The 55,351-nt window shown below is 54.6% G+C and carries 60 protein-coding genes and 1 other RNA gene (1 of these 61 running past the window's edge); 23 read left to right on the forward strand and 38 right to left on the reverse strand.

The features are described 5' to 3' along the window. Positions 1-587, reverse strand: partial view of a heavy-metal-associated domain-containing protein gene (locus VIN76_RS01380; protein WP_332040023.1) — the 5' end (the start) only. The gene continues 730 nt to the left of window position 1, outside the view; the window shows 587 of its 1,317 coding nt (coding positions 1-587); the start codon lies at positions 585-587; the stop codon falls past the left edge of the window. A gap of 62 nt (positions 588-649) precedes the next feature. Here VIN76_RS01380 and purM point away from each other — a divergent pair, with 62 nt between their 5' ends. Together purM and purN are read left to right on the forward strand one after the other, a co-directional pair. Next, positions 650-1,768 carry a phosphoribosylformylglycinamidine cyclo-ligase gene (gene purM / locus VIN76_RS01385; protein WP_332040024.1) on the forward strand — a complete coding sequence of 373 codons (1,119 nt, stop codon included), beginning with the start codon at positions 650-652 and terminating at the stop codon, positions 1,766-1,768. A gap of 6 nt (positions 1,769-1,774) precedes the next feature. After that, a complete protein-coding gene (gene purN, locus VIN76_RS01390) occupies positions 1,775-2,740 on the forward strand; it encodes a phosphoribosylglycinamide formyltransferase (protein WP_332040079.1) in 966 nt (321 codons plus the stop codon). A gap of 15 nt (positions 2,741-2,755) precedes the next feature. On the opposite strand, the gene VIN76_RS01395 is transcribed toward purN, so the two are convergent. Further along, a complete protein-coding gene (locus VIN76_RS01395) occupies positions 2,756-3,529 on the reverse strand; it encodes an SDR family oxidoreductase (protein WP_332040025.1) in 774 nt (257 codons plus the stop codon). A gap of 85 nt (positions 3,530-3,614) precedes the next feature. Between VIN76_RS01395 and VIN76_RS01400 the strand changes: the two genes are divergently transcribed. Further along, complete coding sequence (locus tag VIN76_RS01400) at positions 3,615-4,082, forward strand: nuclear transport factor 2 family protein (RefSeq protein WP_332040026.1); 468 nt, start codon at positions 3,615-3,617, stop codon at positions 4,080-4,082. Positions 4,083-4,168: 86 nt separating this feature from the next. On the opposite strand, the gene ndk is transcribed toward VIN76_RS01400, so the two are convergent. From ndk to VIN76_RS01415, 3 genes are all read right to left on the reverse strand, one after another. Continuing rightward, on the reverse strand, positions 4,169-4,591 hold the full coding sequence (gene ndk / locus VIN76_RS01405; RefSeq protein WP_332040027.1) for a nucleoside-diphosphate kinase: 423 nt from the start codon (positions 4,589-4,591) through the stop codon (positions 4,169-4,171). Positions 4,592-4,679: 88 nt separating this feature from the next. Next, the gene (locus VIN76_RS01410) at positions 4,680-5,117 is read right to left on the reverse strand and encodes a DNA polymerase III subunit chi (protein WP_332040028.1); all 438 of its coding nucleotides are present in this window, start codon (positions 5,115-5,117) and stop codon (positions 4,680-4,682) included. Between the two features lie 25 nt (positions 5,118-5,142). Further along, a complete protein-coding gene (locus tag VIN76_RS01415; RefSeq protein ID WP_332040029.1) occupies positions 5,143-6,600 on the reverse strand; it encodes a leucyl aminopeptidase in 1,458 nt (485 codons plus the stop codon). A 247-nt stretch (positions 6,601-6,847) separates the two neighbouring features. On the opposite strand from VIN76_RS01415, the gene VIN76_RS01420 reads away from it, so the two are divergent. From VIN76_RS01420 to rsmA, 4 genes are all read left to right on the forward strand, one after another. Then, positions 6,848-9,112, forward strand: a complete 2,265-nt coding sequence (locus tag VIN76_RS01420; RefSeq protein ID WP_332040030.1) for an LPS-assembly protein LptD — start codon at positions 6,848-6,850, stop codon at positions 9,110-9,112. Between the two features lie 108 nt (positions 9,113-9,220). Further along, the gene (locus VIN76_RS01425) at positions 9,221-10,576 is read left to right on the forward strand and encodes a peptidylprolyl isomerase (protein WP_332040031.1); all 1,356 of its coding nucleotides are present in this window, start codon (positions 9,221-9,223) and stop codon (positions 10,574-10,576) included. A gap of 15 nt (positions 10,577-10,591) precedes the next feature. Then, positions 10,592-11,617: a 4-hydroxythreonine-4-phosphate dehydrogenase PdxA gene (gene pdxA / locus VIN76_RS01430; RefSeq protein ID WP_332040080.1), complete on the forward strand. Its 1,026-nt coding sequence runs from the start codon at positions 10,592-10,594 to the stop codon at positions 11,615-11,617. Beyond that, complete coding sequence (gene rsmA, locus VIN76_RS01435; protein ID WP_332040032.1) at positions 11,614-12,450, forward strand: 16S rRNA (adenine(1518)-N(6)/adenine(1519)-N(6))-dimethyltransferase RsmA; 837 nt, start codon at positions 11,614-11,616, stop codon at positions 12,448-12,450. The genes pdxA and rsmA overlap by 4 nt, the downstream gene beginning before the upstream one ends. A gap of 255 nt (positions 12,451-12,705) precedes the next feature. Here the strand turns inward: rsmA and VIN76_RS01440 are convergent, their stop codons facing one another. Beyond that, on the reverse strand, positions 12,706-14,811 hold the full coding sequence (locus VIN76_RS01440; RefSeq protein WP_332040033.1) for a malate synthase G: 2,106 nt from the start codon (positions 14,809-14,811) through the stop codon (positions 12,706-12,708). 205 nt (positions 14,812-15,016) lie between these two features. Here VIN76_RS01440 and VIN76_RS01445 point away from each other — a divergent pair, with 205 nt between their 5' ends. The 6 genes from VIN76_RS01445 (at position 15,017) to VIN76_RS01470 (ending at position 20,326) form a co-directional block, all read left to right on the forward strand. Then, positions 15,017-15,439, forward strand: coding sequence for a hypothetical protein (locus tag VIN76_RS01445; RefSeq protein ID WP_332040034.1), 423 nt, complete (start codon positions 15,017-15,019; stop codon positions 15,437-15,439). 84 nt (positions 15,440-15,523) lie between these two features. Then, a complete protein-coding gene (locus tag VIN76_RS01450; RefSeq protein ID WP_332040035.1) occupies positions 15,524-16,732 on the forward strand; it encodes a hydrolase in 1,209 nt (402 codons plus the stop codon). Further along, on the forward strand, positions 16,729-17,784 hold the full coding sequence (locus VIN76_RS01455) for an arginine N-succinyltransferase (protein WP_332040036.1): 1,056 nt from the start codon (positions 16,729-16,731) through the stop codon (positions 17,782-17,784). The genes VIN76_RS01450 and VIN76_RS01455 overlap by 4 nt, the downstream gene beginning before the upstream one ends. Positions 17,785-17,801: 17 nt before the next feature. Next, positions 17,802-19,052: an N-succinylarginine dihydrolase gene (locus tag VIN76_RS01460; RefSeq protein ID WP_332040037.1), complete on the forward strand. Its 1,251-nt coding sequence runs from the start codon at positions 17,802-17,804 to the stop codon at positions 19,050-19,052. A 99-nt stretch (positions 19,053-19,151) separates the two neighbouring features. Continuing rightward, complete coding sequence (locus VIN76_RS01465; RefSeq protein WP_332040038.1) at positions 19,152-19,382, forward strand: hypothetical protein; 231 nt, start codon at positions 19,152-19,154, stop codon at positions 19,380-19,382. A 695-nt stretch (positions 19,383-20,077) separates the two neighbouring features. Beyond that, a complete protein-coding gene (locus VIN76_RS01470; protein ID WP_332040039.1) occupies positions 20,078-20,326 on the forward strand; it encodes a hypothetical protein in 249 nt (82 codons plus the stop codon). 98 nt (positions 20,327-20,424) lie between these two features. On the opposite strand, the gene ssrA is transcribed toward VIN76_RS01470, so the two are convergent. The 3 genes from ssrA to mscL all read right to left on the reverse strand — a co-directional run bounded on the left by ssrA (position 20,425) and on the right by mscL (position 21,670). Continuing rightward, positions 20,425-20,767: a transfer-messenger RNA gene (gene ssrA / locus VIN76_RS01475) on the reverse strand. A gap of 89 nt (positions 20,768-20,856) precedes the next feature. Continuing rightward, the gene (locus VIN76_RS01480) at positions 20,857-21,114 is read right to left on the reverse strand and encodes a hypothetical protein (protein ID WP_332040040.1); all 258 of its coding nucleotides are present in this window, start codon (positions 21,112-21,114) and stop codon (positions 20,857-20,859) included. 133 nt (positions 21,115-21,247) lie between these two features. Next, positions 21,248-21,670, reverse strand: coding sequence for a large conductance mechanosensitive channel protein MscL (gene mscL / locus VIN76_RS01485; RefSeq protein ID WP_332040041.1), 423 nt, complete (start codon positions 21,668-21,670; stop codon positions 21,248-21,250). A 150-nt stretch (positions 21,671-21,820) separates the two neighbouring features. On the opposite strand from mscL, the gene VIN76_RS01490 reads away from it, so the two are divergent. The 5 genes from VIN76_RS01490 to VIN76_RS01510 are packed head-to-tail and all read left to right on the forward strand — an operon-like array spanning position 21,821 to position 25,039. Continuing rightward, positions 21,821-22,414, forward strand: coding sequence for a LemA family protein (locus VIN76_RS01490; RefSeq protein ID WP_332040042.1), 594 nt, complete (start codon positions 21,821-21,823; stop codon positions 22,412-22,414). A 3-nt stretch (positions 22,415-22,417) separates the two neighbouring features. Beyond that, entirely contained in the window at positions 22,418-23,035 is a 618-nt protein-coding gene (locus tag VIN76_RS01495) for a TPM domain-containing protein (RefSeq protein WP_332040043.1), read from the forward strand. Positions 23,036-23,037: 2 nt separating this feature from the next. Then, positions 23,038-23,814, forward strand: a complete 777-nt coding sequence (locus tag VIN76_RS01500; RefSeq protein ID WP_414696251.1) for a TPM domain-containing protein — start codon at positions 23,038-23,040, stop codon at positions 23,812-23,814. Next, positions 23,814-24,500, forward strand: a complete 687-nt coding sequence (locus tag VIN76_RS01505) for a hypothetical protein (protein ID WP_332040045.1) — start codon at positions 23,814-23,816, stop codon at positions 24,498-24,500. Before VIN76_RS01500 ends, VIN76_RS01505 begins: the two co-directional genes overlap by 1 nt. Before the next feature lie 47 nt (positions 24,501-24,547). Continuing rightward, complete coding sequence (locus tag VIN76_RS01510) at positions 24,548-25,039, forward strand: NUDIX hydrolase (RefSeq protein WP_332040081.1); 492 nt, start codon at positions 24,548-24,550, stop codon at positions 25,037-25,039. 42 nt (positions 25,040-25,081) lie between these two features. Here VIN76_RS01510 and VIN76_RS01515 read toward each other — a convergent pair whose 3' ends face one another. Then, entirely contained in the window at positions 25,082-25,360 is a 279-nt protein-coding gene (locus tag VIN76_RS01515) for an ETC complex I subunit (RefSeq protein WP_332040046.1), read from the reverse strand. A 35-nt stretch (positions 25,361-25,395) separates the two neighbouring features. Continuing rightward, positions 25,396-26,409 carry a polyprenyl synthetase family protein gene (locus tag VIN76_RS01520; RefSeq protein ID WP_332040047.1) on the reverse strand — a complete coding sequence of 338 codons (1,014 nt, stop codon included), beginning with the start codon at positions 26,407-26,409 and terminating at the stop codon, positions 25,396-25,398. A gap of 130 nt (positions 26,410-26,539) precedes the next feature. Between VIN76_RS01520 and VIN76_RS01525 the strand changes: the two genes are divergently transcribed. After that, entirely contained in the window at positions 26,540-26,824 is a 285-nt protein-coding gene (locus VIN76_RS01525) for a chorismate mutase (protein WP_332040048.1), read from the forward strand. 4 nt (positions 26,825-26,828) lie between these two features. On the opposite strand, the gene VIN76_RS01530 is transcribed toward VIN76_RS01525, so the two are convergent. The 4 genes from VIN76_RS01530 to VIN76_RS01545 all read right to left on the reverse strand — a co-directional run bounded on the left by VIN76_RS01530 (position 26,829) and on the right by VIN76_RS01545 (position 30,085). Further along, complete coding sequence (locus tag VIN76_RS01530; RefSeq protein WP_332040049.1) at positions 26,829-28,139, reverse strand: ATP-binding protein; 1,311 nt, start codon at positions 28,137-28,139, stop codon at positions 26,829-26,831. An 89-nt stretch (positions 28,140-28,228) separates the two neighbouring features. Next, complete coding sequence (locus VIN76_RS01535; RefSeq protein WP_332040050.1) at positions 28,229-28,894, reverse strand: response regulator transcription factor; 666 nt, start codon at positions 28,892-28,894, stop codon at positions 28,229-28,231. A gap of 94 nt (positions 28,895-28,988) precedes the next feature. Then, on the reverse strand, positions 28,989-29,297 hold the full coding sequence (locus VIN76_RS01540; RefSeq protein WP_332040051.1) for a hypothetical protein: 309 nt from the start codon (positions 29,295-29,297) through the stop codon (positions 28,989-28,991). Positions 29,298-29,365: 68 nt separating this feature from the next. Next, complete coding sequence (locus VIN76_RS01545) at positions 29,366-30,085, reverse strand: SIMPL domain-containing protein (protein WP_332040052.1); 720 nt, start codon at positions 30,083-30,085, stop codon at positions 29,366-29,368. 148 nt (positions 30,086-30,233) lie between these two features. Here VIN76_RS01545 and VIN76_RS01550 point away from each other — a divergent pair, with 148 nt between their 5' ends. The 3 genes from VIN76_RS01550 (at position 30,234) to VIN76_RS01560 (ending at position 34,058) form a co-directional block, all read left to right on the forward strand. After that, positions 30,234-32,051: an ABC-F family ATP-binding cassette domain-containing protein gene (locus VIN76_RS01550; RefSeq protein WP_332040053.1), complete on the forward strand. Its 1,818-nt coding sequence runs from the start codon at positions 30,234-30,236 to the stop codon at positions 32,049-32,051. 237 nt (positions 32,052-32,288) lie between these two features. Then, on the forward strand, positions 32,289-32,768 hold the full coding sequence (locus VIN76_RS01555) for a helix-turn-helix domain-containing protein (RefSeq protein ID WP_332040054.1): 480 nt from the start codon (positions 32,289-32,291) through the stop codon (positions 32,766-32,768). A gap of 207 nt (positions 32,769-32,975) precedes the next feature. Then, on the forward strand, positions 32,976-34,058 hold the full coding sequence (locus tag VIN76_RS01560; RefSeq protein WP_332040055.1) for a sigma-54 dependent transcriptional regulator: 1,083 nt from the start codon (positions 32,976-32,978) through the stop codon (positions 34,056-34,058). Positions 34,059-34,247: 189 nt separating this feature from the next. Here VIN76_RS01560 and VIN76_RS01565 read toward each other — a convergent pair whose 3' ends face one another. From VIN76_RS01565 to VIN76_RS01660, 20 genes are all read right to left on the reverse strand, one after another. Continuing rightward, positions 34,248-34,511, reverse strand: coding sequence for a hypothetical protein (locus VIN76_RS01565; protein ID WP_332040056.1), 264 nt, complete (start codon positions 34,509-34,511; stop codon positions 34,248-34,250). After that, positions 34,486-34,944: a hypothetical protein gene (locus tag VIN76_RS01570; RefSeq protein WP_332040057.1), complete on the reverse strand. Its 459-nt coding sequence runs from the start codon at positions 34,942-34,944 to the stop codon at positions 34,486-34,488. The genes VIN76_RS01565 and VIN76_RS01570 overlap by 26 nt, the downstream gene beginning before the upstream one ends. A gap of 98 nt (positions 34,945-35,042) precedes the next feature. Then, positions 35,043-35,441, reverse strand: coding sequence for a flagellar export chaperone FliS (locus VIN76_RS01575; RefSeq protein WP_332040058.1), 399 nt, complete (start codon positions 35,439-35,441; stop codon positions 35,043-35,045). Between the two features lie 20 nt (positions 35,442-35,461). Beyond that, a complete protein-coding gene (fliD, locus tag VIN76_RS01580) occupies positions 35,462-36,814 on the reverse strand; it encodes a flagellar filament capping protein FliD (RefSeq protein ID WP_332040059.1) in 1,353 nt (450 codons plus the stop codon). An 84-nt stretch (positions 36,815-36,898) separates the two neighbouring features. Further along, positions 36,899-38,041, reverse strand: coding sequence for a flagellar type III secretion system protein FlhB (locus tag VIN76_RS01585; RefSeq protein WP_332040060.1), 1,143 nt, complete (start codon positions 38,039-38,041; stop codon positions 36,899-36,901). Beyond that, positions 38,041-38,823 (reverse strand): flagellar biosynthetic protein FliR, encoded by a 783-nt coding sequence (gene fliR, locus VIN76_RS01590; protein WP_332040061.1) that lies wholly within the window; start codon positions 38,821-38,823, stop codon positions 38,041-38,043. Before fliR ends, VIN76_RS01585 begins: the two co-directional genes overlap by 1 nt. Next, positions 38,820-39,095 carry a flagellar biosynthetic protein FliQ gene (locus VIN76_RS01595; RefSeq protein ID WP_332040062.1) on the reverse strand — a complete coding sequence of 92 codons (276 nt, stop codon included), beginning with the start codon at positions 39,093-39,095 and terminating at the stop codon, positions 38,820-38,822. The genes fliR and VIN76_RS01595 overlap by 4 nt, the downstream gene beginning before the upstream one ends. 3 nt (positions 39,096-39,098) lie before the next feature. Beyond that, positions 39,099-39,905, reverse strand: a complete 807-nt coding sequence (gene fliP, locus VIN76_RS01600; protein ID WP_414696247.1) for a flagellar type III secretion system pore protein FliP — start codon at positions 39,903-39,905, stop codon at positions 39,099-39,101. Beyond that, positions 39,895-40,149, reverse strand: coding sequence for a flagellar biosynthetic protein FliO (locus tag VIN76_RS01605; protein ID WP_332040063.1), 255 nt, complete (start codon positions 40,147-40,149; stop codon positions 39,895-39,897). The genes fliP and VIN76_RS01605 overlap by 11 nt, the downstream gene beginning before the upstream one ends. After that, positions 40,149-40,490 carry a flagellar motor switch protein FliN gene (fliN, locus tag VIN76_RS01610; protein ID WP_414696252.1) on the reverse strand — a complete coding sequence of 114 codons (342 nt, stop codon included), beginning with the start codon at positions 40,488-40,490 and terminating at the stop codon, positions 40,149-40,151. The genes VIN76_RS01605 and fliN overlap by 1 nt, the downstream gene beginning before the upstream one ends. A 9-nt stretch (positions 40,491-40,499) precedes the next feature. Continuing rightward, complete coding sequence (locus tag VIN76_RS01615; protein ID WP_332040064.1) at positions 40,500-41,414, reverse strand: FliM/FliN family flagellar motor switch protein; 915 nt, start codon at positions 41,412-41,414, stop codon at positions 40,500-40,502. A 43-nt stretch (positions 41,415-41,457) separates the two neighbouring features. Further along, positions 41,458-42,030 (reverse strand): flagellar basal body-associated FliL family protein, encoded by a 573-nt coding sequence (locus tag VIN76_RS01620; RefSeq protein ID WP_332040065.1) that lies wholly within the window; start codon positions 42,028-42,030, stop codon positions 41,458-41,460. Between the two features lie 44 nt (positions 42,031-42,074). Beyond that, positions 42,075-43,553: a hypothetical protein gene (locus VIN76_RS01625; RefSeq protein ID WP_332040066.1), complete on the reverse strand. Its 1,479-nt coding sequence runs from the start codon at positions 43,551-43,553 to the stop codon at positions 42,075-42,077. Further along, complete coding sequence (locus tag VIN76_RS01630; RefSeq protein WP_332040067.1) at positions 43,543-43,989, reverse strand: hypothetical protein; 447 nt, start codon at positions 43,987-43,989, stop codon at positions 43,543-43,545. The genes VIN76_RS01625 and VIN76_RS01630 overlap by 11 nt, the downstream gene beginning before the upstream one ends. Continuing rightward, positions 43,986-45,344, reverse strand: coding sequence for a FliI/YscN family ATPase (locus VIN76_RS01635; protein ID WP_332040068.1), 1,359 nt, complete (start codon positions 45,342-45,344; stop codon positions 43,986-43,988). Before VIN76_RS01635 ends, VIN76_RS01630 begins: the two co-directional genes overlap by 4 nt. Continuing rightward, the gene (locus tag VIN76_RS01640) at positions 45,341-46,066 is read right to left on the reverse strand and encodes a hypothetical protein (RefSeq protein ID WP_332040069.1); all 726 of its coding nucleotides are present in this window, start codon (positions 46,064-46,066) and stop codon (positions 45,341-45,343) included. Before VIN76_RS01640 ends, VIN76_RS01635 begins: the two co-directional genes overlap by 4 nt. Then, a complete protein-coding gene (locus tag VIN76_RS01645; protein ID WP_332040070.1) occupies positions 46,059-47,111 on the reverse strand; it encodes a flagellar motor switch protein FliG in 1,053 nt (350 codons plus the stop codon). The genes VIN76_RS01640 and VIN76_RS01645 overlap by 8 nt, the downstream gene beginning before the upstream one ends. After that, on the reverse strand, positions 47,104-48,855 hold the full coding sequence (gene fliF / locus VIN76_RS01650) for a flagellar basal-body MS-ring/collar protein FliF (RefSeq protein WP_332040071.1): 1,752 nt from the start codon (positions 48,853-48,855) through the stop codon (positions 47,104-47,106). Before fliF ends, VIN76_RS01645 begins: the two co-directional genes overlap by 8 nt. 1 nt (position 48,856) lies before the next feature. After that, entirely contained in the window at positions 48,857-49,249 is a 393-nt protein-coding gene (fliE, locus tag VIN76_RS01655) for a flagellar hook-basal body complex protein FliE (RefSeq protein WP_332040072.1), read from the reverse strand. A 14-nt stretch (positions 49,250-49,263) separates the two neighbouring features. After that, entirely contained in the window at positions 49,264-50,415 is a 1,152-nt protein-coding gene (locus VIN76_RS01660) for a sigma-54 dependent transcriptional regulator (protein ID WP_332040073.1), read from the reverse strand. Positions 50,416-50,776: 361 nt separating this feature from the next. On the opposite strand from VIN76_RS01660, the gene VIN76_RS01665 reads away from it, so the two are divergent. Continuing rightward, on the forward strand, positions 50,777-51,592 hold the full coding sequence (locus VIN76_RS01665; RefSeq protein ID WP_332040074.1) for a flagellin: 816 nt from the start codon (positions 50,777-50,779) through the stop codon (positions 51,590-51,592). An 80-nt stretch (positions 51,593-51,672) separates the two neighbouring features. Here the strand turns inward: VIN76_RS01665 and VIN76_RS01670 are convergent, their stop codons facing one another. From VIN76_RS01670 to VIN76_RS01680, 3 genes are all read right to left on the reverse strand, one after another. Beyond that, entirely contained in the window at positions 51,673-52,392 is a 720-nt protein-coding gene (locus VIN76_RS01670; protein ID WP_332040075.1) for a FliA/WhiG family RNA polymerase sigma factor, read from the reverse strand. 17 nt (positions 52,393-52,409) lie between these two features. Continuing rightward, positions 52,410-54,521, reverse strand: a complete 2,112-nt coding sequence (gene flhA, locus VIN76_RS01675; RefSeq protein ID WP_332040076.1) for a flagellar biosynthesis protein FlhA — start codon at positions 54,519-54,521, stop codon at positions 52,410-52,412. Positions 54,522-54,527: 6 nt separating this feature from the next. Then, positions 54,528-55,351: lytic transglycosylase domain-containing protein (locus tag VIN76_RS01680; protein WP_414696248.1), on the reverse strand; the 824-nt coding region annotated here is incomplete at its 5' end.

Genomic DNA, 55,351 nt, shown 5'->3' on the forward strand with positions numbered 1-55,351 from the left:
GCTGTCAATATCAGCGATTCGCTCCCCGAACCATAGGGACGGACATAATCAATCGCACTGTTGCCGGAGCGAAAACGCGCCCAGGCTTTTTGCCACTCGGTCCTGTTTTCAAATACCTGCGGCGATCCACCGCTCCACATTACAGGCAGGACAAGCAATGGTGGTGAACGCAATCGCCGCCCGCTAACGCCCAGAATTTGACCCGTGCGGGCACGGTCGAACATCACCCCCAATGTAGCGATATAGCGGGTTGGGCCGATCTGTTCTTGTTCGATAACGATAGCAGAAACAATATTGTTCAACGTGCTATCAGGCAATCCGCTGGTTTCACCGCCTTGAGTGCGGGCATAGAGCATTTTCCAAGCTTTGCGCTGTGCCTCTTCCCATCCCTTTTTTCGCGCTTCATTTGCGTTTTTGCCGGTTGTATCAACCTCAACCCCGAAAACTTCAAAGTCGCCGGTACTCGCAAGCGGCGCAACACCGCGGTCGCCGCCTTCAAGTTGAGCATAAACAACCCCAGTCGCAGCTAGACCAACCACCACAGCAAAAGCAACAATATGGGTTTTCAAACTGGTCAAAATTTTCATTTCCGCTCTTTTGACGATTATGACGTGGAAATCCAGCCGCGACTTGTCTAATCGCCTATTTTATGAGTGATAAACAAAACAACGGGCGAAATGAACCGGAATCATACACATATGCGAAAGCAGGTGTGTCGATTGAGACAGGAAACGCGCTAATCAAAGCTATTGCACCGCTGGCGAAGGCGACGGCAAGGCCGGGTGCGAATGCGGAATTGGGCGGCTTTGGCGGTTTTTTTGACTTAAAAGCCGCAGGTTATGACGATCCTTTGCTGGTCGCCGCCAATGATGGCGTCGGAACAAAGTTGAAACTGGCGATCGATTATGACCGGCATGACAGTGTTGGCATCGATCTGGTAGCAATGTGCGTTAACGACCTGATCGTTCAAGGTGCGGAGCCGCTATTCTTCCTTGATTACTTCGCCACGGGTAAACTTGAAAACGGTGTCGCCGAACGAGTCGTGGCTGGCATAGCAGAGGGTTGCAAAATGTCCGGCTGTGCGCTGATTGGCGGCGAGACAGCGGAAATGCCCGGCATGTATGCCGATGGTGATTATGATCTTGCCGGTTTTTGCGTCGGTGCGGTCGAGCGAGCAAAGGCACTGACCGGACGGGAACTCGCCGACGGAGATGTCCTGCTTGGTCTGGCTTCTTCCGGCGTTCACTCCAATGGATATTCACTGGTCCGCAGGCTGGCCGAGGATAAGGGCTGGAAACTCGAACGACCGGCGCTGTTTGATCCGGAGGTCCTGTTGATTGAAGCATTGATCGCGCCAACGCGTATCTATGTCAAATCGCTATTGCCGTTGATACAGGCGGGCCGGATCAAGGCATTGGCACATATTACCGGCGGTGGATTGCTGGAAAACATACCGCGCGTTCTTCCTGAAGGTTTGCGCGCGCATGTCGATGCCAATAGCTGGGATCAACCGCGCCTGATGGCTTTCTTGCAGGCTCAGGGGAATATCGAGCCGGAAGAGATGGCGCGGACGTTTAACTGTGGCATCGGGATGATTTTGGCTGTCTCTATGGATGAAATGGAGTCTGTAACGGCGGATCTTGAATTGGCTGGTGAGACGGTCCACCGGGTTGGTGTTGTCAAGGCGGGCACGAAGGGCTGCACGGTTACGGGCAGCTCCGGGACTTGGTCGGCCATGGGCGACTGGACCGCGAGCCATGATGGCTAACCGATGATGTCCGAACGGGTAAGGGTTGCTGTCCTGATATCTGGACGCGGGTCCAACATGGCAGCGCTCATCTATGCCGCAAAGGCAGAAAACTGCCCTTTTGAGATCATATTGGCGGCGTCCAACGACCCGCAAGCCCCCGGCCTGACACTGGCCGCGGCGGAAGGTGTTGAAACATTTTCCCACCCTCACAAAGGCATGAGCCGCGAAGACCATGACCAGATCATGCATGAAGCCATTACCCGCGCCGGTGCGGATTATGTCGTTCTGGCAGGATATATGAGGATATTGAGCGATGACTTTGTCCGCAAATGGCAGGGCCGCATGCTCAATATCCATCCCAGCCTGCTTCCCAAATATAAGGGGCTCGATACCTACCAACGCGCCCTCGACGCGGGCGACAGCCATGCGGGCTGCTCCGTCCATCTGGTGACACCAGAGCTGGATGACGGGCCAGTACTCGCGCAAACCAAAGTGGCTATATTACCCGGCGATACAGCCGACATTCTGGCTGACCGCGTGCTGATTGCCGAGCATCAGCTTTATGCCGCCACGCTCGCCCGATATGTCACCCGCGAACAAGATCCCGACTGGATATTGGAACAAATCCGTTCCCGCGCCCTTGCTTTGGATGAAACACACGAACGGGCCAGCTTCGGCTCCCCAGGCTGGCGGGTAGGCGGTGAGAAAGCAGGGAAATATTTCGCTTATTTCTCCCACCATCATCATGGCGAGGCAGGATCATCCCTGCTCGTCAAAACCAGCGGTCTGGACGAACAGGCGGCCCTGTTGGAAGCCGATCCCGATCAATATTTCGCTCCGAAATTTTACGGGAAATCCGGCTGGATAGCGATTCGGCTGGACACAGGACGGACGGACTGGGACCATATTGCAAGCTGGCTGCAAAAAAGCTGGCGTCTGGTTGCGCCAAAAAGGCTCACCAAATTGGCGGATATTGCGGACCAGTTCTAGACCCGCAAACCGGTGCTATGGGACCACACCTTCCACAACAGACTTCGCATTATCCACCCTGATCGCCGCGCCATTGATGAATTTCGATTCATCGGAGGCAAGAAACAGTACGGTATTGGCAATGTCGTCGGGCTCCCCCAAAGCGCTGGCAGCCGGACTCTCGCTGGCTGGGCGCAAGTCGGTTCTTTCCGCCATTTTCGGACCGATCGCTTCGACCATCGGCGTCAATATTCCAGCCGGATGCACGCTGTTACAGCGAATATTATAGCCGTTATTGACGCAGTGAACGGCGATGCTGCGGGTCAGGCTTTCAACCGCGCCCTTTGCCGCAGCATAGGCCGCGACAACCGGCTCCCCCTGTACCGAGGCGATAGACGCCATATTGATTATCGAACCGCCGCCGGAAATCTTCATCGCAGGCACGGCATATTTACATCCGAAAAAAGTACCATCGGCGCTGACACCCATGACTAAGCGCCACTCTTCCGCTGTTTGGGTTTCGATAGTTCCCGGCTCCACGACACCGGCATTATTGACCAGAATGTCCAGTTTCCCGTGCCGTGTGACCACATCGGCAATTAAATCCTCCCACCCGGATTCGTCGCGAACATCCTGCAAAATAAATTCTGCCGCAGCGCCGATTTCTGCTGCGACTCGCTTGCCATTTTCTTCATCCACATCTGTCAGAATGACAGTCGCACCTTCCCGCGCGAACATACGGGCATCTGCCTCCCCCAATCCCATTGCCGCACCAGTGATAATCGCAACTTTGCCCTTTAGCCTGCCCATTCTCAGCCCTCTCTTTTTTGTCAACTTTCCACAGATTAGCAGCACATGCTACGCAGCAGCCCTAGCAATATAATGGAGGATCGGGATGGACGGGGTTTCTGAATTACTGGCGCGTGAGGAGATTCGCGACCTGCTGCACCGCTATTGCAAAGGCATCGACCGCCGCGACTGGGCGTTGGTGCGATCCTGTTTCGCGGATGACCATATCCATAAACATGCAGAATATTCAGGTCCGCCGGATGAATTTATCGGCTTTGCCCGCAATGTATTGGAAAAAGTGCCAGACAGCCATCATTCGATTTCCAACGTGCACTTCACGTTCAGCGAAGATGGCAACAGCGCATCGACCGAAGCCAATTTTGTGGCTTACCATTTTATTCAGGAAGGCGCAGACGATTTCACAGCGGCCCCCACCGGCGGCAAGGCAACCGACTGGATTGTCGCTGGTCGTTACTGTGACAAGTTTGAAAAGCGGGATGGCAAATGGATCATCGTCCGGCGGGAAGCGTTCCACGATTGGGAACGCTATGACGAGGCCAATCCAAAGGTTTAGTGTGGGGGATTAGTGCGAACAGAACGCAAAAAACCCGTCATTCCTGCGCGGGCGGGAATGACGGGTCTGAATTCTCTCGAAAAAACTTATCCTACGATTTCGTCTTCGTTGAAGAAGTAGGCGATTTCGATCGCTGCGTTTTCGTCGCTGTCGGAACCGTGAACCGTGTTGGCTTCGATGCTTTCGGCCAGTTCTTTACGAATGGTGCCAGGTGCGGCGTCAGCAGGGTTGGTAGCGCCCATGATGTCACGGTTGCGCTGCATGGCGTTTTCGCCTTCCAACACCTGAACGACTACAGGACCGCTAATCATGAAATCTACCAGTTCACCAAAGAACGGGCGTTCCTTGTGGACAGCGTAAAATCCTTCTGCCTGTTCACGGGTCATCTGGATGCGCTTTGATGCGACAACGCGAAGGCCGCCATCTTCCAGCATTTTGGTGACTGCGCCGGTCAGGTTGCGCTTGGTTGCGTCTGGTTTAATGATCGAAAATGTCCGTGTAACGGCCATGGATTTGCTCCGTAATAATAGCTGTGAAATAGGATTGCGCCGCCCTTAGCGGCTGCATTGCAACATGGCAAGCACTGAGAGAGGCGGCCTATGGCCCCTGAACCCACCGGCCGCCGTCCTGTTTCCAATAACGCGGCGTCACGCCTTCCTTTGCGGACAAAAGACGCCACGCCGCACGGGCATTGTCAATCTGTTCAGCTGTAAACAAAAAGAACGCACGATCAAAACCCAAGGCTTCGTCCCGCCACTCGCCATCGGTCAACGCGATATAGCGCGCTCCGTTCGGAGCATCGCATGTGGCGGAAATCAGGATCGGTTGCATGTCATCCTGCCCCTTTCCGGCCAGCTCATGCGCCAGAAAGCTGGTAGGTCCGGCGCTCCATAGCGCGGTACTCAGCTTTTCCTGCTGCTCCGCAAAAGCGGATACCAGCAACATTCTTTGCCCGCTATCCAGCGTTTTCTGGGCCAGAACCGGCACCAGTTTTTCCGCTGGATCGCGAGTCAAATGGTAAAAATCGACCTGCACCGGTCAGATTACCCTTCGGATCAGCCTATTGCTCAAAATTGTCCGCGACATATTGGTCGAGCAAACGCACACCAAATCCGGTTGCCCCCTTGTCCCAGACCGGGCCGGGCTTGTCAGCCCACACCATTCCGGCAATGTCGAGATGCGCCCATTTGACGCCATCCTTGATAAACCGTTTCAGGAATTGCGCTGCCGTGATTGAGCCAGCTCCCTTGCCGCCGACATTTTTCATGTCCGCAATCGGTGAGTTGATCTGCTTGTCATAAGCTGCTGTGAGCGGGAAGCGCCAGAGGGGATCGCCGGCCGTTTTACCAGCCGCGAGCAATTTATCGGACAAGTCATCGTCATTGCTGAAGCAACCGGCATGTTCATTGCCCAACGAAATAATGATCGCGCCGGTCAGTGTCGCCAGATTGACCACAACTTCCGGTTCAAATGTTTCCTGCGTCCAATGCAGCGCATCGCACAAAACCAGACGCCCTTCGGCATCGGTGTTGATGACCTCGATCGTCTGGCCGCTCATGCTCGTCACAACGTCACCGGGACGCTGCGCTTTGCCGTCGGGCATGTTTTCAACCAAGCCGCAAACACCGATGACATGGGCCTTGGCCTTACGTCCGGCCAGCGCCTTCATCGTTCCGGCAACCGCGCCTGCGCCGCCCATATCCCATTTCATGTCTTCCATGCCAGCAGGCGGCTTCAATGAAATACCACCGGTATCGAAAGTTACGCCTTTACCAACAAGCGCGAGCGGTTTTTTCTGGGCGCCATTGGTACCGTCCCAGCGCATTGCCAGCATCCGGGGCGGGCGAACGGAACCTTGTGACACGCCCAAAAGCGCACCCATGCCCAGTTTTTCCATTTCTTCCTGACCAAGCACCGTAAACTCGACGCCCATGTCCTGAAGCTCTTCGCAGCGAGCGACAAAGCTCTCCGGGTAGATGACATTGGCTGGTTCCGACACCAGTTCGCGGGTCAGTGCCACACCGTCTGCAACGGCGGACAGATCTTTCCAGACCTGGTTTGATTCCAGCGCGGTATCGAGGACGGTTATCGATTCGAGTGTCGGCTTGGTATTTTCCGGCATCTTCGTGCGATATTTGTCAATTCTCCAGCTACGCAGCTTTGCACCGAACAACAGGCGGGCCAGTTGCTCCTGCTCCAGCCCGCTATTGTTTATCGCGAGATGTTTGACGCCTGATGTAATCAGCTTTGCAATCACTGCGCCGCCTGCGGCTTCGAAATCGCTGCGCTCCCCTTTTCCGGTTCCGGTCAGAATGACCTGAATCACGGCATCACCTTCTGTCACAAAGGTCTGGAAAGTCTGGCCGGACTTACCTTCAAACCGCGCCGCTTTGGCCGCGGTGCGGACCATGTCTGCTTGTTCCAGCGATATATTTGCGGTTTCCAGCGCATCTTTACCAACTGCAAAGGCAATTGCATCTGGCGTGGAAGAAGGGCTGGCAGCAAATGTGAATTTCATGGGTGAAGCGTCCTTATCAATAGATCATCCGCGCTTATGCTGGCGGAATTGTCATCTTCTGTTCAGTGCCCATCAATGAAAGATTGGCTCTATTTTTGCAATGATGATTTAACCAGCCCACGATTACGGAATTCTGGCACAGAAGATTTGCAGGAGACGCAATCTGGTGCAATAGGGCTATAGTCGAGTTGGTGACGAAAGAAACCGCGCCAATTTTTCATGGGATCAAAGGTAGGTAATCTCGTCGATGAAATCTTCAATCGCTCTGATTGCACTGGCTGTTCCGCAGGTTTGCCTTTTGGCTTCCCCTCATGCCGCTTTTGCACAAATCGCGCCTGAGGCGATTCCAGAGGATGCTAATCCGGTTGAAGCTGCACCTGCGGATGAAAACCTTCCTGAAAACCCCGACGAAATCGAATTCAGCGCCGATAAGGTGGATTATGATTTTGAAAGCGATATTGTCACCGCATCCGGCAATGTACTGGTCAACCGCGACGGTTACAGGCTGCGCGCTGATACCGTCGTCTGGAACCGCAATAGCGGCGTAGTAGAGGCCAAGGGCAATATACGTTCGACCAGCCCCGAGGGCGATACCGCTTATGGGGACAGCATAATCCTGACCGACAGTTTGCGGGACGGCACGGTCGAGAACCTGTTGCTGGTAATGGAAGACGGCAGCCGACTTGCCGCGCGTAAGGGTGAGCGTTTTGAAGACGGGTCGATGACACTGGATTACGGGGCCTATACAGCCTGCGCCGTAGTGACAGAAGATGGCTGCCCCAAAAAACCGAGCTGGGAAATCAAGGCCGTCAAGGTTCGTTATGACCCTATAAAAAAGCGGGTGACCTATGACGGCGCTCGGATAGAGATTTTCGGATTACCGGTCATTCCCCTGCCCGGTCTGTCCCATCCGGTCAGCGACGAAAACCGCAGCGGGCTTCTGGTCCCCAATCTCCGGTTTGATTCGACAAACGGGGTGGCTGTTTCTGTTCCCTATTATTTCAATATCGCTCCCAATCAGGATGCGACAGTCACGGCGCAAGTGTTTACCGAGGTTGCCCCGCTAATCAGCGGGACATTCCGGAATCTGGACGAGAAAGGCGCGTTCCAGATTACCGGATATGGCACATATAGCTCGCGCGTCCCTACCGGGGCGACGGGCCCATTACCCGACTCCGAAAAGGGTTTTCGCGGCTATTTCGCAACCAGCGGGCGGTTCGTTCTTGATGATAACTGGACGATTTCGCAAGCCGCCCGCATCGCATCCGACCGGACTTTTTTGCGCCGCTATGACATTAGCGATGATGACAGCCTGCGATCCACAATCAATGTCGAGCGAATTGACGAGAGCAGCTATTTCTCATTAGCGGGCTGGGCATTCCAGACATTGCGGGCCGGTGATCCGCAAAGCCAGGTTCCTGTCGCCCTGCCCGTCATCGATTACCGCAAACGCTTTGCCGATCCGATATTGGGCGGTCGCACCCAGATACAGCTTAACAGCCTTGCCATCGGACGTTCGGGTGGGCAGGACACACAGCGCGCCTTTGCTTCTGCACGCTGGGACTTACGCCGGCTGACGAGCATGGGGCAGGAAATAATCCTGACCGGCTTTGCCCGAGGAGATGTGTATAATAGCGAAGATAACGCCCTCAACGAAACCGCCCTTTATCAAGGCAATTCCGGCTGGCAGACACGCGGCATTGTAACCGCTGCGGTTGACGTGAAATGGCCACTGGTCGGACAGGCATTTGGCGGAACCCAGACCCTGACCCCGCGGCTTCAGATCGTGGCGACACCGGCAATAGCCAACGCCAAGGTTCCCAACGAAGATTCCCGCTCGGTCGATCTGGAAGATACCAATCTATTCGCGCTGAACCGCTTTCCCGGCTATGACCGTTATGAGGATAATGTCCGGGTCACTTATGGTGCGGAGTGGAATCTCAGCCGTCCCAATTTGCGAATTGATGCCATTGTCGGTCAAAGTTACCGGCTGGCCAATAACAGCAATATCGTTCCCGAAGGCACCGGACTTTCAGAGCGCTTTTCCGATATTGTTGGCCGCACAGAGGTTCGTTTCAGCGATATCGTCAAATTCACTCACCGGTACCGGCTTGATAAGGACAATCTAGCCATCCGGCGAAACGAGATTGATGCGACCATCGGATCGCAGAATACTTATGCACAAATCGGTTATTTGCGGCTGAACCGCAATATCGGTGACGGGATCGAAGATCTTAGCGACCGTGAAGAGGTCCGTGTTGGCGGGCGTTACCAGATTAACAATTACTGGTCGGTCTTTGGTTCTGCGATTGTTGATTTGACCGGAATCAAGGAAGATCCGTTGTCCTCTTCCGATGGTTTTGACCCCATTCGCCACCGCCTTGGCGTTGCTTATGACGACGGCTGCCTATCGCTTGCCGTAACGTGGCGCTATGATTATGAGGACACGGGAGATGCCCAGCGCGGTAGCACTTTCCTCTTCCGGGTAGCGCTACGCAATTTGGGTGTGTAAGGCATATTGTGACAATGTGAGATTGCTCATATTGGGTTCAGCCGTGTTTTGATATTGAATTACGACGAATTGTTCTTAGTATTTGAAAAGAAAAGAAATATGAATTTTATGCGTACCAGAACTTTTAGCCGTAACGCAAAATATGCTCTTGCAGCAACCGCCGCTTTGTTCGCTGCTACTGCTTCAACCAGCCAAACGGTTCCAAACAGTTCCGCTCCGCAAAACGACCTCAACATTCCCGAGCAGCTTACCATATTCGGTCAGAATGATCCCAATGTCCGCCGCGCAACGGCTTTGGTCAATGGCGATATCATCACGGGAACCGATGTCGGCCACCGGCTCGCCCTCATCATTGCGGCCAATGGCGGTACCGTTTCCGAGGAAGAAAAACAGCGGCTGCGCTTGCAGGTGCTTCGTAACCTGATCGACGAGACGCTTCAGATTCAGGAAGCCGAGGCGAACGAGATCGTCATCAGCCCAGAGGAAGTCAATCAAACCTTTAATCAGGTCGCCCAACAGAATTTTCGGCAGGACATCAGCGCTTTCGACGAATATCTGCGGTCCAAAGGATCATCCGCCGCTACTTTGAAGCGGCAGATCAAGGGTGAACTGGCCTGGAACCGTTTGCTTCGACGCAACATTCAGCCCTTCATCAATGTCGGTGAGGAAGAAGTAAACACGATTATCGAGCGGTTGAAAGCGTCCAAGGGCACCACTGAATATCGCATTGGCGAGATTTACATGGCGGCTACCCCGGAAACGGCTGAGCAAATCGCATCGAACATGCGCCAGATACTGGATCAAATCCGTCAGGGCGGCTCTTTTGTGGCCTATGCCCGCCAGTTTTCCGAGGCATCGACAGCAGTGACCGGCGGTGATCTTGGCTGGGTGCGTCCTGCCCAATTGCCGCAAACCCTGGCAGATGCTGCCGAGCAGATGGATGTTGGCCAGGTTGTCGGACCGGTGCAGGTTCCCGGCGGATTTTCGATCCTCTACCTTATCGACGAGCGCCAGATTTTGACGGCTGACCCGCGTGATGCGCTTTTGAGCCTGAAACAGCTTTCCATCGGCTTTCCCGCCGGAACAACCGAAGCACAAGCCACAGCGCGCGCGGCACAATTTGCCGAAGCTACCCAAGGCATCAAGGGTTGCGGCGCGGCTAATGAAGTCGCCGCCTCTATCGGCGCGGACGTCGTGGACAATGACCAGGTCCGTCTGAAAGACTTGCCCGGACCGCTGCAGGAAACCTTGGCCAATCTGCAAATCGGTCAAGCCAGCCCGCCCTTTGGTTCCGTCGCTGATGGTGTGCGCGTATTGATCCTTTGTGGCCGTGATGATCCGCAAAGCGCATCCGATCCTTCCTTTGACCAGATCATGTCGCAACTGGAAAATGAGCGGATCAACAAACGCGCGCAAACCTATCTGCGCGACCTTCGCCGTGACGCCATTATCGAGTATAATTAAGGGATACGGGGGGTGATAAAACCCTTTGCAGTGTCTTGCGGCGACCCGGCAGGAATTGGGCCGGAAATAATCTGTAAAAGCTGGCTTGCTCGCGAGAGCAACGGCCTGAAGCCCTTTTTCGCCATCGGTAATTTCGAGGATTTCAAACAGGCGGATGGTAACGGGATATGTGATATTCCCGTTGTCAAAATATCTACCCCTGCCGAGGCAGCCGACCAGTTTGATAAGGCGCTGCCTATCCTTCATATTTACGATGGTCCGCCGACAATTTCTGGTGAGCCCAGTCTCGACGGAGCGCAATGTGCTCTGCATGCGCTTGAAATTGCGTGCGGCCTTGCGCGGTCGGGCGATGCCGGGGCTGTCGTCACGGCGCCTGTGTCAAAGTCACAGCTTTACAAGGTTGGCTTCCGCTATCCGGGGCAAACCGAATTTGTGTCTGAACGCTGCGGTATCGCCAGACAAAATGCGGTGATGATGCTGGCCGGGCCATCGCTGCGGGTCATACCGATGACAACGCATATTCCCTTGAGAGATGTGCCGGTGCAACTCACCCGCCGGTTGATTATCGCCCGCGCGAAAGTGGCGCATAAGGCGATGATCCGTAATTTCGGGATTACCAACCCGCGCATTGCCGTTGCCGCGCTTAACCCGCATGCCGGGGAAGATGGCAATATTGGCGATGAGGAACAGCTCGTGATGATCCCCGCGATTGAAAAACTGGTCGCGGAAGGGCTTGACGTGAAGGGGCCCTATCCCGCCGATTCCATGTTCCACGAAGAGGCACGGTCCCAATATGATGTCGCGCTATGCCCCTATCATGATCAGGCGCTGATCCCTCTGAAAGCATTGCACTTTTTTGATGGCGTCAACATAACTTTGGGGCTTCCCATCATCCGCACTTCACCCGATCATGGCACCGCATTTGCCATTGCGGGGCAAGACAGAGCCAATCCCCGCTCGATGATAGCTGCGATCCAGATGGCGGATGTCGCGGCTACCAATCGTGAAAAATACTCCAAACGTAAAAAAGCCGAGCTTTGAACAATTCGCCATCCCTGCCTCCGCTTCGGGAGGTAATCAAGAAACACGGCCTGACTGCCAACAAGGCGCTGGGCCAGAATTTCCTGCTCGATACGCAGCTATTGTCCCGCATCGCCGCCGTTCCGGGGGACTTGAAGGACGCCCGCGTTTTCGAGGTCGGCCCCGGCCCCGGCGGATTGACCCAGGCCTTGCTGCAAGCCGGGGCTGTGGTGACAGCGGTGGAACGGGACGAAAGATGTCTGCCTGCTCTGGCTGAACTGGCCGGTCATTTCCCCGGAAAGCTGGACGTTATCAACGAAGACGCGTTGAGAATTGATCTGGCGGAGCTGTTTGACGCGCCTTTTCATATCGTTTCCAACCTGCCCTATAATGTCGGCTCTGCCTTGCTGGTCAAATGGCTGTCGAGCGCCGAGTGGCCGCCTGCGTGGCAATCGCTGACCCTGATGTTCCAGCGCGAGGTGGCCGACCGGATCGTCGCCAAGGAAGGCTCCGGCGCTTATGGGCGATTGTCGATATTGGCGCAGTGGCGCTGTGATGTGAAAATCGCCATGTCGGTCCACCGCTCCGCCTTTACCCCACCGCCCAAGGTCATGTCGGCCATTGTTCACCTGACCCCGAAAGCGCAGCCGGAGGGCGTTGATCCCGATATTCTCGCCAAGCTGACCCAAAGTGCATTTAGCCAGCGGCGCAAGATGCTGCGCCAAAGCCTGAAAAGCCTGCCGGGCGGTCTTGATGCTCTGGACCATGCCGGGATTGATGGTGCGCGGCGACCCGAAACCATAAGTGTGGACGAGTTTGTCGGGCTGGCGCGGTTCCTGACGGCTGAGGCTTAAAACACATTCGGATAAGCACCGTTCCAACAGTCAAACTTCACTAACTTCACTAACTTCACACCAAGGAACCGCTTTTTTCCGACATTTCCAACAGAAATGCCGTGTGTTGGAAATGACGCTTGATATTTTCGGCCAAACGGGGCGCGGCGAGGTGATGCTATTCAGACTGAGAAAGACGGCTGAAAGCTATCATAAGGTGCATCCTGTAAGACAGAGCTTTCTTATGACAGCTTTCTAAAGTTCCGTATCAAGCCTTTAACCCGCCTCTTTCAGCTTCTGGCGATAGGCGTGCAGCAACGGTTCTGTATAGCCGCTCGGCTGTTCGACACCTTTGAACACCAGGTCACGCGCAGCCTGAAATGCCAGACTGCTTTGCGGGTCACTGGCCATCGGGCGATAGAGCGGATCACCGGCATTTTGCTCGTCCACCTTGGCAGCCATCCGCAACAAAGCGGCGTCAACCTGATCCGCCGAGCATACGCCGTGCAGCATCCAGTTGGCCATATGCTGCGAGGAAATACGCAGCGTCGCGCGATCCTCCATCAAACCGATGTCATTAATATCCGGCACTTTGGAACAGCCTATCCCCTGATCCACCCAGCGCACGACATAGCCCAATATGCCCTGCGCATTATTGTCCAGTTCACGCTCGATTTCGTCGGCTGACCAGTTATGCCCTTCCGCCAGCGGGATGGTGAGCAATTTATCCAGCGAGGGAATAGCCTGCTCCGCCACTTCCTTCTGACGCGCGAAAACGTCCAGCCGGTGATAGTGAATGGCGTGCAGCGTCGCCGCCGTCGGGCTGGGCACCCATGCGGTGTTCGCGCCGGTTTTCGGATGGCCGATTTTCTGTTCCATCATATCCGCCATCATATCTGGCGCGGCCCACATGCCCTTGCCGATCTGCGCCTTGCCAGACATGCCGCAGGCCAGACCGATGGCGACATTGCGCGCTTCATAGGATGTGATCCAGTCGCTGGATTTCATATCCGCCTTGGCGACCATTGCCCCGGCCTGCATACTGGTGTGGATTTCGTCGCCGGTGCGGTCCAAAAAGCCGGTGTTGATAAACACGATCCGGTCTTTCACCGCATGGATGCAGGCAGCAAGATTGGCGGATGTCCGGCGCTCTTCATCCATTACGCCGACTTTTATCGTGTTACGCGCCAGCCCCAGCAGGTCTTCGACCGCATCAAACACATCATTGGTGAACGCACATTCTTCCGGTCCGTGCATTTTCGGCTTCACGATATAGATCGATCCGGCCTTGCTGTTGCGAAGCTCTCCCAGACCTTTCAAATCGTGCATCGCGATCAGGCTGGTAAACACGGCGTCGAGCAAGCCTTCCGGCGCTTCCGATCCGTCCGATAACAGGACCGCCGGATTGGTCATCAAATGCCCGACATTGCGGACAAACATCAGGCTGCGTCCCGGCAGGGTGAAATCATTGCCATCTGTATCAACATAGCTGCGATCCGGATTGGCACGGCGCTCTTCTTCCTTGCCGCCTTTCATGAACTTGGCGGACAAATCACCGCGCATCAGGCCCAGCCAGTTGTCATAGGCCAGAACCTTGTCCTCGGCATCAACCGCAGCCACGGAATCTTCCATGTCGATAATCGTGGTCAGCGCCGCTTCCAGAAGCACATCGGCAATATGGCCCGGATCGTCTTTGCCAATCGGGTGACCGGCATCAATCACGACTTCCACATGCAGGCCATTATGTTTGAGCAGCAGGGATTCGCCGTTCCTTCCGACAAGCTGCCCCGCATCCGACAATGCCGGAGCACCGCCGGTATAATCCGCCCATGAACCGGAACTTAGGGGAAAAGTCTCGTCCAGAAACGCCTTTGCCGCCTTGATAACCGCCGCGCCGCGCACGGGGTCATAGCCGCCCGGTTTGGCCGGAGCCGCATCGAGCGCATCCGTGCCGTAAAACGCATCATAAAGGCTGCCCCAGCGCGCATTGGCGGCATTGAGCACGAAACGGTCGTTCAGCGAAGGCACAACCAGTTGCGGCCCCGCCATGGTCGCAATTTCCGGATCGACATTTTCGGTGGTGATCGAAAAGGGCGCCGGTTCATCAACCAGATAGCCGATGTCTTTCAGAAATGCCTGATAATCCGCCTGATCTATCGGTTTGTCTTTATGGGCGATATGCCATTCATCAATCGCGGACTGGAGCGCTTCCCGTTTGGCAAGAAGCTGCGCATTGCGCGGCGCGAACCGGTCCAGAAGACCTGCAAAGCCGGACCAGAACTTGTCCTGATCCACACCCGTTCCGGGCAAGGCGCGGTCGTTGACAAAATCAAACAGTTTCCGGGCAATCTGGATACCATTCTGATTGACATATTCGGACATTGATACTTCCTCTTTTCGATAACAGGCCGATTATCCCTAAGCAAAAATGCTCGGGAATAGTGCGAAAGTTCCGGGGAGGAATCGAGCGCCCATATGGCCGGTAGGGCCATTTTTGTAAATGGCTGAAATCGAAACGCGCCAATCCATTCCTTGCTGATCCCGCCGCGATGGGCCAGACTTGTCAGGGAGGGATGAGGAAAAAAAGATGGATGAGGAAACAAAATTAGCCCTGTTGGAAACCAGCTTGGAGCGCGCAGCGGACAGGCTGGGCGATATTACGGATCCGGTTATGGCCCGTTATTATAAAATCCATCCCGGCGCGCGAGAGTCTTTTCGTGAACATGGTCTGGGCAATAGCAAAAAGCTCGAAGCCGAAATGGTCGAAAGCGTCCTCTATTGCCTGATGACATGGCTCGACCGGCCAGAGGAAATCCGGATCATGTTCGGCAGCACCGTTCCGCACCATGAAGATACATTGGCCGTAAATTCGGACTGGTTCAGCGGACTGGTCGATGCCGCAGTCCATGTGATTACCGAAACTATCCCGGACACGCAGCAAGACGAACAGGCGGTTTGGAAAGAGATTCATAAAGGTCTCAGCGACCTGATCGCAGATGCCCGATACTGAAACCCCGCGACCGAACGCCCTGCCTCTGACCCATATGAGCGGAAACAGGTGGCGGTATGTAGTTACAAATGCTATCAATTTGTGATGACTGCTCCACCATTCCCGGAAATGACCCTGCTCGATAAAGCGAACGACCTGCCGCTGCTCGAACGCACACAGCTTTGGGCAAAGGTTAACAGCGGAACGACCAATCTGGATGGCCTGAAATTAATGGCTCGCTATCTGGCCGATGCGTTTTCGGTCTTGCCCGGAGATATCGAACTGGTTGATCCTGCCCCGGTGGATGCGGTGCGGCCCGATGGCTCCCTTTACCAGGTGCCGCGCGGACAGCATCTTCTTGGCATCATCCGCCCCGATGCTCCGGTCCGCATATTGCTTACCGGGCACATGGACACCGTATTTGCTGCCGATCATCCCTTTCAGGAAATGAAATGGTTAGAGGACGGTGTGCTGAACGGCCCCGGCGTTGCGGATATGAAGGGCGGTCTGTCTGTCATGCTTGGCGCGCTACAATTGCTGGAACAGAGCGAATATGCCAGCCGCATCGGCTATGACATCATGATCAACAGCGATGAAGAGGTTGGCTCCGGTTCATCCGCCGCGCTGATTGAACAATGCGCTAGGCAAAAGGTCGCTGCCCTTACCTACGAACCCGCCCTGCCCGACGGCACATTAGCGGGCGAACGCGGCGGAAGCGGTAATTTCTCCATCATTTTCACCGGCAAAAGCGCCCATGCCGGCCGCAATCCGGATGAAGGCCGCAACGCACTGGTCGCCGCCGCAGACATGGCTTTGCAGCTAAAAGCCCTGCACCGCGAAGGGCTAAGCGTGAACCCCGCCAAAATCGATGGCGGCGGGCCGAATAATGCCGTTCCCGACCACGCGATATTGCGCGTCAATTTCCGCCCCCAATCGCTGGAGGATCAGCAAAAGGCGCAAAATGCTCTCGACAATCTGATCGCGGTCATCGCCACCGGCCATGATGTCGATGTGCAGTGCCATGGCGGTTTTGGCAGGCCGCCCAAACCGATTGATCCACAGGCGCAAAAGCTTTTCCATCTGGTCAAAAGCTGCGGCGCGGATCTGGGCCTTGATATTAGCTGGCGGGGAACCGGCGGCGTGTGTGATGGCAATAATATTGCGGCATGCGGCGTTCCGGTGGTGGACACGATGGGCGTTCGCGGCGGCGCCATACACAGCAGCGACGAATATCTGATCACTGACAGTCTCGCCGAACGGACAAAGCTTTCGGCACTGACAATCATGCGGATTGCCGCAAAAGGGGGAATATGACGGATTTCAGGATAAGAGCCGCACGGATGGATGACCTGCAACACTTATATGAAATGGCGAAACTGACCGGCGGCGGCTTCACCAACCTCCCCGCAGACAAAAACAGCCTGCGTGCGAAACTGGAACGCTCGGCAAAAGCATTTGGCAGGACGAGCGAGGAACATGGCGACGATCTGTTCGTCATGGTGCTGGAAAATATCAAAACCGGCGCGGTGCGCGGAACAACGCAGCTTTTCACGATGGTCGGGCAGAGCTGGCCCTTTTATTCCTATCGGCTGAGCACATTATCGCAAACCAGCAAGGAACTGAACCGCACCTTCCGCGCCGAAATGCTGACGCTGGTCACCGATCTGGAGGGGGCAAGCGAAGTCGGCGGCTTGTTTCTGCATCCGGGCGAACGCGCTGGCGGGCTGGGCATGTTGCTGGCGCGCAGTCGTTATCTGTTCATCAAACAGCACCGCTCCCGCTTTAGCGACAAGATATTTGCCGAATTGCGCGGCGTGATCGACGAAGCGGGAGGCTCGCCCTTTTGGGACGGTCTGGCGGGCCGGTTCTTTGGCATGAGCTTTCAGGAAGCGGATTATTTCAACGCCATTCACGGCAACCAGTTCATTGCCGACCTGATGCCCAAACATCCGATTTACACCGCGATGCTGAGCGAAAGCGCCCGCGCCGCCATCGGCGTCCCCCACCCCAATGGCCGGGCCGCGATGCGGATGCTGGAGAACGAGAATTTTTCCTATGACGGCTATGTCGATATTTTTGACGGCGGCCCGACGATGATCGCAAAGACCGATAAAGTCACCAGCATAAGAAACGCAAGAACAGACCGGATAACGGCCATTACAGACGCCGCAACGGACGCGGACACAGATCTTGCCCTAGAGTCCGGAGACGGGATGAAATCAATCATCTCCTTTGGCGAGTTGAGCGATTTTCAGGCCGCTTACGCCATTGTCGGTGAAAGCGAAGGCGGCATAACCATCGACGCCAATGCCGCCGCGAATACCGGCCTGTCCGTCGGCGATACCGTCTGCCATATCCCAAGATAAGGGAATGTACCCAAGCCATGCTGCAAGAAATCAATTTTGACGGAATTATTGGCCCCAGCCATAATTATGCGGGGCTTAGCCTTGGCAATATCGCCTCATCGACCCATGCGGGGGAGCCTTCATTCCCCCGGCAAGCGGCGCTACAAGGCATAGCCAAGATGCGCCATAATATCGCTCTGGGGCTGGCGCAGGGCTTTTTCATGCCGCTGGAGAGGCCCAACAAAGCCTGGCTGGAATCGCTCGGCACGCAGATCGCCGCCGCCGAACCGCATATAAGGGCAGCGTCTTATTCTGCATCATCCATGTGGGCCGCCAATGCCGCGACCATATCGCCCGCGCCCGATACAGACGGCAAGTGCCACATCACGGTGGCGAACCTGCAGACCATGCCGCACCGCAGCCATGAATGGCCGGATACGCTGGCGCAGTTGCGGCTGGCCTTTGCCGATCCGGACCATTTCACGGTTCATACCCCTGTCCCGCCCCCCTTTGGCGATGAAGGCGCGGCCAACCATATGCGCCTGTGCACCAAGCATGACAGCGCGGGGGTGGAGATATTTGTCTATGGAAAAAGCGGCGGCCCCTTCCCCGCACGGCAGCATGTGGAAGCCAGCAAGGCGGTTGCGCGAAAGCACGGATTGTCCGAAACTCGGATCATTTTTGCAGAGCAATCAGAGCAGGCCATTGCGGCAGGCGCGTTTCACAATGATGTGGTCGCGGTAGCCAATGAGCAGGTTTTATTCGCGCATGAGCAAGCCTTTGCCGACCGCGAGGGATTTTATGCCGAGGTGAAACGCAAGTTCCCGGAAGCGGAAATCATTACGGTGCCCGCGGATAAGGTCAGTCTGGCCGACGCGATCAAATCCTATTTGTTCAACGCACAGCTTGTCACGCTCCCCGATAATGGCGGGATGGCGCTGATCCTGCCCAGCGAAGCGCAAGAAACCGGCGCAGTCTGGGCCTATCTGAATGATCTGGTCGCCGGCAATGGCGCGATCCGGAAACTCTATCCCGTCGATGTGCGGCAATCCATGGCCAATGGCGGCGGTCCTGCCTGTCTGCGGCTGCGCGTGGTTGCCGACCCGGCGCATATTGACCCGCGTTTTATGGCGACGCCCGAAAAGCTGGATAGCATCGCGAGACTGGTGGAGGAATATTGGCCCGAAACGATAGAACCGGACCAACTGACCAATCCCGCCTTGGCCGAAACGGTGCAAACAGCGCGCAGGAAGCTTTTGCAAGCCTGCGACTTGGCGCAATTAGCCTGAACCAAGCCGTAACTGTCGAATTAACTTACAATTAAGCATGTTTGAAATTGAAAAGTGCCGGATTTCCGCGCTTGGCACGCAGTTTGCTACTTAAAAGCCATGTGGCGCAAAATCAAAAGACTGTTCATCATAAAGACGAAATTTGAGGTCTTTCTGATCGTCTATGCGCTTGCCACAGGGGCGGTGGCGCGTGGCCAGGTCTATCTGGAGCAATATCCCGGATTTGGCGGAAAACTCTTGTTCCTGGCGTGCACAGGCGCGGTGTTTATGGCCGGAGCCAAGATGATCGAGGCGATTGATTATCACAAATCCTATGGCGAGGATTATTGAGGATCGGGGCTTAGCGGTTTTCCGGAGATAAATACCTGTCATTCCCGCGTAGGCGGGCGGTTATTGACGACTATGGCGGTGAAACCGAAACATGGGCTGATCTTGCAAGGAAAAAATGCAGATATTTTACGGGCGCTGTTCTGAACGCCGCGAGGCGGCGATGGAGCAGGGGAAGCAATCGGCTACATTCAAGATGATTGTGAATAGCAGACGCGTGGCCTTACTGTGCGGGATCGGCTTGTTCTGGACGGCGCATACTGGGATATTGAGGGTGTAGCTTTCCCGAACCGCAAAGAGGTTGAGGTAACGGCAGTGAGGTCCGCTTAAGCGCAGTCTCTAACGTCGCCCGCACCTGAACCAACGGAGATATTGGCTCTACGCAATTCAGCAACGGAGCCACCACCGGGACGACTACGGAAATCCCACCGTGCATAAGGCATTTGATAGCCACTGAACCTGAGAACGTAATAATGATCGCCGGACCCGCGAATGTCCGTCTGTCCGCTCATGTTGTCAACGGAACATTCTGCGAATTGCTGGGGTGATTTATCGCTCTGAACGGTTTGTTCAATCGGGGAGTCAAGAAGCCCCGCAGCGGTTGTTGCACAGCCTGACAAAGCGAGGACTGGCAAGATGACAAAGGTTTTTAGATTCATGGGTCGCAGCATCGCCCAAAAACGGCGGAATGTCAAAATATGAAGGTTGAACTGAGCGGCTTCAAGGGGCTGGAGGAAGCACTGGTCGAACTGGAGAGTATCACCGGCAAGACCACGGCGGGCAAAGCGGCGCTGCGGCGCGCTGCGATTAAAACAGAAAAGCCCAAAGCCAGCGCAAGCGGGGTTCATACAACCCGCGCAGGCGGGAATGACGGTTGGGGTCCGATTATATGGGGAGACCAAGGCCATAGGCGCCCTTCGACAAGCTCAGGGCTAACGGGAACCTAAAACAATCATGTAAGATAAGGTGGGGGTTTCTGTTGCACGGCACCCCCCAAAAATAATATAAGTGGTGAGCTTCTGTTGCTCGGTGCTCACCAAACCGCCGGTATCCCTTCTGTTGCCCGGTGGGTCCAACCGCGCTTTAACTTCTTAAGTTACAACCGTGAGGTCGTTGGCTTAAGCCGCTACTGCGAGTGCTTCGTTATCGTTTGCACTTATAGTTTTTGAGCAATCACGGCGTACTCAGGCCGGGTAAAAATAATGCTTTTCAACACACGTCGATCCTGGTTCGGCCCCATCAATACAGATGTGAAAAACATCTGGAATGGTGGAGCCGCCGGGTACTGCCCCCGGGTCCGTTATGCCTATTGCACATCACAATTTATCACCATAGTCCGCCGAAACGGACACACCCTATATAGGCGCTTGTTTATGAATTAAAAGTGTCCAGACCGCTGCGGGCAAGAAAAAAAGGCTGACAGGTTACCCGTCAGCCCAAGTTGTTCCAGTTCGTCCCAAAGGACTATAGGCCTGGCTTATTGTGCCATCGCGCCTTCTTCTGCGTCTGCCTGGTCTTCAAGCTCATCAGCCTTAGCTTCCCATTCATCCGCTTTATTTTCCATGACCTCTTCTTGGGCTTCGGTGGCAGCATTATCGGCTGCTTCATCAGCGATGTCTGCCTGCTGTTCTGCATTTTCTGCAGCCGCTTCCGTCGCGGTTTCCGGGCCGGCACTATCGCAAGCAGCCAGCGTGAAAATGGCTGCACTCATGGTTGCAATTGCTAATTTACGCATAAATTCTTCCTCTATTCCCTTTGTTGGAGGCAATTGGCCTCTTGCGCCCAACGAACGGTTCGCATGTTGGTTCCCAAAAAAAACAAAATACAATCTGACGGATTACCGGTCAGTTTCGGGCCTGAACCTATTTCTATTTCTTCAGACTGTCGCGAATCTCGGTCAATAGCTCTATTTCCGTGGGGCCTGCTTTTGCTTCTTCCTCTTCCTTTTTAACGATCAGCCTGTTGGCATAGTGCACGATCAGAAAGATGATGAAAGCCAGTATGAGGAAATTGATAACCACCGTCAGAAACTGCCCCCATCCAAGCATGGGAACGCCCGCTGCTTTAAGCGCCGCATAGTCGGTAGAACCTTCCAATTCCGCAGGCGGTGAGCCGAGCAGGATGAACTGGGTGGAAAAGTCCGGAGTACCGGCAATCGCGCTAACCAGCGGCATGATGACATCTTCGGTCAGTGATGTCGTAATCGTGGCAAAAGCCGCGCCAATAATGACCGCAACAGCCAGATCCAGCACATTGCCCTTCAGGATAAACTGTTTGAATTCCGCAATCATTTACATATTCCTCTTTCCGGTGAGAGAAAAGTTAAATGCCCCAGCACCCTTGATTTGTCGAGACATGTCATTGCAATTACCCGTTAACGGCCCTATTTTTACAACTGCTAACATATTCAACCTGAATGGGTATCCTGAATGGGGGAGAGAATGAAAATGCGTAAGTTTACCAAGTTTCTGGCAATACCGGTCCTGGCATTGGCGCTGAGTGCATGTGGTATCAACAGTGTGCCGACCGCCGAAGAGCAGGCAAAAGCCAAATGGGCCGATGTTGAAAGCAGCTATCAACGCCGCGCGGACCTGGTCCCCAACCTCGTTGCAACGGTGAAGGGCTTTGCAACACAGGAACAGGATACTCTGACCGCCGTGGTTGAGGCGCGGGCAAGAGCGACATCGATTCAGGTCAGCGCAGATGACCTTGGCGATGCCGCGAAAGTTCAGGAATTTGCCGCTGCTCAGGGCGCCCTTTCGCAAAATCTCGGCCGCTTGCTGGCGACCGTAGAGGCTTATCCTGATCTTAAATCCAATCAGAACTTCCTCACCCTGCAAAGCCAGCTTGAAGGCACCGAAAACCGCATCAACGTCGCGCGTAGGGATTATAACGAAGCGGTCCGGCAATATAACACGACCATCCGGACCTTCCCCGATATTATCGGTGCGAAGATCATTCACGGTGCCAAACCGATGGAGCCATTCCAGGCCACAACCGAAGGTGCGGAAGAAGCCCCGACGGTTGCGTTTTAACGTGTGCTTATAAACCGTTTAACCTTGTTCTTTGGCGTTGCTTTCGCATCGCTGATCGTTGGCGGTTGTGAGGAACAGGCTGCGCCGCTTGACAGCAATGTTGCAGCGGCCACACTTACAGAGGGCGCGGTCACCGGGGATGCTGGGCCAGCAATAGCTTTGACTGGCCGCATCACCGATCAGGCCGATCTGCTCGACGCCGCGGCTGAAAAGGCATTGACCGAAAAGCTGGAAAAGCTTGAAAAAGAAGTTGGTCCGCAATTCGTGGTCGCTACAACGAAAAGCCTTAACGGGCAGGCCATAGAGAGATATTCTATCAATCTGGCCCGTGCATGGGGCATCGGGCATGTTGATCGCAAGGATGGCGTAATTCTGCTGGTCGCACCAAACGAGCGAAAGGTTCGCATCGAGGTTGGATATGGGCTGGAAGGTTCTTTGTCAGACAGCTTTTGCGCCGAGGTGATAAGGGAGGATATCTTGCCAATATTTAAAGACGGCAAGATGGAAGAAGGCATAATTGCCGGTGCCGACAGACTGATCGAAAAGATGCGAATGAGCCCGACAATCAAATTGAATGACAATGATTTGTCCGCACCCATTGAGGAGAAACTAGCGTCATGACACTGTTACGTTCGCTGTTCATATTATTTTTATGCGCTTTAGCGGTCCCCGCCGCCGCACAAACTTTTCCCGAACTGACGGGCCGGGTTGTGGATCAGGCGAACCTTCTGGACCCCGCGCAGGAAGCGGAGCTTACGGCCAAGCTCGAAGGGCTTGAAAATACGACTAGCCGCCAGTTGGTTGTGGCGACTGTCTCTGACCTCGAAGGCTATGATATTGCCGACTATGGCTATCAACTTGGCCGCGCTTGGGGCATCGGGCAGGCCGCCGATGGTAACGCCGAAAAGGATAATGGCGTAATTTTGCTGGTCGCGCCCAATGAACGCAAGGTCCGGGTTGAAGTCGGTTATGGCCTTGAAGGGATTATGACGGATGCCGTTTCCAGCATGGTCATCCAGAATGACATCCTGCCCCGCTTCCGCGAAGGCGATATGGCCGCCGGGATCATCGCCGGTGCGGACATGATTTTCCGGCATCTCAGCCTTCCCGACGAACAGGCGCGCGCTTATGCGGCGCAGGCGGCGGAGCAGCAGCGCAAGGAAGCCGGTAAAGGCGAAATGGGATTGGCCGCCTTTTGGATTATCCTGATGATAGTCATTTTCTTCTTTTCAATGTTCGGGTCGCGTGGCGGCAGACGTTACCGCGGTGGAGCCGGGCCGGTTATCATCTGGGGCGGCGGTAGTTCCGGCGGCTTTGGCGGCGGAGGAGGCTTCGGCGGAGGCGGCTTTGGCGGCGGGGGCGGCAGCTTTGGCGGCGGCGGCGCTTCGGGAGGATGGTGATGAAAAAAGTAAACCAGCTTTCCCAAGCAGATCACAAGCTTGTCACCGCTGCGGTCAGCGAGGCTGAAAAAGCCACTGACGGCGAAATTGTAACTATCATCACCGATATTTCCGACAAATATTATGATGCAGGGCTGCAATGGGCCATCGGTCTTACCTTCCTGTTCCTCTCCTCTGTCGCGATGTTCCCGGCTTTTTACCAGTCGATCATATTGAGCCTGTTCGGTGTGTGGGAACAGGATTTCACCACTGCGGGTGAGCAGATGGCGGTCCTGTTCATCGTCTGTGTCGTGTTGTTTCTGGTCCTGAGCTATGTTTTCACTTGGACGCCGCTGCGGATATTTCTGACCCCCAAAAGCACCAAACAGCGCCGCGTGCGGCGACAGGCCATTGCGTTGTTCAGGGTCGGAGCAGAGCGCAAGACTTTGGGGCTTACGGGCATACTCATCTATCTCTCGTTAAAAGAGCACCGCGCGGAAATCATTGCGGATGAAGCGATTGCACAGAAAGTTTCCCCCGAAATATGGGGAGAGGCAATGGTTGCGCTGATCGACGAAGTGCGCGCTGGCCGCCCCGGTGAAGGCATGGCCGCAGCCGTGCGGCATGTCGGAGCAGTGCTGGCCGAGCATTTCCCCAAAACCGACAAAAACCCCAATGAACTGCCCGACAGGTTGATCGAGCTTTGAGCGATAGCAAGACCGGATTCCCCGATGCCGATGCACCGGTCGAAACCATGTGGGAAGGCCGCTTTGTCACGGCCAAACGCCAGGGCCGCTGGGAATATGTATCACGCAGCCGCGGCATAAGGGCGGCGGTTATTCTGGCCGTGGATGATGGCCATGTCTTGCTGGTCGAGCAATATCGTGTGCCGCTCGGCAAAAACTGTATCGAGCTTCCTGCCGGTCTTGTCGGGGACCATGACGATGATCCGGATGAAGATGCGTCACTGGCCGCGATCCGTGAGTTGGAGGAAGAAACCGGCTACCGCGCGGAAGGAATAGAAGATTGCGGGCAATTTTATTCTTCCCCCGGCATGGTGTCGGAAAGCTTTTCCCTATTCAAAGCGCACGGCCTGACCAAAATCGGCGATGGCGGCGGTGTGGATAGCGAAAATATCACGGTGCACCGCGTGGCCTTGAAAGAACTCAACGCGTTTCTTGAACGCAAACGCGGCGAAGGGGCCGGGATTGACGTGCGGTTGTTGCTGCTTTTAAATCTGGTCTGAAGCGGTTTGAAACCCGCATCATTCTAGGGCAAATCCGGTTATTTACCGGAAGTTATCCGCATAAGCCTGTATTTTTAGGCCTTTGTTTGGCGTCGGAACAACGACATAGGGGATCCCGTATTTTTCAGCATAAGCGATCGCCGCCGGAGCGTCGGGGAATGTCATCCGGACCTGACGCTGTGTATCGCCGGACCCAGCCCATCCGGTCAACGGGTCCGGTTTACGCCGTTCAGACGGTTCAAACTCCAGCACCCATTTGTCGGTCAACGCCGTGCCCGACTGCATAGCATTCATGGGTATTTGATAAATCCTTGCAGCCACCGTAATTTCCTTTGTTGATGGTCGTCCAAATATTCTCAATAAGCGCGTGAAATCGCAAACTCAACTGCTTCGGTCATCGCGGCCTTTGCCTTGCCCGATGGAAAGATGCCCAGCGCATCAATCGCCCGCTGCCCATAATGACGCGCGCGTGAAATCGTGTCTTCCATCGCGCCTGTCTTAACCAGCAGGTCTGTCGCAAAACTCAGGTCATCGTCCGTAACCTTGTGGCCGATAATGGCATTTTTCCAGAATTTGCGATCTTCCTCGCTGCCGCGTGCATAGGCCAGAATCACCGGTAAAGTAACCTTCCCTTCGCGGAAATCATCGCCGCGGTCCTTGCCCATGGTTTCCTTGTCGGATGAATAGTCGATCGCGTCATCAATCAGCTGGAAAGCGATACCCAGATTGCGTCCATAGGAATCCAGCGCCAGTTCGGTTTCTTCGTCCCGTTCCGCCACAACCCCGGATATCCGGCTGGCCGCAGCAAACAAAGCGGCTGTCTTCGCCCCGATAATATCAAGATAATGGTCTTCGCTGGTATCAATTTTACGCTGCGCGGTAAGCTGGTTGACCTCACCCTCGGCAATGATCGCCGATGCGCTGGACAGGATTTTCAAAACCTTGAGCGAGCCATCTTCAACCATCAGCTCGAACGAGCGGCTGAACAAAAAGTCCCCGACCAATACGGTTGCAGGGTTGCCGAACACCAGATTCGCGGTAGTCTTCCCGCGCCTCAGATCGGAACCGTCCACCACATCATCATGCAGCAGAGTCGCCGTGTGGATAAACTCGACCGCAGCCGCCAGTTTGTAATGGCGGTCCCCTTCATAACCGATCAATTTGGCCGCCGCCAAGGTCAGCATAGGCCGCATTCTTTTACCGCCACCAGCGATCAGATGACCCGCCAGTTTCGGGATTAAGGGGATTTCGGACTGCATCCGGTCCAGGATGACGCTGTTCACCTGATTCATATCACTGGCGACGAGCGCCATAAGCGGCTCAAGTGACGGGGGAGATTCGCCCCCCAAATGATGGATTGTTGCAGACATATTGAATGCGATGTGGCAACGGAACCGGCATAAGGCAAGCGAAATCACTGCATCTGCAAGTGAAGTTTGCAAAACTAGCACGCCAGTTTATCTAGCGGCTAATCTTAACAGGAATCAGGCGGCTATCTTTATGGACGACAAGCTCAAGCAATATCGTGAAAGTATCAATAATATCGACGCCGCCCTGGTGTTCATACTGGCCGAACGGTTCAAGGTCACACAGGCGGTTGGCGAATATAAAGCGCAAAACAACCTGCCAACCGCTGATCCGGCCCGCGAGCAGGAACAAATCGCCCGCCTGCGTCAACTGGCCAGCGCAGCCAATCTCGACCCCGAATTTTCAGAGAAATTCCTGCGTTTCATCATCGACGAAGTCATCCGCCATCATGAGCGGATTCGCGAAGAAACAAATTAATCCGCTAATTGCGGGATTTCGGCAGGCTTAACCGCACCATCAATCCGCCCAGATCCTCGCTTTCGTCGAGCGATACGTTGCCCTGATATATTTCGGCAACATCACGAACAATGGCAAGGCCAAGGCCGGTTCCCGGCTTGCTGGTGTCAAGACGCGCACCGCGATTGAACAAACGCTCCCGTTCCTCCACCGGAATGCCCACGCCGTCATCCTCTATCAACAGGTCGACAAATTCATCGCCCGTTTCCACCGTGACAAATACGCTACCGCCACCATATTTTGCGGCATTTTCAACAAGGTTGCCGATCATCTCGTCCAGATCCTGACGCTCGACGCACACTTCGGCATTCTTGTCGCCGTCAATATCGATGCGGACATGCTTGTAAAGCCGGCCAACCGCACGCTCGACCGCTTGCAGGCTGGGCCATACGCGCGAGCGACTTAAAGCTTGACCGCGGCGGCCAACCGCACGGGCGCGGGCCAGATGATGATCGACCTGACGGCGCATTATGCCCGATTCCCGGATGACCGTATCCGCCAGATCATCCGCCTTTGCCGTGGCGCTGTTCATGATAACGGTCAGCGGTGTTTTAAGCGCATGGGCCAGATTCCCTGCATGGCGCCGCGCTTCTTCTGCCTGCCTCTCGTTATGTTCGAGCAGTTCGTTCAGCTCATCCACCATAGGCGTGACTTCATTGGGCATCGGTTCGGTAACGCGGCTTTGCTGTCCGTTTCGCATCTCGCTAATCGCTTTGCGGATTTTACGCAGCGGCCAAAGCCCATAAAGCGTTTGCAGCGCCGCCATGCCGATCAGGCCAACGGCAAGCAAAAGGAAGCTGTTAAACACAATCGTCCGGATTTCACGGACTTGTGCATCCAGCCCTTCCCGGTTCTGCGCGACCCGAAACGACCATTTAACGTCCGAATCCGGCAGAGTTACCGTCCGCTCCACAACCCGTAACGGCTCTTCGGGGAAATGGTCGCTGTCATAGAGATGGATGCCCAGATCATCATGGGGAACCACTTGCTCCAATGTGCGATCCCACAGCGAGCGCGATGTAAAATCGTCATGCCCTTCCCCGCTGATTTGCCAGTAAAGGCCGCTATTGGGTTCCAGAAAGCGCTGATCGCCCAAGGGCCGGTTAAAATATACCTCACCCACGGGATCAATTTCCGCCGATGCAATCATCGCGGTCAGAGCATATTCCAGTTGATTGTCGAAATTGCGCGTCACGGCATTGACGAGAACCCGGTCAAGCGCCACCCCGCCGCCGAGTAACAGGACTATGATCCAGGCCGACGCAATGCCGATCATCCGGCGGCTCAGTGACCCGGTAGCGCGCGTTGCTACCTTTGGCTGGTCGCCGCCTTCATCGACTGGAAGGTTTATTTTGCTTGCCTCATTCAGCTGTCCGGATCCTCTAGACTATAGCCCAGCCCCCTGACCGTGGAAATAACCTCTGCTCCCAGTTTTTTGCGGATACGCGTTACAAAAACTTCGATCGTGTTGGAATCGCGGTCAAAATCCTGATCGTAAATATGCTCGATCAGTTCGGTGCGTGACACAACCTTGCCCTTGTGATGCATCAAATAGGACAAAAGCTTATATTCCTGGGCAGTCAGCTTTACCGGGCTGCCATCCAGGGTCACCTTGCCGGACCGGGTGTCCAGCCGGACATCGCCTGCGGTAAGTTCGGAAGATGCATTACCCGATGCACGGCGGATCAGGGCGCGAAGCCGGGCGATCAGCTCTTCGGTCTGGAACGGCTTGGCAAGATAATCATCGGCCCCGGCATCCAGCCCGGCAACCTTGTCCGACCAGCTATCACGGGCGGTCAGAACCAGAACCGGGAAATTGCGATCTTCTTTGCGCCAGCGGTCCAATACGGTCAGGCCGTCGATTTCCGGCAGGCCAAGGTCAAGGATAACCGCGTCATATTCCTCGGTAGCACCCATGAAATGACCGTCTTCACCATCGGTGGACAAGTCAATCGCATAGCCATTGCTTTCCAGCGTCGATTTAAGCTGTTGGCCCAATGTGGGTTCATCTTCGACAATAAGCACGCGCATAAAGTTACTCCAGAAAACCGATTTTCATGATGATGATTCTATATCATCATTACATCCCGTAATGATAAAGAAAATTGGGGTAAAGAGAACAGGATTAGCGGCGCTGACGCAGAATATTGCCGGTCCGGCCATCAACATCGATGAAGATGACACGGCCTTGCCGGATGAATTTCAACCGGTACACCTTTGCAGACGGATCATATTCAGGGCCAAGATACTGGCTATCTTCCATCATCGGTAGCACAGCATTTTCAATCGCACGCAAGGATTTACCCTTGCCCGAGATCATCTGCGCACGCGCAGCTTTCTGGTCGTTATTGCTCTGCGCAGCGATCGCCGGAGAAACAGTCACCACCATAGCGACCGATGCCGCGATCCCGGAAAGGACGATTTTTTTCAACATGATCAAAATACTAGCCCCCAGCCTTTTAACATCACCTGAACAAATATTACCCTTTACCTCATATAGGGTTAACGTGTCATTTCATAGGTAATATTGAGATTGACCATCGTGCCCACCTGCCCCGGTGCAACCGGCACGGATGCATCCGCCTGCACCATTTTTGCAGCTTCCGGTGCAGGATAGGGAGAGTTGCTGCTTATCCCTTCGGAAATGGAAAGCACGCGCACGCCGCTATATCCTGCGGCTTTGGCATAGATTTCGGCCTGCGCCTTTCCGCTTGCAAGGGCACGTTCACGCGCCAGTTTCTTGACCGCGCTGTCATCATCAATCGAAAAATGCGGCCCGTTAAGGTTCGTCGCACCCGCGCTGGTGACCAGAGCGTCCAATATCGTGCCCAGCCTGTCTATGTCGCGGACGGTTGCCTGAACCTGATTGGATACACGGTAACCGACAAAGCGGTTTGTGCTGTTTTCGCGGTCATATTCATAATCGGCGTGCAGGTTGATGCCGGTGGTCTGGATATCCTTGTCGGCAATGCCAAGCTCTTTCAGGCTGTCGATTACCTTTTTCGCCTGCCGGCTATTGTCGCGCAGTGCCTGCGTTGCTGTGGGCGCCCTTGTTTCCACGCCTGTGCTGAAACGGGCGGTATCGGGCGCGCTTTCAATCTGTTCGGATATGCTGAGTTCAATGACCGGATTTTGCGCCGTAATCTGCACATTGGCGGCGTGGGCCGCAGGGCTGATCCCGATCATCGCGGTGGCCAGACTCATCATTGCTAGATATTTCATGATATTCCTTCCGATAATTCCAAAACACAACCGCCCTGTTTCGGCTATATCTATCAAACTCTTAGCCCCTTAACTTGGTTCCCCATAGCATGTTTTTCTGAAAACGTAACTTGAGCTAACCCTCCATTAGCACTAACGCGCATGAACAATGTCACAACCTCCCATTTTTTCTTATGAGCAACTCTCCCTCCACCAAGGCGAAGGTTGGCTGTTCCAGGACCTTGACCTGCATGTTGGTCCACGTGACCGGCTGGCCCTGATCGGCCGCAATGGAGCGGGGAAAACGACTCTCCTGCGACTGATTGCCGGACAGATTGAACCCGACAAGGGCAAACGGATGATCCAGCCCGGCATCAATATCGTGATGCTGGAACAGGAACCGGATTTTACGCCCTTTGAAACGCTGCTGGATTTCGCCATTGCGGGCGATAACGGACCGGCGGAATATGAAGTCCAGTCCATTGCGACCCAGCTTTCCACCAACCTGTCGATCCGCGCCGACAAAGCCAGCGGCGGCGAAAAACGCCGTGCGGCGATCTGCCGGGCACTGGCCATGGAGCCGGATCTGCTGCTCCTTGATGAGCCTACCAACCATCTTGACCTTGGCGCAATCGACTGGCTGGAGGATTGGCTGCGGCGGTACAGGGGCGCGTTTATCACGATTTCCCATGACCGGACATTCCTCACCCGGCTCACCAAGCAGACGATCTGGCTCGACCGCGGCTCGCTGCGCCGTCAGGAAATCGGCTTTGGCGGCTATGAAGCATGGATGGAGAAAGTCCACGCGGATGAAGCGCTGGCAGCGAATAAAATCGACGCGAAACTGAAGCTGGAAGCTCGCTGGCTGGAACGCGGGGTTACTGCACGGCGAAAGCGCAATCAGGGCCGCCTGGCAAAACTCTATGAAATGCGGGCCGCGCGGGCGGCGATGATCGGACCGGCGGGAACCGCCAACCTGAAAGCCCAAAGCGATGATGTCCGCACGAAATCGGTCATTACGGCAGAAAATATCTCCAAGTCATTTGGCGAAGGCGATAGCGCGCGCACGATCATCCGGGATTTTTCCCTGCGTATCCAGCGCGGCGACCGCATCGGTATTGTCGGCGCGAATGGTGCGGGGAAAACGACCTTGCTGAAAATGCTGACCGGGGAGCTGGAGCCTGACACCGGAACGGTCACTCTGGCAAAAACGCTGAACGGTGTTTACATTGACCAGCAGCGCAGCCTTTTGCAGGATAATAAAACCGTCCGCGATGTGCTTGCCGATGGCAGCGACTGGGTTGATGTTCGCGGCGAGAAAAAACATGTCCAAAGTTACCTCAAGGACTTTTTGTTCGCGCCCAGCCTGATTGATGCCAAGGTCGGCACCTTATCCGGCGGCGAACAATCGCGGCTCCTCCTCGCGCGTGAATTTGCTCGCATGTCCAACCTGCTGGTGCTGGACGAACCCACTAATGATCTCGACCTTGAAACGCTCGACCTGCTTCAGGAAGTCATTGCCGATTATGACGGCACCGTGCTGCTCGTCAGCCATGACCGTGATTTTCTGGACCGGACAGTAACGGTGACTCTGGGTCTGGATGGCAGCGGGAAAGTCGATATTATCGCGGGCGGCTATGCGGAGTGGGAAGCCAAGCGCAAGGCAGATGACAATCTGGCAAAGTCCAAAAACAGCGCCGCCAAACAGACCGCGGCAAAGCCCGCCGCCAGCAAACCGGCGCGTCCGGCAAAAAAACTCAGCTACAAGGACCAGCGCGATTATGACATGCTGCCCGCCCGGATCGAAGCGATTGACAAGCGGATGGCGGAAATTGCCGAAGCGTTGGCCGATGCCGATCTTTATACCAGGGATTTTGCGAAGTTTGAAAAGCTGACCAAAGAAAATAGCGCTTTGATTGATGAAAAGGACGAAGCCGAAATGCGCTGGCTGGAACTGGCAGAAGCGGCCGAACAACTGCAAAGTTGACGCGGTTGATGAACGGATCTGCCCGCCTGTTTTGATGACTTGACCGAAACTGTCAAACACTTCGCTGGCGATCCGTGAATAGAGATGAAGCCCGGCCTCGACTATCTTACTGGAAATTAACTATAAAATTACCGCTTAACTGCCATTCCACAATGGTTAGAATGGCAAGCGAGACTATGGTCATTCATTTCATATTCAGCTAATTGAAAGGGGAATGATTGAGCACGAGCAATAGTTATGGACGAAGTTCACGTTGAAATTGCTGCAATCCAGTCGGTCCTGACGCAAGCCTCGGAGAAAATGGAGGCTCTTAACGGGCTAATCATCTCTTCCGGTAACGCAACATGCCCTGAACCTGTTCTGGCAAATGACAATATCGATACTGCCGAGCTGATCCGCCGCGCCGAAAAACTGTTGAAATGGGGCCGGTTCAAGGCGGAGACGCTGGATTTCGGGTCCGGCCTGTTCGCCGATTCCTGCTGGAACATGTGTCTGGACACCTATATTTGTGACCTGAAGGGCAAGAAGGTTACAGTATCATCCATCGCCCATGGCTCCGGTATTCCGATGACCACGGCCATGCGCTATCTTAACGTGATGACAGAAGAAGGGATGCTGCAAAAATCGCCAAATCCTTCTGACAATCGGATGATATTCCTGTCTATCTCTGCGTCTTGCAAAGCCAAGATCTCGGCCATTTTGCGCCAGCTTGGCTAAAGCCGGACAGGACGCCACAACCTTTCGGTCGTCCTTCATGCCATCCCGTATCCAGCCCCCGGCAAAAAACTTAACGACACCGTTAACTACGCTTTAACCATCTTTGTTCATTACGGTTTTTACCAGGTGACGGTTGGGAGATTGCGGGATCTTCGAACCACCCAATGCCGGCATTGCCGGTTTCATTATTGTTATCTGGGTAGTCGCATGAGTAACGTAAATATTGAAACGCTTCTCGCATCAAAATTGATCGGTAGCAGTGCAAAAATGCAGCAGTTGCGTATGCTGGTGAAGTTCGCCGGACGCTGCAACAGCTCCATCATGATCACTGGGCCGTCGGGTAGCGGTAAAGAGGTTGTGGCCGATGCTATCCACTGCATCTCCGAACGTGCTGCGGCTCCCAATATCACGGTCAATTGCGGCGCCCTGCCGGAACAGTTGATAGAATCAGAATTATTCGGTCACGAAAAAGGCAGCTTTACCGGCGCCTATAACAAGCATGTCGGCCTGTTCGAGCAATCCGATCGCGGCACTATTTTCCTTGATGAAATCGGCGATATGCCCCTGAATATGCAGGTTAAACTACTGCGCGTTCTGGAATCGCGGATCGTAAACCGGGTGGGTGGCAGCCAGAATATTCCGGTTGATGTCCGGGTGATTGCGGCAACCCATAAAAATCTGGGCAATGCCATTCAGGGCGGATCTTTTCGCGAAGACCTGTTCTACCGGCTTTGCGTCGTGCCAATCGAAGTTCCTGCCCTGAACGAGCGGGCAGAGGATATTCCCGCATTGGTAGAGCATTTCCTTGATAACCAGAGCAACGGCAATCCGCCGCCCGTTTTCACGCAAGGCGCATTTGCCGCTCTCCAAAGCTATGAATGGCCCGGAAATGTGCGTGAATTACGCAATGTGGTTGAACGCGCTACGGTCTTCTTTTCCGGCAAGCAGGTCCAGGCCCATGATATTGCGGCGCTGGTGCAATCGGACATCGCCCCTGCCCTTGACGACAAGCCGATTATACGACCACAATTTTCTGATACGCAGGAAGATAGAAAAGCTGCTTTTGCACCCGTGTCACACAACCGGGCCAGCAATGTCATCGACCTGAACGCCCATCTGAATAACGAGGAGCGGCGGATCATTATCAACGCTTTGGAAGCATCACACGGCGTCGTGTCGAAAGCGGCCCGCTCGATCAATATCAAGCGCACCACCTTTATCGACAAGATGCGCAAACATCGCATTGATAAACAATGGGATGACAGCGTCCCGATGGCCTCCGGTTTCTAAGCTCACCTTCCGGAGCCTCAAGCGATTCGGAAGACAATCATGGAGCATGTGCCAAAAGTATCACGGAAAGTTTGGGTTTAGCTACAATCATCGTCACGCGCATCACCCGATGCACAACGAGTTGTTAGCTTCTTTAGTAAGTTAGGGGACATCAGCCTTCAACATCATTACTGGGCATCGATACGTTGTTTATTGCTCGTCAGGCTTTTTCTTCCCTTTGCCTCCCTCAAATGACTCTTTAGGATCTTCCATATAGAAAGAATTATTAGAGAGGCTCAATTTCTCGACCTTCTTACCTTCTATGACACGCATGTTTTTGACCGTGGTTCCAGATATTTCTATCGGGCCAACATCGCCGCCAAATTTAAAAAGGACCGGGGCCACGCCATCAAAATAGCAGTTAGCCATTATAAAATCAGCGCTCGCTTTAGAAGCCTTCGGTTTCTTCGCCATCCTCTCGATTCCTTTTCGATTTAGCTGATCCAAAATCATTTCTCTTTAATGACACTTTTTCGACCTTACGCACCTTCAATATAGGCTCATTCGTTCGGATCTTATTATCGGCCATATTTAAGGCACCCATCTCCTCGACATTAAACATTGCTGTCGTAATTTCTTCTCGATTAGCGTACTTTAGCGCTTGCTTAGTTGCAATCCGCCGCTTGAGCCAAAGCCATAGCGCCCAGTAACACGCGCACACTATGAAACCAATCACTCCCCAAAATTGGATTTGATCGTCCGTCATGAGACGATCCAAAATCTGATTTGCAATTTGGGGTCGCAACACAGCAAATGTCGAAATGGAAAAGGCTACGACACCAAAAATTTTGCTTGGAAGCCTGTCCCATGCCCTGAATAGAATTGCTAAAGTTGATTCTTTCCCCATCCCGGCTCTTTAGCACAATTAATCTATGAGAGTGGACTCCCATGACACATGTCGCAAAAGGATCATCCCTAACATTTTCTGCCCCAAGGGGCTGGCCATCACCCCTGATTGGGCGCGATAGACAGCCAAGCCTTTTCAATTTCATGCAGCATCTCTCTTGCTGACTCGGCTTTTTCGATGAACGACGCGCCGATTTCCGACTGAATACGGCGAGCTGCCTCGGCATAGATCTGATGCAGGGTCTGCGCCAGGTCGCCAGCAGCTTCAAAATCCAGTGACTCGTCCAGTCCGTTGATTATGCTCAGTGCCTTGGCGCGATATTCGAACATTTTTCCCTGATCGTTGCGCCGTGCATTCTCGATCATAAGGTCCAGACTGTCCCGCAGCTCCGCAAACAGCACCGCGATCAGGTCATGCGGCGTCGCAGACAATATGCGGCTGTTTTTCGCAACGGATTTATAGCTTGATGCGCGGCGGATATTGGATTGGAATGTCATTCTATATTACTTTCTTCAAATCAGTCTTTATCGAAGGATGCAAACTGTTGTTCGACATAGGATTGGGTTGCCCGCAAAACGGCGAGCTGCCGTTCCAAACCGGCAAAAGTGGTTTGTAATTGTTCGCGCAGACGGTCGCCGTCTTCATTGATTTTTTCCCGCCGCTCGTTGATCGATTTACGGATTGTGGCGAGCCGTTCCTGTGCCAGAGCCAAAGCCCCGTTTTCGTCCTGAAGGCGCGAAGAAATGCTATCCAGCGCGCCGCTAAGGCCGATATTGGTCTCGGTCTGCGCCGCCGGTTCCAGCATCAGTTTAACCGCGCCGGAATCCAGGGCAATCGCCGCATCCAGCCGCGTTTCATCTATTGATAAAGTGCCATCTCTTTCCGTCCGGACACCAATATCGGCCAGCGTCCGGAAATCGCCGCTATCGGTTAGCTGCGTAGATGTAAGCTGACCAAGTTGACGGATCACTTCACGCGCCCCCCTGTCCCCGGCCAGAGGACCGGCACTTCCGCCTTCGACGCCCGGTTTGGTCGCATCATTCAAGGACCGGCGCAGATCATTATAAGCGGTGACAAATTCTTTCACCAAACCGCGCACGTCAAGCGGCTCGCTGTCGCCGCTAATCGTAAAAGTCGTGCCAGGTTCAGCGGCCAGTAATGATAGCTGAACCCCCGGAATAGCGCCCAGAACCGTGTTGCTGCTATTGGTCAGCTCTATGCCATCGACCCGGATGATGCTATCCGCCGCCACGGCGATATTGGTCAGGTTCAGCGCAGCCGAAGGGCCGCCCTGCGTGATCGTAAAGCCGTTATCCGCGCCTTCCTGTGCCTCGAACACAATCCGCGAACCCGCCTTATCGGTGATAATGGAAGCCGTAACGCCGCTATTGCTGGCATTGATCGCGTCTTTCAGTCCGGTCAGGCTATTATTGGTGCCATCAATGACAATGTCGAAGCTGCCCTTGCTGTTTGCTATGGTCAGTGTGCGTTCGCCAATCGGGTCAGACGCGCTGGCGAAAATATCGCTCATTTCGCGCTGTGCGGTGGCGATTTGCACGACCTCGACAGAGGCTGGCAATCCTTCCGGACGGGCGCCTTCTACCACGCTGGCATTGGCAAGCTCTGTGCGGCTGGAAAGCAGTTCCCCGACAAAGCCCTGACCGTTCAGGGTTTCTTTCACCGCATCGGCAAAAGTGGTCATCGCCGAAGCTGTTGCCGCCATTGCCGAAATCCGCGTGCTGTTTAGCTGGCTACGCTCGTTAAGCTGGTCGAGCTTGACCCCGGTGGATGCCGAGACAAGGTCGTTCACCAACTGGGATGTATTGAGTCCGGAACCGGCTCCGATACTGTTTATGACACTGCTATACATTGTAATTTTCTCGCCTTCGGAATGATCTACGGCACGATGCGGGATGGATTAAGATACGGGTTTTGATTTTGGTTCAGCTTTTCATCAGGCCAGGCGGCTCCCGTCCGCGCCGTAGCGCATGTCTTCGGGTAAAGTGATACTGGGTTTGTGGATCGGGCTGACCATTTTCTGGTCGAGCTGGATCAGGAAGCTCAGCACCGCTGCAACCACGGCATAGAGACGATCGTCAATCACCTCACCCACTTGCGATGTGAAGTAAACGGAGCGCGTCAATTCGGGATATTCCATCACCGGTGTGCCGACTTCCGCCGCCATTTCGCGCATGGCCAGGGCGATTGCGTCACATCCCTTGCCAAGCACAACCGGTGCGTAATCCTGCTCCCTGTCATAGCGCAGGGCCACGGCGAAGTGGGTCGGGTTGACCAGAAGGACAGTGGCATCCGCGACGGCCTTGCGTGTGCTATCACTCAGCATTTCGCTGCGGCGCTGACGCTGGATGGCACGGGTATCGGGCGAACCTTCAGATTGCTTATATTCGTCCTTTATTTCTTGCTTGCTCATTTTCAGGCGCTTGGTGCGCTGGAACAGCTGGATCGGCACATCGATCATCGCGATCAGGACCAGGCTGACCGTGATGCCCATTAACAGTTTCAGGAACAGCGATGCATAGCTGGCCACCGCCATGTTCAGATCCTGCGCGCCCATTTGGGCAAGGTCGCCAAGATGCGTGAACAGTATCGTCCCGCCCACCACGCCGAGCAACAGGACTTTCATGATCGACTTGCCCAGTTCCATCAGGCCGTTAGTGCCGAATATCTTGCCCATTCCCTTAATCGGGTCGAGCTTGGATGGCTTGGGCTTTATGGCTGACCAGCGGAAACCGAATGAACCTAACAAAGCCGGGGTGGCAATAGCCGCAACCAGCAAAGCCACGAACAGCCCCATGAAGGACGGAACTAGCCCTGAAACCAACGAGAAGCTGCGGTTTCCGACTTCAAATTGTTCAACATCGCGGTGATCGAAAACCAGCGCGTTCGCCAGCATGTCCGCCAAAGCCTGATAAAGCACGCCGCCAAAAATCACGATCGCCACCGTGCCGACAAATGTGACCATCGCCCCGCCAAGATCGCGGGATTGAAGGACATCGCCCTTTTCCGCGCTGTCTTTTAGTTTTTTCGGGGTTGGTGCTTCGGTCTTTTCACCGCCACCGGGGGATTCCTGTGCCATTAGCGCCCCCCTGCGACGAGTGCCGCCTGATTAAGCCCCATGCCGAGCGCTTCGATTATCGTATCCGCCATGATCGGGGCCGTTATTGCCAGCGCGACCAGACCGACCATGATGGTGACCGGAATACCGACAGCAAACAGGTTGAGCGCAGGTGCGGTGCGGGCCAGAAAGCCCATCACAAGCTGAATGAGGATCAATGCGCCGCCAACCGGCAAGGCAATGAGCAGCCCCATGGAAAAGAGCGTTCCACCAAATTGCACGATGCCCATCAGCAATTCAGGACCAAGAAACGCATAGCCGGGCGGCAAAGCGGTATAGCTGTTCACAATCGTCGCGATCAGCATCAAATGACCGTCAATGGCCAGCAAAAGCAGCGTCGCCAAAATTGTCAGGAACTGACCGATAACCGGGGTCGATTGCCCGGTTTGCGGATCGGACATGCTCGCAAAGCCAAGGCCCATGGCGTTGCTGATCGTCGAACCCGCGACGAGCACACTGGCATAACCAATCTGGAGCGAAAAGCCCATGGCAAGGCCGACCAGCACTTCGCCCATGACAAAAATCAGGTTGCCGACACTGATCGCACTATCCGTCGGCAAAGCGAAACTGGCGCTGTTTGTCGCGACAAGGCCGATCATGAAAGACAATATGATGCGGATTTGCAAAGGCACATTGGCGGCCCCGAAAACCGGCGCAACAAACATGGCGGCGCCGGGACGGATCATCGCCATCAGCCACATCCAGATCTGCGCCTCTACATCAGCAAAGCCCGGTGCGATCATAGCAGAAGATCCGGTATGCGGTCGAAAATCTCCCTGGTAAAATCGGCAATCAGAATAAGAATGGAGCCGCCAAATATGGCGAGCATGACCGCAACCACGACCAGTTTCGGCACAAAGGTCAGGGTTTGTTCGTTCACCGAAGTCGCAGCCTGCACCATGCCGAGCAGAAGCCCGATGAGCAGCGCAGGGATCAGCAAGGGCGCGGCGGCCAGAGCCGTGATCCACAAGGCTTGCTGTGCAATAGCGACAAAGAAATCTGCATTATCGGTCATGGTCTAGGTCGCAAACGATGCCGCAAGAGAACCCATGGTCAACGCCCAGCCATCCACCAGGACGAATAGCAACAGTTTGAACGGCATGGAAATAATGACCGGCGACAACATCATCATACCAAGCGCCATCAATACAGCGGCAACCACAAGGTCGATGATAAGGAACGGCAGAAATATCAGGAAGCCAATCTGGAAAGCGGTTTTCAGCTCGCTGGTGACAAAGGCTGGCAGCATGATCGAAAACGGAATATCCGCGCTGGATTCAAAGCCCTTTTGATTGGAGAGTTCCATGAACAATTTAATGTCGGACTGGCGCGTCTGCTTTGCCATGAAGCTGTGCATGATCTTGCCGGATTTATCGATGGCATCGGTCAGGGTGATCTGGTCCGATGAATAGGGCGCAATAGCCTGTTCGTTAATCTTCTCGATACTCGGTGCCATCACGAACAATGACAGGAACAGTGACAGGCCGATCAGCACCTGATTGGGCGGCGTCTGTTGCAGGCCAAGAGCATGACGCAAAATCGACAGGACAATGATGATCCGTGTAAAGCTGGTCATCATCAAGACGATGGACGGTAATATCGTGAGCAGCCCCATCACGATCAGGATTTGCAGAGTGATGCTTAGCGGCGCTCCATCGCCTGAAACATCATCCAGTGCCCGTTCCAGCGCTGCGGATGCTCCGGGAGCTTCGGCGGAAACCGGGGCCGGAGCTGGTGCCTGGGCTTGAGCAAAGGCCGGTTCCACGGCAAATGCACAAACGGCCATCAGGACCAATATCCAGAGATATTTGAAATTAGTCGGCATTTTTTGCGTCAATCTTTGTAACGCCGCCGCGCGTGACGGAGAGGAGGATCTTGCGGCCCTCAAAATCAACAACAGCCAGCTTATTGTTCACACCGATAGGGAGAATCTCGACGATATTAAGGCTGCCCGTTTTCTGGCGCATCATCGTTTGCGGCTGATATTTGCGGTAAAGCCACAGCGACCCGTAGATCAGCAAGCCGATCAGCGGCAGCATGATAACGAGTTTGAGGATGTAAAAGGTCATCAGCCGCGCCTTTCAACCCGCGCCCGTGCCATCCCGTTCGATACGATCTCCGCAATCCGCACGCCGAATTTATTCTTGACCGGAACCACTTCCCCGCGCGCGACCAAAGTGCCGTTGACGTTGATGTCGATAAGCTGGTCAACCTGCCGATCCAGCTCGATGACAGAGCCTTCGCGCAGGTCCATGATTTCGGCCACGGTCATCGACACGCTGCCGACCTCAACCGACAGGCGAACCTTAATATCGGCCAGAAATGCATAATGGTCCTGTGGCTGGCTGACATTAATGCCAACGGGCTGGGCGGCTGCCATAGCTTCGCTATCTTGAGTCATATCGTTCATCATATCGTCCTATAGAAAATGCTTGATTTTAAAGGCGACGCCGCCATTTTGCTCGCCGATGCTGCCATGTGCGAACACACGGTCGCCAACGATCAGGGGTATATTATCAGTGGGGGAAACCGGCAGGATATCGCCCACGGCCAGCCGCGATAATTGCGACAAATCCATGGTGGGGCGCGCCAATACGGAACGCACCGGCATATAAACCTGTTCGACAGATTCCTTCAGCGCCTGTTGCCATGCGGGATCACCGGCATTGGTCTCACGATTGACCGGACGGTGCATTTGCGGCTCCATCGCCACCAGACCGTCTATCGACTGCACAATTTCAAGAGCTTTGACCGCATGACCGGACAGCGCAACTCTCGCCGTGCTGACCAGAACATTGGGATCATCAAGATTAAGATCCAGATCATCGGCGCCCGGATTATCAATGCCATGAATATGCCCGGCATAGCGGACATTTGTCTCGCAAACGGCCGACCATCCTTCGCTCAGGCTATTGCCCAGCGCTTTTGCCAGACGATCAATCATCCCGATTTCGGACCGGGTCAGATTACCCTTGGCGCAGGACTTGCCATCAAATTGCCCTCCGAAGAAACAATCTACACAGCCGGTCAGGAACAACCGGGAAACGCGGACCCAGATAGCCTGGACAGAAACGCCAGCATGAAATTGCAGATAGATCGCCTCGTCCTCTTGCGCCGCGCACCAGTCGGATAACGGAACACTGTCGCAGCTCGCCATTTCCACAGACAGATCGCCGCCGGTGATATTGGCAAGATTGACTTTAAGCCGCCCGGCAAGCCTTTTCTCTACCTTCCGGTAACCGTCCAGAAGCATATCGTCAGGGCCGCCTTTTTTCAGCAGGCTGTGCTCGGCAGCGGCCCGTTGGGACATTGTAGCTGAAGAAGGGTTGGACATAAGACTATCGTTTCTCTGATTTTCTGAGCGGGATTGGTGAGAATTACTGGATGACCATGCTGGTAAAATACACGTCCTCAATGCCGCCAAATCCTGTCTTGTCTTTCAAGGTGGCGTTGATGACCTCACGCAGATCTTTCTTCAGCTTGAGCTTCCCTTCGTTGCTATCCAGCTCAAAAGGGTCCTGCTGACTAAGCTGCATCAACACGGCGGAACGGATTGCAATTTCATGGTCGACCACATTCTGGATTACGCGCTCGTCATAATAGGTCGAAACGGCGAGTGATAATTGCGTATAGCTTTCCGAATGGGTCAGGTTCGATGTGAACGGTTCCTCAATCTGGTGATATGTAATCTTGAACTTGTTTTTCGATTGATCCGGCAATGCGTCCCCGGCCTCTTTCGCGCTAACCGCAGTGCCATCTTTCAGAATAATCTTGGGCGTGTTCGGATCATCAGCCGCCTTTGCCGAACCGACCATATTTCCCGCTACATAAAAGCCGGCAGCCGCTCCGCCGCCGCCCAGAACCGTCACAGCCACAAGGCCAATGACGATAGCCTTCACCTTGCTCTTTTTCTTTTTGGGTTGTGTATCTTCCGGGGTGGTGACTGACATTTTGACCTCTAAATCTCTAATGGTTTTAATTATTTACTGTGCGTTCAGGCATATCGGCTATTGTCGGAGGAGCCTTGCTGGCCGGGCTCACTATCGGCCCGGATTGCGTCCGATTGCGCCGCCGTTCTGTTGCGGGCCGGGGCGGAGTCACCTTCGCGCTCGTTGCTGCTATTTTGCTGGGGATTCAGGCCGCCATTCTCGGAAGCCGCGAACATATTTTCCCTGACATCCACGCGCAGGTTCAGGTCGGACCGGCCATTGGCTTTCAACAGATCCTGTATCGCCTGGCTGTGCTGCACAATCACTTCACGGGCCGCATCGCTTTCCGCTTCTATGCGGATGGTTTCCACGCCGCCGCGCGAGATGAAGGACACTTCCAGACGTCCCATGTTACGGGGGTTAATCTCGAACTTTTTAAGGTCGCCGTTGATGTTAAGGTCTGACAGTTCAGACGCGAAACGCTCGGCAAATTGCGGTGCGTTCCAGTCAAAGCTAACCGTCTTGGCCACCATATTTTGAGGGGCATTCTGTGCGGTCGCAAGCGGAGCGGCTGGCTGCGGAGCAGACAGTTCAATGCTGCGTTCCTGATCACCGGCGGCAGGGATATTACTCATTTCCGCCAAAAACGGTTTGGCATCGGCCTTCGCCGGTTTGCTTGCGGCATTGATGCTATTACGGGCCTTTGCTTCCATTATCTGCTGCGCCGTGGTGGGTTTGGCCTTACTCTTTCCATTCATCCGAAGGCCCAGTATGTCCTGCATCTGACGCGCTGAACCGGAATCTTTCGCTGCTTTATGATCGCCGTTTGCGGTGCTGGCACTCCGGATAGTTTCGGTTGTTTCAGCATCAGGCTTAGGCTTCGCAGCTGTCGATGCCTTTCTGGCTTCATTTGCAATCTGGTTGGGATTGACCGGCAAAGTCGAAGCCTGCTTGACCGTGTCAAGGGCGGGCGCTGTCTGGGTTTTCGCTTTTGCGGGCTGGTCTTGGCCTTCATCCACGATAGCGCCGGGCTGTGACGGATTACGCTTTGACAGGTCAAACATTGTTCCTGCTCTCGTCTGCGTTTCGCCACCGGCACTGGCATTTTCGCCTGACAGAGGTTGCAGGCCAGAAGTAAACTGTGTGTTATGTGCGGGAGCGGCGGGAGCTGATAGCGCGGCTTCACCCTCAACATTTTGAGCGGCAAGCGTAAGTCCAATGGTTTTCGCGCTGCTGTCACTCGCAAGAGAAACCGGTTGGTCGTCAATGCCGATTAGCTGGCTCAAAAACTGTTCAACATCCGTCTTGTAGCCGTGATCTTTCACGCCATCTTTCGCGCCCGAATCTTTGACCGCGCCATCCTTCAACGCGCCGCTTTTCAGTGTCGCAGCCGCACTGCCAGACGCAGGACGCCCCCGGTTTTCACCCGGAAGCAGAAGGGAGCTGAACTCTTGATTGGCGGTGCGTGTTTCCATATCCGCAGGCTTTGCAGAAAGCATGCCAATTATGGAGTGGGAAGCCTCTGACAATATCCTACCAATCATCCTGGCAATCCTTCCTTTTATTATTACCTATATTATACAATATGTTATGCCTGATATCCGTCTTGAATATTTCTGCCTTGCGGGCCTTTTTAAGGTTGGAGCGGAACAGCTTTTCGGTGCTTTCATAAGTGGTCCGGGCGGCAAGATTTTGCCGCTCTGCATGGGCAAAATCTTGCCGTGCCGTTTCTATCGACGCCTCGATCGACCGCTCCGCATCGACCAGACGGCCTGAAAGCTCCATCCGGGCAGACAACATGTCTGCGTCCACCGCCTCCACGTTGCCTAAAGTCTCTGTATGAAGTTTTTTGATCCTGCTCTTGTTATGCTCCAGAACAGCGCAGTGATTATGCGCTTTGGCCAGCGCGATTTCCTTCAGTTTCTTTTGCGTATCACGCACCTTCAAAATGCGTTGCAGGCCCTTCACTTTGCTTTTCATGCCTGAAACAGACCAAATAGATCGCTGATACTTTGCCCGAAATTGATAAGCTCACGGGGCTTTTGCCGCAGGTAATTCACCATGACCGGCCACTGGGCCAGGGCTTCGTCGATATTCGGATCGCTCCCCGGCTGATAGGCTCCCATCAGGACAAGATCGCGGTTTGCCTCGTAAACCGACCAGAGCCGCCGGAAATGGGTTTGGGCCGCGTGATGGTCATCATCAATAATATCGACCGCGACGCGGCTGATCGATTTGCCGACATCAATCGCCGGGAAAATGCCCTGCTCCGCCAAAGAGCGTGACAATATGATATGACCGTCGGCAATGGCACGGGCATTATCAACCACCGGATCATCAAGGTCATCACCATCGGCAAGCACCGTATATATGGCCGTGATGGAACCGCCGGTCTGGCTGTCATTCCCTGCCCTTTCGATAAGGCGCGGGATCAGCGACAATGCAGATGGCGGATAGCCTTTCATCGTGGGCGGCTCCCCCGCTGCCAGGCCGATTTCGCGCTGGGCATGGGCAACGCGGGTCAGGCTGTCGATAACCAGCACAACCGATTTTCCCTGTGCGCGGAAATATTCTGCAATGGCCGTTGCACGGTGAGCAGCCTTTAACCGCGAAGATGGCGAATGGTCCGCTGGCACAGCGACCGTAATCGTCGGCACAGCATCCTTTTTCGCGTTGCGGCGGTTGACGAAATCATTCACCTCCCGCCCGCGCTCACCGATCAGGCCCACGACCACGACATCGGCGACTACCCCGTCCAGTATCTGGTTAATCAGCATGGACTTACCAACGCCGGAACCGGCGATGATCGCAACCCGCTGCCCCTGGCCAAAGGTCAGCAATCCGTTGATTGCCCTGATCCCCATATCAATGGGCTTGGACACGCTGGCACGGCGCATGACATTGCCTTCCAGCCCCGACAGCGGCACGGTATCGGTCGTCAATATCGGGCCTTTGCCGTCAATAGGTTCACCCATCGGGCCTATGATCCGGCCAAAAAGCGCGTCACCGACGGCGGCTTCGTTTGATTTTGCAAAGGGAAGCACCGGGCTTCCGCTTCTTAGCGGCGCATCCTGCACCATCGGAATCATGAGCGTGCGCGAACCTTTGAAGCCCACCACTTCGGCGGTGATTTCCCGTCCGTCGGTTGCAATTACGCGGCCGGAATAGCCCAGAGGGTAAGGAAAGCCCGTGACCTCCAGCATACCGTTATCATGCGCGGAAAGCTTGCCGACATGGCGCGGTTCGTTACTGATATGTTCGAGCCGTGCCAAAAGGCCCTGTATGCCTTTGCCGCTGACATGATCGGGAACGAAACTGTTTGTCGCTTCATTCATGGCTGCTGACCGGGGTTTTCGGATTGTTCGCTGCTAAATTCGTCTATCAAAGCGCGCAATTCTTCCAGCACGGTTTCGGACCCTCTTTCGATCCAGCCGCCGGCGTGGCTTAGTTTCAGATTGCCGCGCAGCAGTGTCGGATCAGCTCGCAAGGGCAGTTTGCACAGATTCTGATCGATCAATTTCAAATCATCGGGGTGCAGGATCAGGCTCGCGCCCTTCTGGTCCTGATCAATCCTGTCGGCCAGTTGCACCGCCCATGCTTCCAACAATAAAGGATCGGGCATGGCGAGTTCGGAACAACGGCGGAAAAGCGATTCAATCGCATTGAGGATGAGCGAAAAGCTGCCCGTGGAATAAAGGTCGTTCACATGACGGATGGCATCGGCCAGGACAATCGCGGCCTGATTGTCGGCGGCCTGTTCCTCTGCCAATGCCGCTTGCCCGTCTTCCCAGCCTTTGCGGTAAGCGACTTCAAAAATATCCGGTTCCAGATCCTCCGCGGGCATGGCGGGCGCAGGAGCAGCGGCAGGTTTGTCAAAACTTTGAAACTGATGGCCTGCGGCGGGCCCTGCATCCGCCGAAAGATTGCCGAACCATGCGGAAAACTCTTTCTGCTCCACCGGCATACGCCAGAGCGGAGCAACATCGGCATCGGAACCACTTGGTCCATCCTTCACGAACCCGTCATGAAGATTTTGTTCAAGATACAGATCAGACATAATCGGCACCGCCGGTCGTCATACTGATTTCGCCGCTGTCGATCATTATCTTGGCAATCTCAATAACACCTTTTTGTGCACTGAGGACCGCTTCCATTGGTTGTGGCGGAGTCTCGTCCATTTCATCCTGTATGGTTTCGGCCGCGCGCTGTGACATGGCGGCGAATATTTTCGCTTTCAGCTCGCTGGATGCACCGCGCAATGCGGGGACCAAAATGGCGTTATCGACCTTGCGGACGACCGTTCCGATATCCTTACTGGACAGGTTCATCAGGTCGGCAAAGACGAACATTTCATCTTCGATCTGACGCCCGATTTGCCGGTTGCGTTTGGCCAGGCCTTTCAGGACCATCTGGCTCATCTGTTTCGGCAGGTTGTTCACAATAGAAGCGCTATCCATCACGCCGCCAATTTCCATGGGCGGAATAATCTCTTCCGCCGACGGTCCGTTGTCTTCAAGCAGCGCGTGGATCTGGGCCAGCGCATGGGCGCTAACCGGCGCCAAAGTCGCGACCCGGTAGATCAGCTCTTCCTGCAATTCTGGCGGAACAAGCTGCAACATCTCTGCCGCGGCTTCCGGTGTCATGAAAGAAACCAGGACCGCAGCAATTTGCGGCGGCTCGTTCTGAACCAGTTCGGCAAGATCCCTGGCAGAAATCCATTTCAGTAAACTTGCGATATTGCTCGGCCGCTTTGGCGCAAAGCGGTTCATCATATTTTCCGCGCGCGGTGTGCCCAGCGCCTGCCGGAAAACCCGACCGACTTTCTCATCGGACTTATAAGCCAGGGTCGTCTGGGTTTTGACCAGTTGCAAAAAGCGGTTCAGTGACCCATCAATCTGCTCTGCATCGACATCGGCAACGCTGAACATTGCCTCGCCCAGCATTTCGGCTTCCTCCGGCTCAAGGCGCTCTAGTATTTTCGCGGCCTCTTCATCGTCGAATAACAACATCAGGATTGCGGCGGTTTGTTTACCGGTCATCAATTCCAGTTGCTGGCCATTTTCGTTGGCATTTTTACCGTCTTTGATCGCTGCCTCAGCCATTAGCATCCTCCAGCGTGTTCGCTTCTTTCAAAAGTTCTTTCACCACCAGCGCAGCATGGTCGGGGTTTTGTTTGACAAAATTCTGGGTCAACAAAGCGCGTTCCTGATAGCTGGGCGCGGCCTGGATCATGTCGATTGTGACAGGCGCGTCGGCCGACCGGGCGGGGGAGCCACTATCATCTTGCCGCTCGCCATCTTCCGACCCTTCACCAAGCAGACCACCATTGAGCGATTTCAGATCACCGCCGCTGACAAGACCGCCAGCCGCCATATCGGCTTTCCGGTTCTTCTCGGCATTCAGCCACTTTTTCAGTATCGGACGGGCGATAACAAAGATGATGAGCAAGGCGACAATAAGCGCGGTTACGTTGCGGCTGACGATCCCGAACCAGGGTGTCTCATACCATGGTTCTTCGACAGCTTTATCAGTCACCGGGCGAAATTGCCGGGCAGAAACCGCAATCTGGTCACCGCGATCGGCATTAAACCCGACCGTGCCTTTGATAAGGCTTTCGATTTCCTGAATCTCTTTGGGTGACTTGGCATTTTTCAGCACCTTGTCATCAATCGCAACTGCAACCGACAGGCGGGAAACCTGACCCGTTGCCTGGTTGATGACCGCAATTTCGCGGGCCAGCTCAAAGTTGCGTTTATATTCTTCGCTGGTTTTCGTCGCGTCGGCCTGCGCTCCGCCCTGTTCCTCAAGCCCTTCGGCCTGATCCTCAAACTCCGCAGCAGCGGGCGGACGATTGGCCAGTGCGCCGGGTATGCCGCCCGGTTGCGGACCGCCTGCCGGTTCTTCGGAACGCATGCCCTGTTCAGAGCGCAGAACCGAACCATCGGCGGGATAGGTTTCGCTGGTCGCCTGTTTTTCGTCAAAGTTCACATCGGCGGTGACTTCCGCAACAAAATTTCCGGCACCGACTATCGGCGTCAACAGGCTTGCCAAAGACTGCCGGTAGCGGTCTTCAATGGCGGACTTTATCTTTAACTGCGTGTCATTGGTGCGCGCGCCTTCATCTTCGCGGCGCGAAAGCAATCTTCCGTCCTGATCCACGACCGATATATTTTCGGTGGAAAGACCGGGCACAGAGCTTGCGACTAGGTTTAATATGGCCTGCGTTTGCTTCTCGTCCAGTTCGGTAGAGCCGGTCAGTTGTAAAATGACCGATGCCGCCGGTGCGTTTCTTTCGCGCAGGAAAATGCTTGGCTGTTCAACGGCCAGATGCACCCTTGCAGACAATACATTATCCAGCGCCTCGATGGACCGCGCCAGATCCATTTCGCGTGAAAGCTTTAATTTTTCCGATTCAACCGCACGGCTCGCACCCATTGGCATGCTCGATATGATGCTATCGCTGCTGGGGGCAGAGCGCGGTAGCCCCTGCCCTGCCAATTCGATTTTTGCCGTGTGATAATCGGCTTCATCGACCATCAGCGTTCCGGTCGAATGATCCACTTCATAAGGGATATTCGCGCTTTGCAGCGCTTGCATCACTGCCGATTTGTCGCTGTCGGGCAATCCGCGGAACAGATCGCGCTGGTCCGGTTCACGCAGAACCAGCCATGCGGATAAAGCCGCAATGACCACGGCGGAAAGAATGATCAGCGGCATTGCCCGCGCAATGGCGGGCTGCTGTGTGAAGGTTTTGATCGAACCCAATATGCCGCCCGCGCCGGACGCATTTGCACCCGCCGCAGCGACTGGCATAAGATTCTGGTTTATTGTTGCTTCCTGGGCCATGTTATACCGGCATGTTCATGATGTCCTTGTAGGCGGACAAAAGTTTGTTCCGTGCCTGCAAGGTTGATTCAAAGCCGATCGAGGCTTTATGTTTGGACAGCATGACCGCTGCGACATCGTTGGTTTCACCCATTTGATAGGCGGTCATATTATCTTTCGCTGTGGCCTGAAGCTTGTTCACTTCCTGAATGGCGTCCGTAAGCTGCGCGGCGAAAGCGCCGCCAGGAGCAGTTGAACCTTCCACACCACCAATGCCGGAAGTCTTTCCGGTTTGTGGCGCCTGACCAATACCGGTCAGGTTCTGTGATTTGCTCGCAATATTCTGCAACGCATTATTCTGGTTCAGGATCGCATTGCGCGCGGCCATCAGGCTATTCATATTAACGGAGGACATAATCTATCTCCTTCTCACGCCGCGAGCGCACGCATATCGGCCATCCGATAGCGTAACGTGCGTTCCGAAATGCCAAGCTCTTTGGCAGCTTCACGGCGGTTGCCGTTGGTTTGTTCAAGGGTTTTTGTGATCGCGTCATATTCGACGCTTTTGGAAATGGATTGCAGGTCGCGTCCGCGCAGGAACCGTGCCGAGCTGCCGGGTTGAACCGCATCCTGCTTCGGACCGGAGGACAGGCTTTCGCCGGAGAACATCAAATCCCTGGCCTCGATACGATCACCGTCACACATGACCAGGGCGCGCTGAAGCACATTGGCAAGCTCACGGACGTTGCCGGGCCAGTGATGCGCTTTTAACCGCTCGATGCAGCATTGCGACAAAGAGACAAATTTCTTCTGCCCCTTTTGGAAGTCCATCATCATGAAAGCAGAGATGGCGACAATATCGGCAGGACGGGCTGAAAGCGGCTCCAGTTCCACCGGCATGACATTCAAACGCCAGTAAAGATCCTCGCGGAACGTGCCGGCTTTGACTTCCTCGGCAAAATTGCGGTTAGCAGCACAAATGATGCGAACGTCGATTTTTTCATGGCGCGTTGCACCGACAGGCAGGATTTCACCCTCTTGCAGCACGCGCAGCAGCTTTGACTGGCTCTCCAGCGGCATCTCGGTAATCTCGTCGAGGAATATCGTGCCGCCGTCCGCTTCTTTGAACAGACCAACGGCGCTGGCATAGGCTCCGGTAAAGGCGCCTTTCTTGTGACCGAACAGGATAGACTCAATCATCGTCTCTGTAATGGCCGCGCAGTTCACGGTGACGAGTTGTTTATCGGCACGGGCGCTGTTTTCGTGAATATATCGCGCCACGCCTTCCTTGCCTGTGCCGGTCTGTCCGGTAATCATGACATTGGCGTCGCTACGCGCCACGCGGGCAGCATATTTATAAAGGGCTATGGATTTGGGGTCCGCATAGGCAGGCCCCCGGCCCCCGCGCATGGATTCAATGATGCAGGACAAACCAAATAATTTGTCGGCCTCACCAAATTCAATGCGCGGGGGTTGGCTGAGGGTAGCCGGAATAAAACGAAATGGCCCGTCGCGATAAATAACGACGGGGTCTTTTGACGATGATGCTTCGGAGTGGAGGGGTTCAACACTCTCCAGCATATCAACAAACTCTGGAAACCTAGAGACCAGGCTAGATTTTAATGTGTTGTTGACCATCTTTTTCCCTCACGTTTCATTCTGGACACGGGATCGATACTCATTGCTCCATATGTCCATCCGACACTTCGCAATCCGCATGCCAGTTTCGCAAAATGGCTGAAACGCGACATATTTCTGTCTGGACCTGTCGGTTTCCCGACAGGAATGTCGGAAACCGGACAGTCATTCGCGGCCACTGTCGGAGAACCGACATTTTTTTTGATTAATTATTTTCAGGCCCGCCGTTAACTCCAATGAGGCCGCTTCAAGGGACGAAGTGACCCACAACAAAAGACCAAGTATTTGTGAAAAGGATGTCACTATGACTGTAATAGGAACTAACGTAACGGCCCTGCGCACCAGCTATGCTTCTAACCAGGCTGAAATGGGTCTCGCACGTTCAATTGAACGCCTCTCGACCGGTAGCCGGATCAACTCTGCAGCGGATGATGCCGCCGGTAACGCAATCGCAACCCGTATGACCTCGGAAGTGCGCGGCCTGAACATGGCGATCCGCAATGCAAACGACGGCATTTCTCTCGCTCAGACCGCAGAAGGCGGCATGAACGAAATCACAACCATGTTGCAGCGTATGCGTGAACTGTCCGTTCAGTCTGCCAACGGCACGCTTTCTGCCAGCGACCGGGGCAACCTTCAGACCGAAGTTACCGCTTTGATCGCCCAGGTTGGTGATGTGGCATCGCGGACGACTTTCAACGAAGTGTCATTGCTTGATGGCACCAACGCATCAATCAACATTCAAACCGGCAGCAACGCAGGCCAGACAGTCACCATTACACTAGAAGATGTCAGTGCCGCGACCCTTGGTGTTGACGCGCTGGACATCAGCACGGAAGCCGGCGCAACAGCTGCGCTGACCGCTCTCGACTCCGCTCTGGATACAGTGACAACGGGTCAGGCAAATCTGGGTGCATCGCAAAACCGGTTGCAAGCCACGATCTCCAACCTGTCCGACCGTGTAGCCAACACCATGGAATCGCGTTCGCGCATCATGGATGTCGATTTCTCGGCCGAAACCACCGAACTGGCGAAAAACCAGATCCTGAGCCAGGCTTCCACCGCCATGCTCGCTCAGGCAAACCAGTCCCAGCAGTCAGTGCTGAGCCTGCTTCGCTAATACGGGTAATTATCGAAACGGAAACGCCTCTTCCCGAAAGGGAGGAGGCTTTTTCTTTGCTGAGGCCGCTTTTATAGTTACTAATTTGATCCCATCGCGGCCTGCAATTTCTCCAGGGCACGCTTTTTGATCTGGCAGACGCGCACAGACGACACATCCAGAACGGCACCGATTTCATCGAGCTGCATTTCCTCGATAAAGTAACAGTTGAGGACAAGCTGTTCCCGTTCATTCAGTTTTTTCAGATTTTCCGCTAACAGCCGAACCATCTGTTCCTTTTCCAGCGTTTCGTGCTGGTCATCCTCTTCATTGGTGAACCAGCTACTGGAATCGCAATAGACTTCATCAAGGGAATCGACATGGACATCAATGGCTCGGTCAGCATTTTTGCGAAACTCCGCCTGGTCCATGCCCATTGCGCTTGCAAGCTCAACTTCGCTCGGTTCACATCCGTTTTCCTGAGCCAGTTGCTCGCTGACCCGGCGCAGGTTTTTGTTCCATTCGACCGCGCTTCTGCGCAGGTTGCAGCTTGACCTGAGATAGTCGATCATCGCTCCGCGGACACGGACATATAAATAGGTGCTGAAGCTGTGCCCCTGATCAATATATTTCGCGGCGGCCTCCACCATGGTCACCAGACCAACCTGAATCAGATCCTCCAGTTCAACATGGTCGGGAGAGAATGCCTTAATCTGCCAGGCAATCTTGGTTACCAGACCCTGATGCTCCTTGACCAAATTCGTCTCGTCAAACTGCATCGCACCATAAGCTTGAGAGACTCTGTTTTTTGTTTGTAACATAAGGCCATTCCACTCGATTAAAATGTCTGATGCGCTTCGACACGCGCTGGCTCGGGCCGGGATTGCGGAACCCCGATTTTTGCCAATACCTCAATGGATTTGTCTTCCGGCAGCTCCTGATAGGAAAGCACGGTCAGGTCCGGGAAACGGTTTTTCAGCAATGCGCTCAGCGGACGCCGGACAATGGGTGAAGTGATGAGCGCAATGTTGCGAGATTCCATCGGCAGGCTACGCGCCGTTTCATCGACTGCCTCGACCAGTTGCTGCGCCAGTTGCGGCTCAATCGGATAATTTGCATCCTCCCCGATCTTGAGCGCCTTGACGAGCAGACTTTCCAGATCGGCATCCAGCGTCACGACGGGAAGCGGCAGGTTGATCGGCACCATCGTCTGAATGATAAGATTACCGATTTTCTGCCGGATCACGTCAACAATCTGTTCGGTTTCGCTATGATGGTTGGACGCTTCCAGCATCGCCAGACAGATTTTCTGGAAATCCTTGACCGGCACTTTCTCTGCCAGAAGCTCGCGGCAAATCGCTGTGATCGCAAACAGCGACAGCGGTTGCGGCGTGAGACTATCGACAAGTTGGGGCGATGTTTCTTTCAGCATGTCGAGCAGTTTTTGTGTCTCATCCATACTGAACAGCTGGGCCGCGTTCCTGCGGACCACATCGTTCAGATGGGTTGCAACAACCGTAGGCGCATCAACAACTGTGTAACCTTCGGCAATTGCCTGGGATTTCTTGTCTGCACTGATCCAAATCGCATCCATGCCAAAGGTCGGGTCTTTACAGGGCCGCCCCTTGATAACCGCATCGACATGCCCGTCATCGAGCGCCAGAAAATCATTGGGCCAGACGGTGTCTTCGCCCAATATCATGCCGCCCATCATGATCCGGTAGCTGTTCGGCTCAAGCTCGAGATCATCCTTGATCCGAACCAAGGGGACCACAAAGCCAAGCTCTTTGGAAATCTGTCTGCGGATGCCGGTGATCCGCTTCATCAATGGCGCCCCCTTGCGGTCCTCCACCATCGACACCAGACCGTAGCCAATCTCGATACCAAGCCGCGCTTTTTCGGATACGTCTTCCCAATCAATCTGTTCGGGCTGTTTTTCGGGAACTGTCTCGACCACCGTTTCCACCGGCTTTGGCTTGCGGATCAGATAGAAAGCCAGACCGCCAGCGACTGCCGCTGCGGAAAGCACCACCATATGCGGCATACCCGGAAGCACGCCTAAAATCCCAAGGATCACGGCCACCGGAACCCAAGCAGCCCCTGAACCGAATTGCGAAGTAATCTGGTCTGGCAGGTTCTTGCTAGAAGTAACACGGGTGACGATAGCCGCCGCTGCGATTGAAAGGATAAGCGCAGGGATCTGGGCGACCAGCGCATCACCGATGGCAAGCATGGTATAAGTGCTCGCCGCTTCTGCAAGCGGAAGGCCATGCACTGCACTGCCTAGGACGATACCACCAATCACATTCACGGCAAGGATCAGGATACCGGCGACAGCATCGCCTTTCACAAATTTTGAGGCACCATCCATCGAACCGTAAAAATCAGCCTCGGTCGCTACTTCAGCGCGACGTTCTTTTGCTTCTTCCGGCGCAATCAGCCCGGCATTCAGGTCGGCATCAATCGCCATCTGCTTGCCTGGCAAGGCATCCAACGTGAAACGGGCGGATACTTCGGAAACCCTTCCTGCACCCTTTGTAATCACGATCAGGTTGATAATCATCAAAATGGCGAAAACGAATATACCGACGATATAATTGCCACCGAGCAACAGGCCGCCAAAGGCTTCGATAATCTGCCCGGCAGAATCCCCGCCTTCATGCCCTTGCACCAACACAACCCGCGTCGAGGCGACATTCAGGCCCAGCCGCAGTAATGTTGCAAAAAGCAGCACCGTCGGGAAACTGGAAAAATCGAGCGGCTTGTTCGCATTCAATGCGACCATCAGGATGACCAGAGAGATCATGATGTTGGTGATGAAACCAATATCCAGCATGATCGTCGGCAATGGCAGCACCATGAACATGACCAGCAAAAGGGTCGCCAGAGGAAGCAGACCCGATTTCAGGTTACCGGCCATGCGGCCCATGGAAAAAAATTCTCGGTTCATTATGTCTTACATTCCCAGAGTGGCGAGCATCAGATAAGCTGCGCGTGCAGGCTCGCTGAATGGCTTCGATATGGTGGATTGGCTTTGGCCGGTGGCAGGACCGCCGGTTTTGTCATTAAGGTGCGCCTGCGCTATCCGCAGATAATCGGCGGGCTGCACCATCCGCGGCGAACCGGCACCCAGTCCGGCATGTTGCGGCAAGATATTTCCGTCTGTCGGCAAGCCTTTGCCGCCGAGCATATTCACGGCATTGGCCAGCTTGCTTTGAAAGCGATCGCGAATGGCTTCAAAACTTTGCGCCGCTCCGCTCCGGTCATAAAATATATTGCGGTTGGCACGGGCCGCTTGCGGAAAGGCCGATGCGGCAGAACCGCCGGGATTGCTATCCATCCGGTTCAGAAACTTGGCGGCTCCTGCCGGGCCAAGAAAATGCGCCAGATAAAGATCGACCGATTCCGGCTTTCTGCCCGTTTTCTGTTCCAGATAAGCGCCATTGTCGCGCGCAAATTCCCCCGCTAACCCGGCGGAAAGCGCTGGATTGTTGCGTAGCGCCAATATACTGGATTTCTGCGCTTTATCGGCAACATGAAAGTGGCCGTTCCTATCCCTTGAAATTGCATTTTGCGCCCAGCCAAGGCCGTATTGATCGCCCTTTTCCTTGACCAGTCCCAGCCATGTCTGGTCAATAAACTGGTAAAGCCCGGTAGCCGAAGATGTCCCGGCCTTCGCATCCGCCCGCATCCCGCTTTCTAGCTGTGCCTGAGCGATCAGATATTGGAAATCAACACCGGTCCGCTGCGCCGATTGCGCGATAATGCTTGGCAGATCGC

Origin of the sequence: Parasphingorhabdus sp., assembly GCF_036568145.1 — a bacterium.
Classification (GTDB): domain Bacteria; phylum Pseudomonadota; class Alphaproteobacteria; order Sphingomonadales; family Sphingomonadaceae; genus Parasphingorhabdus.

Bases quoted from the DNA above. Each gene is read 5' to 3' on its own strand.
- VIN76_RS01400 (WP_332040026.1), top strand. From the start codon at position 3,615: ATGGACGGGGTTTCTGAATTACTGGCGCGTGAGGAGATTCGCGACCTG.
- VIN76_RS01545 (WP_332040052.1), bottom strand. From the start codon at position 30,085: ATGAAATATCTAGCAATGATGAGTCTGGCCACCGCGATGATCGGGATC.
- VIN76_RS01425 (WP_332040031.1), top strand. From the start codon at position 9,221: ATGCGTACCAGAACTTTTAGCCGTAACGCAAAATATGCTCTTGCAGCA.
- fliR (WP_332040061.1), bottom strand. From the start codon at position 38,823: ATGATCGCACCGGGCTTTGCTGATGTAGAGGCGCAGATCTGGATGTGG.
- VIN76_RS01620 (WP_332040065.1), bottom strand. From the start codon at position 42,030: ATGTCAGTCACCACCCCGGAAGATACACAACCCAAAAAGAAAAAGAGC.
- mscL (WP_332040041.1), bottom strand. From the start codon at position 21,670: ATGATTGCGGAATTCAAACAGTTTATCCTGAAGGGCAATGTGCTGGAT.
- VIN76_RS01660 (WP_332040073.1), bottom strand. From the start codon at position 50,415: ATGCTGGAGAGTGTTGAACCCCTCCACTCCGAAGCATCATCGTCAAAA.
- VIN76_RS01570 (WP_332040057.1), bottom strand. From the start codon at position 34,944: ATGGGGAAAGAATCAACTTTAGCAATTCTATTCAGGGCATGGGACAGG.
- VIN76_RS01460 (WP_332040037.1), top strand. From the start codon at position 17,802: ATGCTGCAAGAAATCAATTTTGACGGAATTATTGGCCCCAGCCATAAT.
- VIN76_RS01540 (WP_332040051.1), bottom strand. From the start codon at position 29,297: ATGTTGAAAAAAATCGTCCTTTCCGGGATCGCGGCATCGGTCGCTATG.
- VIN76_RS01395 (WP_332040025.1), bottom strand. From the start codon at position 3,529: ATGGGCAGGCTAAAGGGCAAAGTTGCGATTATCACTGGTGCGGCAATG.
- VIN76_RS01520 (WP_332040047.1), bottom strand. From the start codon at position 26,409: ATGTCTGCAACAATCCATCATTTGGGGGGCGAATCTCCCCCGTCACTT.
- VIN76_RS01670 (WP_332040075.1), bottom strand. From the start codon at position 52,392: ATGTTACAAACAAAAAACAGAGTCTCTCAAGCTTATGGTGCGATGCAG.
- VIN76_RS01505 (WP_332040045.1), top strand. From the start codon at position 23,814: ATGAAAAAAGTAAACCAGCTTTCCCAAGCAGATCACAAGCTTGTCACC.
- VIN76_RS01665 (WP_332040074.1), top strand. From the start codon at position 50,777: ATGACTGTAATAGGAACTAACGTAACGGCCCTGCGCACCAGCTATGCT.
- VIN76_RS01605 (WP_332040063.1), bottom strand. From the start codon at position 40,149: ATGACCTTTTACATCCTCAAACTCGTTATCATGCTGCCGCTGATCGGC.
- flhA (WP_332040076.1), bottom strand. From the start codon at position 54,521: ATGAACCGAGAATTTTTTTCCATGGGCCGCATGGCCGGTAACCTGAAA.
- fliD (WP_332040059.1), bottom strand. From the start codon at position 36,814: ATGTATAGCAGTGTCATAAACAGTATCGGAGCCGGTTCCGGACTCAAT.
- VIN76_RS01630 (WP_332040067.1), bottom strand. From the start codon at position 43,989: ATGAAAAGCAAAGTGAAGGGCCTGCAACGCATTTTGAAGGTGCGTGAT.
- purN (WP_332040079.1), top strand. From the start codon at position 1,775: ATGTCCGAACGGGTAAGGGTTGCTGTCCTGATATCTGGACGCGGGTCC.
- VIN76_RS01420 (WP_332040030.1), top strand. From the start codon at position 6,848: ATGAAATCTTCAATCGCTCTGATTGCACTGGCTGTTCCGCAGGTTTGC.
- VIN76_RS01565 (WP_332040056.1), bottom strand. From the start codon at position 34,511: ATGGCGAAGAAACCGAAGGCTTCTAAAGCGAGCGCTGATTTTATAATG.
- VIN76_RS01550 (WP_332040053.1), top strand. From the start codon at position 30,234: ATGTCACAACCTCCCATTTTTTCTTATGAGCAACTCTCCCTCCACCAA.
- VIN76_RS01635 (WP_332040068.1), bottom strand. From the start codon at position 45,344: ATGAATGAAGCGACAAACAGTTTCGTTCCCGATCATGTCAGCGGCAAA.
- VIN76_RS01455 (WP_332040036.1), top strand. From the start codon at position 16,729: ATGACGGATTTCAGGATAAGAGCCGCACGGATGGATGACCTGCAACAC.
- VIN76_RS01525 (WP_332040048.1), top strand. From the start codon at position 26,540: ATGGACGACAAGCTCAAGCAATATCGTGAAAGTATCAATAATATCGAC.
- VIN76_RS01645 (WP_332040070.1), bottom strand. From the start codon at position 47,111: ATGGCTGAGGCAGCGATCAAAGACGGTAAAAATGCCAACGAAAATGGC.
- VIN76_RS01470 (WP_332040039.1), top strand. From the start codon at position 20,078: ATGAAGGTTGAACTGAGCGGCTTCAAGGGGCTGGAGGAAGCACTGGTC.
- ndk (WP_332040027.1), bottom strand. From the start codon at position 4,591: ATGGCCGTTACACGGACATTTTCGATCATTAAACCAGACGCAACCAAG.
- VIN76_RS01445 (WP_332040034.1), top strand. From the start codon at position 15,017: ATGGATGAGGAAACAAAATTAGCCCTGTTGGAAACCAGCTTGGAGCGC.
- VIN76_RS01440 (WP_332040033.1), bottom strand. From the start codon at position 14,811: ATGTCCGAATATGTCAATCAGAATGGTATCCAGATTGCCCGGAAACTG.
- VIN76_RS01465 (WP_332040038.1), top strand. From the start codon at position 19,152: ATGTGGCGCAAAATCAAAAGACTGTTCATCATAAAGACGAAATTTGAG.
- VIN76_RS01615 (WP_332040064.1), bottom strand. From the start codon at position 41,414: ATGTCCAACCCTTCTTCAGCTACAATGTCCCAACGGGCCGCTGCCGAG.
- VIN76_RS01585 (WP_332040060.1), bottom strand. From the start codon at position 38,041: ATGGCACAGGAATCCCCCGGTGGCGGTGAAAAGACCGAAGCACCAACC.
- VIN76_RS01415 (WP_332040029.1), bottom strand. From the start codon at position 6,600: ATGAAATTCACATTTGCTGCCAGCCCTTCTTCCACGCCAGATGCAATT.
- purM (WP_332040024.1), top strand. From the start codon at position 650: ATGAGTGATAAACAAAACAACGGGCGAAATGAACCGGAATCATACACA.
- VIN76_RS01510 (WP_332040081.1), top strand. From the start codon at position 24,548: ATGTGGGAAGGCCGCTTTGTCACGGCCAAACGCCAGGGCCGCTGGGAA.
- VIN76_RS01560 (WP_332040055.1), top strand. From the start codon at position 32,976: ATGAGTAACGTAAATATTGAAACGCTTCTCGCATCAAAATTGATCGGT.
- VIN76_RS01625 (WP_332040066.1), bottom strand. From the start codon at position 43,553: ATGATTGGTAGGATATTGTCAGAGGCTTCCCACTCCATAATTGGCATG.
- VIN76_RS01480 (WP_332040040.1), bottom strand. From the start codon at position 21,114: ATGCGTAAATTAGCAATTGCAACCATGAGTGCAGCCATTTTCACGCTG.
- VIN76_RS01640 (WP_332040069.1), bottom strand. From the start codon at position 46,066: ATGTCTGATCTGTATCTTGAACAAAATCTTCATGACGGGTTCGTGAAG.
- VIN76_RS01555 (WP_332040054.1), top strand. From the start codon at position 32,289: ATGGACGAAGTTCACGTTGAAATTGCTGCAATCCAGTCGGTCCTGACG.
- VIN76_RS01530 (WP_332040049.1), bottom strand. From the start codon at position 28,139: ATGATCGGCATTGCGTCGGCCTGGATCATAGTCCTGTTACTCGGCGGC.
- VIN76_RS01450 (WP_332040035.1), top strand. From the start codon at position 15,524: ATGACTGCTCCACCATTCCCGGAAATGACCCTGCTCGATAAAGCGAAC.
- VIN76_RS01490 (WP_332040042.1), top strand. From the start codon at position 21,821: ATGAAAATGCGTAAGTTTACCAAGTTTCTGGCAATACCGGTCCTGGCA.
- fliN (WP_414696252.1), bottom strand. From the start codon at position 40,490: ATGAACGATATGACTCAAGATAGCGAAGCTATGGCAGCCGCCCAGCCC.
- VIN76_RS01575 (WP_332040058.1), bottom strand. From the start codon at position 35,441: ATGACATTCCAATCCAATATCCGCCGCGCATCAAGCTATAAATCCGTT.
- VIN76_RS01595 (WP_332040062.1), bottom strand. From the start codon at position 39,095: ATGACCGATAATGCAGATTTCTTTGTCGCTATTGCACAGCAAGCCTTG.
- fliF (WP_332040071.1), bottom strand. From the start codon at position 48,855: ATGGCCCAGGAAGCAACAATAAACCAGAATCTTATGCCAGTCGCTGCG.
- fliE (WP_332040072.1), bottom strand. From the start codon at position 49,249: ATGTCCTCCGTTAATATGAATAGCCTGATGGCCGCGCGCAATGCGATC.
- fliP (WP_414696247.1), bottom strand. From the start codon at position 39,905: ATGCCGACTAATTTCAAATATCTCTGGATATTGGTCCTGATGGCCGTT.
- VIN76_RS01535 (WP_332040050.1), bottom strand. From the start codon at position 28,894: ATGCGCGTGCTTATTGTCGAAGATGAACCCACATTGGGCCAACAGCTT.